The organism is Pseudomonas izuensis (assembly GCF_009861505.1).
GTDB lineage: Bacteria > Pseudomonadota > Gammaproteobacteria > Pseudomonadales > Pseudomonadaceae > Aquipseudomonas > Aquipseudomonas izuensis.
Genome location: NZ_WTFT01000011.1, coordinates 187558 through 245228 on the forward strand (window position 1 = coordinate 187558; position 57671 = coordinate 245228).

Genomic DNA, 57671 nt, shown 5'->3' on the forward strand with positions numbered 1-57671 from the left:
TGGGGCAAGAAGATCAAAAGCAAAAGCAACGCGAGGCGGCCTGACAGCCGACCTGGATTTTGCAGATCTACCCAACCCCCTGTAGGAGCTGGCTTGCCAGCGAAGGCGACCCCACAGTCAATGATGTTTATCGCTCAATCAAAACATTCAGAACCTTCCCACAAGACTTTCAGGTTGTCCCTAGGACGCACGATCTCTAGCCTTTGATCGTCGCTGCAAAAAGCAGCGACTGGGTTTCGCAGCCCGGTTAAACTTCAGGCGCACAGCGTCCACCATCCGAAAGCGGGCGCTTTTTTATGCCTGTGTCATGGCGGTTGTGCGCGGGATACCTTCGGGTATGCCGGGCGCCTGAAGTCCCGGTCTGCGAACCTGCGTACAGCTGCCACCTAATTTTCGTTTCGCAGCGATCAGTGGCAGCTCCACTACTTCAGGAGCTACACCATGATTAAACACAGCCCAAATCCCCCAGACACAAATCCAGTACAACCGACGAAAACCAACTACCGCCCCTGTCCGATTTTCGCCATCAACCCCGATGTCACCTCAGAAACACTCCTGGTCCACGCCTATGAAACCCTGGCCTCGGCCAATGTCATGGCCACCGAGTTGTCCTCCAGCTTCACCGGCCCGACATGCAATCTGATCCTCGGTATTCAGCAGATGATCGTCCTGGCACAGCTATCGGTGAACCGCGTACTCGATCAGCTCGATCCGCAGCCATAGCTCATTGAATCAAACCGACCCCCGTAGGAGCTGCCGAAGGCTGCGATCTTTTGATTCTGCTTTTCGATATCAAAAGATCGCAGCCTGCGGCAGCTCCTACAACTATTTCAGAAGCGTCCGATATTGAGACAAGGGGGGTTCGTTTGTTGTACTCAAAACTCGGTTTCACGAGTTTTTGAGACAGCGCCAATGAAAAAGCCACCCATGCTGAAGGGGAGGTCAGACCCGGTTTTTGATTTGCTGACAAAGTCGCCGCACAAGGAACGCCTCTCGGATTACCTCGCTCTACTCAAGCCCCTGGACGACCAAGGGCGCTACCTGCCATTCAATGATTTGCGCTATCGCTGGGCGCCGGGGCTGGATCCGAATCTTTGCTGGGCCTTGGTCAAGAAGGCCCGAACAGCGCAGTACTCCAGCCTGTTGCCATTGGGTGAGCCTGTGCAATGGGGCAACTTCGTACTAACGCCATTGGCGCAAAAAGCGATTTCCTCCGTGGACCGTCAAACGACGACGGCCGCGCTGGAGTACATGACCAGCCAAATCAGCGAAAGCGCGCATTTCAGCTATCTGCTCAACGATCTGATCGAAGACGAAGCCATCAGCAGCAGTCAGCTTGAAGGTGCAGCGACCACCACTCGGGTGGCCAAGGACATGCTCAAACGCCATCGACTGCCGCGTACACCGGATGAGCGGATGGTGATCGGCAATTTCAAGATGATGAATTTCGCCTGGGAAAAGCGTTACGAGCCGCTGAGTGTTGAACTGATCGCGGCACTGCATCGCGTTGGCGTATCAGGTATTGATGACGCGCAATATTCGCCGGGGAATCTGCGGGTCAACGATGAGGTGGTGGTGCAGGATGGCCAGGGCAATACGGTTCATGTGCCACCTCCCGCTTCAGGGCTCGCCTCGCGTTTGCGGGTGCTGTCGAAGTGGATCAATCAGTCTCATGACGATCCCAATCAAGGCAACTACTTACATCCTTTGATCAAGGCCATCGCCCTGCATTTTGCCTTGGGGTATGAACATCCTTTTCGTGATGGCAACGGCCGCGTCGCACGGGCGTTGTTCTACTGGTTCATGTTCAAGAATGACTTCTCGGCGTTTCGCTATATCGCCATCAGCGTCTTGCTGCGCAATGCGCCGGTGAAGTACGGGCGCTCCTATCTCAATAGCGAAGCGGATGACCTGGACCTGACGTATTTCATCGATTTCCAGTGTTCAGTGGTGCTGCGTGCTGTCAGTAGTTTTACCGAGGCATATAGGAAAAGTCTGGTGAATGCCGAGAGCTTTGATCGCTGGTTGTCTGAGTCTGGCTTTTTCGACCGGCTGACCGCAAGGCAGCGAGCGGTTTATCAGGTGGCCAAGAGTGGGGTGGCCAAGGAGTTTACGGCGGTCAATGTGAAGGAGAACCTGGGATGTTCGTACAACACGGCGTCGGCCACGTTGAATGGGTTGGTTGATCTGGAGTTGTTTGAGAAGCGCAAGCTGGGGCGTGAGTGGGTGTTTTTTCTACGACCTGGATTGGCTGCCTGAACCATTGTGGGAGCGGGCTTGCTCGCTCGCTCCTACAGGGTTTTGCGGTGAGGGTTAGAGCGTACCGAAGACTTTCTTCGCCAAGCTGGTCGCCGCCGCCGCCGGGTCCTTGCGAATGGCTTCTTCCTGTTTGCCGATCATCTCGAACAAGCCATTGAGCGCTTGCTCGGTGACGTAGTTTTCGACGTTGGCATTTTTTGCATCCACTACGCCCATGGTCGCCGCTTGCCCGGCGAACGAGTTGTACTGCTGGGCCAGGCCAACCTTGTCGGTGGCTTGCTTGACGATGGGCAGGAACTTGGCGCGGATCTGTTCGCGGCTGGTTTTGTTCAGGTATTGGGTGGCCGAATCATTGCCGCCGCTGAGGATGCCCTTGGCGTCATCGACGGTCATTTTCTTCACCGCATCCACGAGGATCGGTTGGGCCTGGACAACGGCGGTTTCCGCCGCTTTGTTCATGCTGGCTTCCAGCTCATCGACCTGATCACCCATGCCGAACTGTTTCATCTTGCTCGCGACTTTGCCCAGTTTGCCAGGCAGTTCGATTTTCACGTCCGGGTTGTTGCTGAAACCGCCCGGTGTGCCGAGTTGTTTCACGGCCAGTTGAGCACCTTGGGTCAGGGCATCCTTGAGGCCACCGGTGGCGTCTTTTTGCGACAGGTCAGCGAGGGACAGCGCCAGAGCGCTCGCGGAAATCATCAGGCCTGCACACAGGCCGGCAAAACGGAGGGTAGGGCGGAGCATGGCAACTTCCTTTTTCAAAAAGACACTTAGCGGGCCGCGTCGACGCGAACCTTCAATGGCTGTGGATCGGTGCCGTCCAGCCGCACGGCGTGATTCTCAGTGGTGATGAACAGCAGTTTGCCATCGACCTCAATGCGAGCGCTCACCGAGTAACGATGGTTGGGCTCGATCTGCAATGGGTCGTAGCTGAGGTGGAACGGCAAGGGCACCTGGCCTTTGACCGGTCCGCGTTGCTCATCGATAACCTTGGCAGGGGCATCGGCGAGTGAGATGTCTTGCAGGCTGACACTCAGGACGGCCGTGGGCGGCAGCGCAATGCGTTGCAGATAGAAGACTTCACCGTTGAGGGTTGCCTTGGGCGCAGGTGGGTGCTGGCAAGCTGTCAGCAGCACGGCGACCGCGATCAGGGACAGTTTTTTCATCGGACTATCTCCATGTCTGGGGGCGCCAGAACCGCCTGGCGCCCTGATCAATCTAGACGGTTTGAGCGGGTTGATCGGCCGCATCTTCAACGCGATGCAACGCCACCTGCCGGATCGACAAGCGGATTTCCGCCGGCAACACCCGTTTGGCCGCGCCTTCGGCCAGTTCGCCGAGCAGTTCGTGATAGCCCAGCTTGCCGGCCTCGTCGCGCTTGAGAACATCAAGATCGAGCATCGTCTGGATGAAGTGGCGGAACAGGCTCTTGTCGAAGAACTCCGGGGCGTTCAGGCCGTGCAGGATCGACAGGCGCTGGGCCATGACCGTGCACAGGTCTTCCAGCTCTTCGGCGCTGATGCTGTTCTGGCCGCTGTTGAGCAGCAGGGAAACGGTCATGTAGAAGCGCTGCAAGGTCTGGGCGATGCTTTTCGACAGCAGCGTCAGCAGCACGAAGTGCCGCGAGCTTGGGGCCGGGCGCAGGTACACGTCGTTCTCGAAGCGCAGCAGGCCTTGTTCGACGAACGCTTCCAGCCATTGATCGATCACCGCGTCCAGCTCGTCCAGCGACCAGCGTATGAACAGCTCCGCTTGCAGGTACGGGTACAGCGCACGGGTGTAACGCAGGATCTGTTCGCGGTTCATGCGTGACGCGCTCTGGAAGAAACTCGCCAGCAGCGCCGGCAAGGCGAAGATGTGCAGCACATTGTTGCGGTAGTAGGTCATCAGGACGGCGTTCTGCTCGTCCAGATACAGAATCTTGCCCAGGGCATCGCTCTGCTCGGAGAGCAGGTCCATGTCCTTCACATGCTCGATCAGCGCTCGACCGTCACCGTCCGGCAACGTGGTGTGCGGTGAGTACGGGACCTTGCGCAACAGCGCCAGGTACAGATCGAGGACCCGTGCCATGGCGCGATCGTCCAGGGCCAGACGGCTGGTGGACAGCAGCGCTAACGCCACCAGGTTGACCGGGTTGATCGCGGCCGCTTCATTCAGATGCTGCGCGACTTTATCCCCGAGGCGATTGGTGGTTTCGTTGAGCCAAGCGGGCTTGAACTGCGGGCCGAACTCCTGTTTGCGCCAGTCTGGCTGTTCGCTGTCGAGGAACTCGGCCAGTTTGATCGGCTCGCCGAAGTTCACCGCCACCTGGCCGAAACGCTGCTTGAGCGCGCCGATGACTTTGAAGATGTCGAAGATCGATTCTTTCTTCTTGCTCGCCCCGCGCAATTCGCCAAGGTAAGTGCGGCCTTCCAGTACGCGCTCATAACCGATGTACACCGGCACGAACACGATGGGCACGCGCGAGGAGCGCAGGAAGCTGCGCAGGGTGATCGCCAGCATCCCGGTTTTCGGTTGCAGCATGCGCCCGGTGCGCGAACGGCCACCCTCGACGAAGTACTCCACCGGGAAGCCCTTGGTGAACAGCGTGTGCAGGTATTCGTTGAACACCGAGGTGTACAGCGGGTTGCCCTTGAACGTGCGACGCATGAAAAACGCGCCACCACGACGCAGCAGACCGCCGATGCCTGGCATGTTCAGGTTGATCCCGGCGGCGATGTGCGGCGGGGTCAGGCCGTTGCGGAACAGCAGGTAGGACAGCAGCAGGTAGTCGATGTGGCTGCGGTGGCAGGGTACGTAGATGACTTCGTAACCCGGGGCGACCTTCTGCACGCCTTCGATGTTGTTGACCTTGATGCCGTCGTAGATCTTGTTCCAGAACCAGCTCAGCACCACTTCCATAAAGCGGATCGCCGTGTAGGTGTAATCCGAGGCGATCTCGTTGCCGTAGCGCAAGGCCTGGGTCTTGGCTTTCTCCGGGGAAATGTGTTCGCGCTCGGCCTCGTCGAGGATCGCTTGTTTGACCAGCGGCTGGTTGACCAGGCCCTTGACCAGATTGCGCCGGTGGGAAATGTCCGGGCCGATCACGGCGGCTTTCAGGTTGCGGAAATGTACCCGCAGGATGCGCTGGGCCATGCGCACCGTGCGTTCGTGGCCCTTGTTGTGCTCGATCAGCTCGCGCAGGTGAATCGGTGCGGAGAACTGCACGCGGGTCTTGCGTCCCAGCACGATGATGCTGAGTAGCCGGCGCAGTCGCCCGGTGACCGCCCAACTGTCGGCAAACAGCAATTTCCACGGGCTCGACTCGCTGTCCGGCGACTGACCCCAGAACACGCTGACCGGGATGATCTGCGCATCTTCGGCGGCATTCTGGCTCAGGGCGCTGACCAGGCGGGTCAGGGTCGGCGGTGCACCGCGCTTGTCCTGGCGACCGAGCCAGTCCGGGTCCGGTGTCAGGTAGAAGAACGCCGCCGGTTCCAGCAGGTTACCCACCGATACCGGCAGCACCGGGCGCGGCAGGCCGGCCTTGCTGCATTCGGTGTCGACCACGGCGAGGTCGGTCAGCGAAGGGTTTTGCAGGACGTAGAACACCGGGCGACTGCGGTCGAGGTTGAGGGTGAACGACGACTGGTTGATCGTTTCCGAGCGAACCCAGAGGTACAACAGTCGGCGCAGGGTGCCAAACACAAGACGGCGGAGCGGGGAACGGGTCATACGGCATCTGCTTGAGTGAATAAAACCGAGCGTTTGCTCGGGAGCTGGATAGTGTGCCGGATTCGCCGAAAATCGGCAAAAAAGCGGCAATCAAAGTGCTATTGAGAGATTAAATGTCTGACATATACTCGGCGCTCTGTCGCCGTAGCCCTTTATGGGACGGCATGTGCAGGCTGACGTTCCCGAGGCTTTCCTGCGAAAAGCCCGATCAATAATAAAAAAGGAGTATGAACAGATGGCAACACGTGAAACCGGCAACGTGAAGTGGTTCAACGACGCCAAGGGCTACGGCTTCATTCAGCGCGAAGATGGGGTGGATGTGTTCGTGCACTACCGCGCGATTCGCGGTGAAGGCCACCGCTCGCTGACCGAAGGCCAACAGGTCGAGTACGGGGTGGTGGAAGGGCAGAAGGGCTTGCAGGCTGAGGATGTTGTAGGGCTTTAAACCAGCCTACAAATCATACAAAACCCTGTGGGAGCAAGGCTTGCCCGCGATGGCAGTGTGTCAGTAAACATTATGTCGATTGACACACCGCCATCGCGGGCAAGCCTTGCTCCCACAGGATTGCGGTGCCGTGGGTTAAGCCGTTTTCCAGGTGATCTCTTCTTCACCGTCGGCGCTGATGCGAATCCAGCGATCCGCCGTCTCCTCACCTTCTTCTTCGACCCAACTGCCCGGCGCGCAACGCACTTCGACGTTCAGCGCGGCAAACGCGGCGCGGGCGCAGGCGATGTCGTCATCCCATGGGGTCTGGTCGCTTTCCAGGTACAGGCTGTTCCATTTGCCCACGGCTTTGGGCAACCAGGTCACCGGCACATTGCCGGCCTTGCACTTGTAGGTCTGGCCTTTCTGGACCCAGTCGGTGCATGGGCCCAATGCCGCACCGAGCCAGGCGGAAACCGCCTTATGGTCGACGTCGGCGTCTTTCAGGTAAATCTCGATATCGGGTTGGCGCATGGATGTCCTCACTGCGTGTCTGAAAAATCCATTCGCGGATTTAGCCGGTCTTGAGCCGTTGCTCAAAAAACCAAATTAGTCGTTATTGAAGTACGAAATAATCGTAGCGCATCGAGACCGTGACCTCGAACGGCTCCGCCTGCTCGATGACCGCCGTCCGGCGCTCGGCACTGGCGCGCCAACCGTGAGGCGTCATGGCCAGCAGATTCGCCCGATCCTGACCGCTGGCAAGCGTCAGTTTGTATTCCAGGGTTTCACTGTGCGCCAGCGCCATGCCTTCCGGCACCAGGGCCAGATGCTTGTCGTCGGTGTATTCACGGACTTCGTCGTACAACCGCTCGCGCAATTCCATCAGATGGCCGCTGGTCGGGCCGACTTTCATCAGGCCGCCACCGGGGCTGAGCAGGCGTTTGGCCTCCTGCCAGTCCAACGGGCTGAAGACACTGGCCAGGAACTGGCAACTGCCCGATGCCAATGGCACCCGCGCCATGCTGGCGATCAACCAGGTCAGTCGCGGATTGCGTTTGCAGGCGCGTTTGACCGCTTCCCGGGAAATATCCAGCGCATAGCCATCGGCGTCCGGCAGTGCCTCGGCGATTTGCGCGGTGTAGTAACCCTCGCCACAACCGATGTCGACCCAACGCGCCGGCGCATAACCAGCCGCCAGCTCTGCCAGGCGTCTGGCCACCGGCGCATAGTGCCCGGCGTTGAGGAAGTCGCGACGGGCTTCGACCATCGCCTGGTTATCCCCAGGGTCACGGCTGTTCTTGTGCTGCACCGGCAACAGGTTCAGGTAACCCTGGCGCGCACGGTCGAAGCGGTGCCCGGCGGGGCAGGCCACGCCGTTGTCCACCGCATTGAGCGGTTCGCTGCAGATCGGGCAAGCGAGCATCAGGCGAGCAACTTGACGAGGGTCTGGTAGTAGATCTCGGTCAGTACATCGAGGTCGGCCGCCAGTACACGCTCGTTGACCTGGTGGATGGTCGCGTTGACCGGCCCCAACTCGACCACTTGTGTGCCCATGGTCGCGATGAAGCGCCCATCGGAGGTACCACCACTGGTGGAAGCCTTGGTTTCGCGACCGGTGATGTCCTTGATGCTCGACGACACCGCATCGAGCAACGCGCCAGGTTCGGTGAGGAACGGCAGGCCCGACAATGCCCAATCGATGTGCCAGTCCAGGCCATGCTTGTCGAGGATGTCGGCGACGCGCTTCTGCAGGCCTTCGACGGTGGATTCGGTGGAGAAGCGGAAGTTGAACACCGCCACCAGGTCACCCGGAATCACGTTGGTCGCGCCGGTGCCGGAGTTGACATTGGAGATCTGGAAGCTGGTTGGCGGGAAGAAATCGTTGCCGTGATCCCAGTGTTCGGCGGCCAGTTCGGCCAGGGCCGGGGCGGCGAGGTGGATCGGGTTCTTCGCCAGGTGCGGGTAGGCGACGTGACCCTGCACGCCGCGTACGGTCAGCTTGGCACCGAGGGAACCGCGACGGCCATTCTTGACCACATCACCCACCAGGGTGGTGCTCGACGGTTCGCCGACGATGCACCAGTCCAGGCGCTCCTTGCGCGCCACCAGACGTTCGATCACCGCCTTGGTGCCGTGGTGCGCCGGGCCTTCTTCGTCGCTGGTGATCAGGAAGGCAACCTTGCCCTTGTGATCCGGGTAGTCGGCGACGAAGCGCTCGGCCGCCACGGTCATGGACGCGAGGCTGCCTTTCATGTCTGCCGCGCCACGGCCGCAGAGCATGCCGTGTTCGTCGATCACCGCGTTGAACGGGTCGATCTGCCAGGCGGTCACCGGGCCAGTCGGCACCACGTCGGTGTGACCGGCGAAGCACAGCACCGGGCCGTCGTGTTTGCCGTGGGTGGCCCAGAAGTTATCCACATCTTCGATGCGCATCGGTTCCAGCATGAAACCGGCATCGCCCAGGCGCTGCATCATCTGCTTCTGGCAATCGGCGTCGACCGGGGTCACGGACGGACGGCGGATCAGGTCGATGGCGAGTTGGAGGGTCGGCGAAAGGTCGGCGTGGGCCGTCATGGAAAAAACTCCGGATGATCTTCTATGTGGGAGCAACGCTTGCTCGCGATGAACGATGATGGGGTATTTCTATTACACCGAGTCGACTCAATCGCGAGCAAGCATTGCTCCCACAGGGAATAGGGCAGGGCCTGCAAAATGGCGGTTATCTTAAAGCAAAACGGCGACCATTGGCCGCCGTTTAGTGCATCGGTGAAGATTTAGACCGCTGGTGCCGTTTCGGTCTCGGCGGTCGGTTTCGGCAGGGACGACAGGAACGCCATGATCAGCGCCGCCAGGTACGGCAGCGACTGCACCAGCAACATGGTCACCCAGAAGCGCATGTCATTGCTCGGCATGCCGTTGACCAGGAAGATCCCCAGCGCCGCGCCCCACAGCAACAGCATGATGAACACCTCTTCCCGTGCTTCCGAAATCGCTACCCAGAAGCCGTGGTTATCGGCGTTCTTCGGCGTGCGGAAGAACGGAATGCTGCTGGTGAAGAAACCGTACAGCACCGCTTTGGCGATGGTGTGCGACAACGCCAGGCCGGCCAGCGCCGCGCAGAACGCATCCTTGAGGTTCACGCCCACGGCGCGGCGGTAAAGGAAGATGATCTTGCCGACCTTGAACACGAACAACGCCAGTGGCGGGATCGCGAAAATCAGCAGCGGCGGATCAACCCGTTGCGGCACGATGATCATCGCCGCCGACCACAACAGCGCACCGACGGTGAAGAAGATGTTCATGCCGTCCGCCACCCACGGCAACCAGCCCGCGAGGAAGTGGTAGCGCTGGCCGCGGGTCAGCTCGGTGTCCTTGCCGCGCAGCAGGCTGCGGGTGTGACGCTTGATGATCTGAATCGCGCCATAGGCCCAGCGGAAGCGCTGTTTCTTGAAGTCGATGAAGGTATCGGGCATCAGGCCCTTGCCGTAACTGTCGTGGTAATACGCCGCCGACAGACCTTTTTCGAACACCCGCAGGCCCAGCTCGGCGTCTTCGCAGATGCACCAGTCGGCCCAGCCCAGTTCTTCGAGCACCGAGCGACGGGTCATGGTCATGGTGCCGTGCTGGATGATCGCGTCGCGGTCGTTGCGGGTGACCATGCCGATATGGAAGAAGCCTTTGTATTCCGCGTAGCAGAGCTTCTTGAAGGTGCTTTCGTTCTGGTCGCGATAGTCCTGCGGCGACTGCACCACGGCGATTTTCGGATCGGCGAAGTGCGGCACCATGTGCTTGAGCCAGTTGGGGTGCACGCAGTAATCGGAGTCGATCACCGCAATCACTTCGGCATCCTTGGCGGTGTGCGGAATCAGGTAGTTCAGCGCGCCGCCCTTGAAACCGGCCAATGGCGCGACGTGGAAGAACTTGAAGCGCGGGCCGAGGGTTTCGCAGTAATCGCGCACCGGCTCCCAGACCGCCGGGTCCTTGGTATTGTTATCGATGATCAGGACTTCGAAGTCCGGATAGTCGAGATTGGCCAGGGCGTCGAGGGTCTGTTTGACCATCTCCGGCGGCTCGTTGTAGCACGGCACATGGATCGAGACTTTCGGGCGGTAGTTCGAATCGCCGACCACCGGCAGGAATTCCCGGCGCCGTTTGTGAATCCACACCGCTTCGGCCAGTTCGTGTGCTTCGGCCAGCAATACGATAAACACCCCGAGCGCGCCGAGGGCGAGCAGGATGCCCACCGTCAGGCTGAACCAGGTGCTGTATTGCAGGCTGTAGTCATAACCGATCCACACCAGCACCGAACCGCAAAGGAACGCGATGAAGGTCAGGAAGGTACGACCACGCTGGCGCAGGGCCGAGCCGTCGATCATCAACAGGGTCAGCGACAACAGCGCCAGTACCACTGAACCGACCGCCAGCACCTTCCATTGCGGGATGGCAACGACCGGGCCTTCGAAGTTGAATTTCTGCTGGCGCGCGGCGTTGAACACGCCCCAATAAGCGCCTACGGAGCCTTCGTCACTGGCTTTCCAAGGCTGGTCGAAGGCTTCAATCACGAAGTAGTTGAAGCCCTGGCGGTTGAGCTTGTTGACCAGTGTGCGCAGGTAAATCGCCTGGTCCGCCGGCGATGCATCGGCACCACCGCGCATGCGACCGTTACTCGGCCAGCCGACTTCGGACAGCAGCAGCGGTTTTTTCGGGAACATCTTCTTCAGGTCGCGGGCGCGGTCCAGAACGAACTGCTGGGCCTTGTCCACCGGGATGAATTCCCAGTAGGGCAGGATGTGCGCGGCAATCAGATCGACGTGCTTGGCCAGCTCAGGGTGCTCTTCCCAAACGTGCCATTGCTCGGACGTAGTCACTGGCACCTTCACGGCGGCGCGGACACGATCAAGCAGTACGCTGAGCTCCTGGGCGGTGATTTCCTTACGGAATAGCGCTTCGTTACCGACAACAACCCGAACCACGCTGCGCGAGGAGTTGGCGATTTCGATGGCGCGTTTGATCTCCCGTTCGTTGCGTTCCTGATCCGGACTGATCCAGATCCCCAGCGTCACCCGCAAACCGAACTCTTCTGCCAGTTTCGGGATGTTCTCCAGCGTGCCATCAACCGAGTAGATACGGATGTTGTCCGTCAGCTTGCTCATGATCTCGAGGTCACGACGCATCTCTTCGTCGGTCGGGTACTGTTCTTTCTGTGGGAATTGACCTTGCTGGAACGGCGAATACGAGAATCCGGAGATCTGTTCAGGCCAGTTGGGAGCGGTGACCGGGCGATTGATCAGCGCCCAGAAGCCGGTAAACAAGGCGGCGATGGCGAGCACCACCACCAGGTTGAGTCCAAATTTACGCGATGACATGGTTATTTCGGGTTCCAAAGGCTGTGGAACGAGGGACGATCGGCTCGCGCCAAAAGGGCGCGCATCCTACACCGGGCCTTCCCTGACCGTACAGCAGACAGGGAAATGCCGGACATTGGGCAATCGACTTTCACATAAGTTCTTACACTTGTAGCTTGAAACCTAAAACTTCTAGCCAGGTAGCCCTATAATGCGCGCCGGTTTTTGAGGTGTTGGTCATGAGTACAGAAGATCCGCGGTTTGCTGGCATCGCCCGCTTGTATGGCATCGAAGGGCTCGAGCGCCTGCGTGCGGCGCATGTGGCGATCGTTGGCGTGGGGGGCGTCGGTTCCTGGGCGGCGGAAGCCATGGCCCGTTGCGGTGTGGGCGAGATTTCGCTGTTCGACCTGGACGATGTCTGTGTCAGCAACGCCAACCGTCAGTTGCACGCGCTAGACAGCACCGTCGGCAAGCCCAAGGTCGAGGTGATGGCCGAACGCCTGCGCGGGATCAACCCGGACTGCACGGTGCACGCTGTCCCGGATTTCGTCACCCGCGAGACCATGGCCGAGTACATCACCCCGAACATCGACTGCGTGATCGACTGCATCGACAGCGTCAACGCCAAAGCGGCGCTGATCGCCTGGTGCAAGCGCCGCAAGATCCAGATCATCACCACCGGCGGCGCGGGCGGGCAGATCGACCCGACGCTGATCCAGGTCTGCGACCTGAACCGCACCTTCAATGACCCGTTGGCGTCCAAAGTGCGTTCCACGCTGCGCCGCGACTACGGCTTCTCTCGTACCGTAACCCGCCACTACAGCGTGCCGTGCGTGTTCTCCACCGAACAGCTGCGCTATCCGAAACCGGACGGCAGCATTTGTTTGCAGAAGAGTTTTGTCGGCGATGGCGTGAAGCTCGACTGCGCTGGCGGGTTTGGCGCGGTGATGATGGTGACGGCGACGTTCGGCATGGTCGCGGCGACCAAGGCGGTGGACAAGATTGTGGCTGGGGTGCGGCGGCCGGCGGATCGCATCAAACCTCAGGCTTGAAACACAATCTCTGTAGGAGCTGGCTTGCCAGCGATAGCGGCCTTCCTGATGCACCGCGGCGCCTGGATCGCCAGCAAGCCGGCTCCTACAGGGCCAGTTCGCGCATGCGTTGCAGTACCGCGTTGAGGCCATTGCTACGCGACTGGGATAACTGGCGACCCAGCCCCAACTGATTGAACCAGTCCGCCAGGTCCACCTGCTGCAACTCCGCCACGGACAACCCGTTGACCCGCGCCAGCAGCAACGCCACCAGCCCGCGAATCAACCGCGCGTCGCTGTTGGCCTTGAATCGCCAGTGCCCATCCTGCAATTCGCCCACCAGCCACACCTGGCTTTCACAACCGTGCACCCGGTTGGCATCGCACATATCCACATCGCTCAACGCGGGCAGGCGTTCGCCCCACTGCATCAGCAGGCGTGCCCGTTGCTCCCAGCCAGGTGCATTCTGAAAGGCTTCCAGCGCTGTCACGGCCTCGGCAGGCAAGTTCATCGCAGTAACTCCAGCGCCTGGTCCAGCGCTTCAAAGAACCGTTCCAGATCTTCGGAATCGTTGTACAGCGCCAGCGAAACCCGAATCGCCCCGGCCAGTTCATAGCTTTTGAGCAACGGCATGGCGCAGTGATGGCCGGCGCGCACCGCGATCCCTTGTTCGGTCAGCAAATGCGCCAGGTCCGAGTTATGCACACCTTCGACGGTAAAACTGGCCAGCGCCACTTGCGGCTTGCCCAGCAGCCGGATGCCGTTGCGCGATTCAAGCCCCTTGAGCAGGTAGTCATGCAACGCCGCCTCATGGGCAGACACGGCGTCCTGATCGAGTCCGGCGAGATAATCCAGGGTTGCCCCCAGGCCTATCACACTGGCGATCGGCGGCGTACCCGCCTCGAACCCCAGCGGTGCCGGGCGAAAGCGGGCGTCGTGGTAGTTGGCATCCAGCACCATCTCGCCACCGAACTGCCAGGGGCGCAACTGTTGCAGCGCTTCATTGCGCCCGAATAGCACGCCCAGGCCATCGGGGCCGTAGAGTTTGTGGCTGGAAAACACATAGAAGTCGCAACCCAGTGCCTGCACGTCGTGGCGGCCATGGACCACACCCTGGGCGCCGTCGATGACTGTCAGTGCGTCGTGCGCCTTGGCCATCGCCAGCAGTGCAGGCAGTGGTTGCCAGGCGCCGATCACGTTGGACAACTGGCTGACCGCCAGCAGGCGGGTGCGTGAGCCAATCAATTGGGTGGCGGCTTCAAGGTCGATCACGCCATCGGCATCCAATGGCAGGATCACCAGTTTCAGTTCACGGCGATGCGCCAGTTGCTGCCACGGCAGCAGATTGGCGTGGTGTTCCAGGGCGCTGATGACAACTTCATCGCCCGGTTGGAATAGGTGCTCCAGGCCGTAGGCCAGGAGGTTCAGCGCAGACGTCGCGCCGTGGGTGAAGATAATCTGCCCGCTGTCACCGGCATTGAGCCATTGCGCGGCTTTGCGGCGGCTGTCCTCGAACGCCTGGGTGGCGTGGGCGCCGGGCAGGTGTTGCGCCCGGTGCACGTTGGCCGCGCCGTTGGCGTAGTAATGCGCCAGGGCATCGAGCAGGGCTTGAGGTTTTTGCGTGGTGGCGGCGTTGTCCAGATAGGTCTGGTCTTGCCGTTGCAGGGCGGCGATGGCCGGGAAATCGGTGCGCCAGGGAGAGGGAATCATCATGTTTAAGGGCCCTGGTGAACATGGGCGGGTGTACACAGCACTTCTGTGGGAGCAAAGCTTGCTCGCGATGGGGCCCATGAGGCCGCCAAAAGCATCGCGGGTAAGCCATGCTCCCACAGAATGTCTATGACGCTCTGCTTAGTTGTGAGCGTGCAGCGCTTCGTTCAGTTCGATGGCCGATTTGTGGGTTTTGCATTCCACGGCACCGGTCTCCGAATTGCGGCGGAACAGCAGGTCGGTCTGGCCGGCCAGCTCACGAGCCTTCACGACTTTGACCAGTTGGTTTTTCTCGTCCAGCAACGCCACTTTGGTACCGGCGGTGACGTACAAGCCCGACTCAACGGTGTTGCGGTCGCCCAACGGGATACCGATACCGGCGTTGGCGCCGATCAGGCAGCCTTCGCCAACCTTGATCACGATGTTGCCGCCACCCGACAGGGTGCCCATGGTCGAGCAACCGCCGCCCAGGTCCGAACCCTTGCCGACGAATACGCCTGCGGATACGCGGCCTTCGATCATGCCCGGGCCTTCGGTACCGGCGTTGAAGTTGATGAAACCTTCGTGCATCACGGTGGTACCTTCGCCCACGTAGGCGCCCAGGCGCAAACGTGCCGCATCAGCGATACGCACGCCGGCCGGAACCACGTAGTCGGTCATTTTCGGGAACTTGTCCACCGAGAATACTTCCAGCAGCTCGCCGCGCAGGCGGGCTTCGAGTTGATGCTCGGCCAGTTCGGACAGATCGATGGCCCCCTGGCTGGTCCAGGCCACGTTCGGCAGCAACGGGAAGATGCCGGCCAGGTTCAGGCCGTGCGGTTTGACCAGGCGATGGGACAGCAGGTGCAGCTTGAGGTAAGCCTCAGGGGTCGACGACAGCTGGGCATCTTCGGCCAGCAGTGTGGCGACCAGCGGCTTGTGGCTTTCGGCCAGGCGGGTCAACAGGGCAGCCTGGGCTGCATCGACGCCCTTGACCGCTTCAGCCAGTTGCGAGGCTTGAGCGGTGGTGAAGGCGATAGCCTGGTTGCCTTCGCTGTAGCCCAGAATCGGTGCGATGGCCGCGACCAGTTCGGCGGACGGGTTGAGCAATGGCTGCGCGTAGAACACTTCCAGCCATGCGCCTTGACGGTTTTGAGTGCCGACACCGAAGGCCAGGCTGAACAGGGTAGTGGACATGTTGATACCTCTAAAAAATTGAAACGGGCCGCTTACTTCAGAGCTGCCGCGTAGCTATCAGGCTTGAAGCCAATCAGGGTTCGGTCACCGAGATCGAGCACCGGGCGCTTGATCATCGAAGGTTGGGCGAGCATCAATTCGATGGCTTTCGACTGGTCGAGATCGGCTTTGCGTTCGTCGTCGAGCTTGCGAAAGGTCGTGCCTGCACGGTTCAACACTACTTCCCAACCGTGCTCATTGCACCACTGGGTCAGGTGTTCACGGTCGATACCGACCGCTTTGTAATCATGAAAGTCATAGCTGACAGCGTGTTCATCGAGCCAGGTGCGCGCCTTTTTCATGGTGTCGCAGGCTTTGATGCCGAAAAGGTGCAACGTTTTGCTTGAAACGGTCAAGGAATCGCCCCCTTTACAGGTGCTGGAGAAAAAAGGTGTCGGATTATGCCATGACCGGACGGTTTCGCGGCGGCTGTGGTCGGGTTTGTATCTATGCCATGGCATAAAACCTGTGCCTGTCCCTGTGGGAGCGAGCCTGCTCGCGAAAGCGGTGTGTCAGCCAACAAAGATGCTGAATGTCAGTCCGCCTTCGCGAGCAGGCTCGCTCCCACAGGGGGTTGAGTGCGACATAGGTGCAAGGGCCATCATCAGTCTAAGCGGCTAATATGGCACTTCAACGCTGTCGATTGTCCGGGAACGCCGCTTTATGCAAACCGCTTACACCGTCCTGATCATGCTCATGCTGGTCGGCATTTCGCGCCTGATCGGACGGGTGATCCCGCTGCCTCTACCCTTGGTGCAAATCGCCGCGGGTGCCTTGCTCGCCTGGCCGACACTCGGTCTGCATGTGGCCCTCGATCCCGAGTTGTTTCTGTTTCTGTTCCTGCCGCCGCTGTTGTTTTCCGATGGCTGGCGCATGCCAAAACGGGAATTCTGGCGCTTGCGCGGGCCGATCCTGACGCTGGCGGTGGGGTTGGTGCTGTTCACCGTGGTTGGCGCCGGGTATTTCATTCACTGGTTATTGCCAGGTATCCCGCTGCCGGTGGCGTTTGCCCTGGCAGCGGTGTTGTCACCCACGGACGCCGTGGCGGTTTCGGCGATCTCCCAGAACCGTCTGCCCACCCCGCTGATGCACATGCTGCAGGGCGAGGCGTTGATGAACGATGCCTCGGGCCTGGTGACGTTCAAGTTTGCCCTGGTGGCGGCAGTGACCGGTGTGTTTTCGTTGGCCAACGCCAGTGTCACCTTCGTGTGGGTGGCGGTCGGCGGCCTGGCCACCGGTGTGGCGTTGAGCTGGCTGGTCGGTCGGCTGCGGGCGTGGATGATTGCCCGGGGTTGGGATGATCCGGCCACGCACGTGGTGTTCATGCTGTTACTGCCGTTTGCCGCTTACGTGCTGGCCGAACGGGTGGGGGTGTCGGGCATTCTGTCGGCGGTGGCGGCGGGGATGATGCAGAGCTGGCTTGATCTGCTGCCGCGTCAGACCAACACCCGCCTGCTCAATCGCAGCGTCTGGTCATTGCTGGAGTTCGCCTTCAATGGCCTGATCTTCCTGCTGTTGGGCCTGCAATTGCCCGACATCATCAAGGCCGTGGCCAGTCATGAACCTTCGTTGTGGCCGACCCTGCTTTATCGCTGCCTCGAAGTGGTGGCGATTTTTCTGGTGTTGCTGGTCTTGCGGTTTGTCTGGGTGCAAAGCACCTGGCGCCTGTCCATTGTATTGCGGCGCTGGCGCGGGAGGGATGAGATCACCCAGGTGCCGAACGCGCGTTCCTGTTGGCTGCTGACCGTTGGAGGCGTACGAGGCGCGGTCACCCTGGCGGGTGTGATGTCGGTGCCGATGCTCATGGGGGATAGCGCATTTCCCGAGCGCGACCTGCTGATCTTCATCGCCGCTGGGGTGATTCTGCTGTCGTTGATTGCCGCGTGCATTGCCTTGCCGTTGCTGCTGCGCGGCATCGAGAGAAGTCCGGACGACAAGCGTCGAAATGAAGTGCGCGATGCCTGGCGCAAGACTGCCAAAGCGGCCATCCATGCGCTGGAAACCGAAGAGGTCAATCCACAGGACGCCGCTCAGGCGGCGCTGGCGGTCGAACTCAAGGCGCGGATCATGTCCGAGTATCGGCATCAACTGGAGGTGTTCAACGACTCCGCCGAAGCCCAGGCCCTGGCGTTTCAGATGGATCTGCTGGAGCGGCGGTTGCGCTTGAAGGCACTACGGGCGCAGCGCCTGGAGTTGTACGCCCTCAGCCGTCAGCACCAGGTGGGCGATGACGTGTTGCGTGAGGTGTTGGGGGAGTTGGATTTGAGCGAGGCCAATCTTGGTCAGGTGAAATAACTCTCCTAACGCAGGAACCTGTGGGAGCAAGGCTTGCCCGCGATGGCGATCTCGAGGACGTCATCGCGGGCAAGCCTTGCTCCCACAGTTCCGTGTTTATTTACGGCGCTGGATGAAATCGCGAATCCGCTCGGCGGCCTCGACACACTCGGCCAACGGCGCAACCAACGCCATGCGTACACGCCCGGCACCCGGGTTGACGCCATCCACATCCCGCGACAGGTAGGAGCCCGGCACCACCGTCACATGCTCCTGTTCGAACAGGTCGCGGCAGAAAGTTGCATCATCGCCTGCCACATTCGGCCACAGATAAAAGCTGCCATCGGGGCGTTGGACATCCAGGACCGGGCTGAGGATTTCCAGTACGGCGTCGAATTTCTCGCGATACAGCGCCCGGTTGGCGCGCACGTGCACTTCGTCGTTCCAGGCCGCCACGCTGGCCAGTTGCGTCTGGACCGGCATCGCGCAGCCGTGATAGGTGCGATAAAGCAGGAAGCCTTTGAGGATGTCCGCATCACCGGCAACGAAACCGGAACGCAGGCCTGGCAGGTTGGAACGCTTGGACAGGCTGTGGAAAACCACGCAGCGCTTGAAGTCCTTGCGGCCCAGTTCCGCGCAGGCGCTGAGCAGGCCGGGTGGCGGGGTTTGTTCGTCGAAGTACAGTTCGCTGTAGCACTCGTCCGCGGCAATCACGAAGTCGTACTCGTCGGCCAGGGCGATCAGCTTTTTCAGGGTATCGAGCGGGATCAGTGCACCGGTCGGGTTGCCTGGCGAGCACAGGAACAGGATCTGGCAGCGTTTCCAGATGTCCGGCGAAACCGCGTCGAAGTCAGGGTTGAAGCCGTTTTCGTCGAGGCACGGCAGGTAGTGTGGCTGGGCGCCGGCAAGAAACGCCGCGCCTTCGTAGATTTGATAGAACGGGTTCGGGCTGACGATCAGCGCGTCGTCACCACGGTTGACCACGGTCTGGGTGAACGCAAACAGCGCTTCACGGGTGCCGTTGACCGGAAGTACGTTGCGCGCCGGGTCGATCCAGCCGTGCGGAACGTTGAATCGACGTTCACACCAGGAGGCAATGGCTTCACGCAGCTCTGGAATACCGAGGGTGGTCGGGTACACCGCCATTTTTTCGAGATTGCTGGCCAGGGCTTCGGCGACGAAGGTGGGCGAACGGTGTTTCGGCTCGCCAATGGACAGCGCGATAGGGCGCTTGTCCGGGTTGGGTGTGACGCTGCCGAGCAGGGCGCGGAGTTTCTCGAACGGGTAGGGCTGGAGCTGGGACAAAGCGTTGTTCATCGATAAATCTCGTTCGGTCTGTAGGAGCTGGCTTGCCAGCGATGGTCGTTAACGATTACGCGTGCTTGCCGGGTAAGCGCGGTGGCTGTGAGCCCATCGCTGGCAAGCCAGCTCCTACAAAAGGGCGGGCTGTTGATTCAGATACTGATGCGCGACAGTTTGATATCGGGTTCCTGGCTGACGCTCAGCTGTTCGACGATTGCATCCTGCAAGCGGCTGCACAGCAGCGGGTCGGACAGTGGCTGGTTATGAGCGTCGGTGATGAAGAACACGTCTTCCACGCGTTCGCCGAGGGTGGCGATCTTGGCGTTTTGCAGCGACAGGTCGAACTCCAGGAAAATCGTGCCGATCCGCGCCAGCAGGCCAGGGCGGTCGGGGGCTGTCAGTTCCAGTACGGTCACCGGTCGCTGTGCGTCGTTATGGATCGTCACCTGTGGTGCAAAGGCAAAATGCTTGAGCTGGCGCGGCACCCGGCGCTGGATGATCGTCGGGTAGTCGTCCGGGTTGCGCAAGGCCTCGGTCAGGCCGTCGCGAATCTGTTTGACCCGGGCAGGGTTATCGCCGATCGAGTCGCCGTCGGTGTCGAGCACGATGTAGGTGTCGAGGGTGAACTGGCTGCTGGAGGTGATGACCCGGGCGTCGTGGATGTTCAGGTTGAGCTGGTCCATCGCGGCCACGGTCACGGCGAAGAAGTCGTGCTGGTCCGGTGCGTAGATAAAGATCTGCGTGCCGCCCTCGAACTCCCGTTGCGTGGTTTCCTTGATGAGCACCAGTGGCCCACCGTCCGCCGGTTGCTGGAGGATCGCCTCGGTGTGCCAGGCGACGTCGCCGGCAGTGTGACGCAGGAAATAGTCATCGCCCAACTGTGCCCACAACTGCTCGACATCATCCGGATCGGTGCCGCCGCGCACCAGGATGTCCAGGGCAGCGCTCTGGGTCTGGCGAATCTGCTCTTCGCGGTCCACCGGATTTTCCAGGCCGCGACGCAATGCCCGTTTGGTCTCGGTGTAGAGCTGGCGCAGCAGGCTGGCACGCCAGGAGTTCCACAGCGTCGGGTTGGTGGCGTTGATATCGGCGACGGTCAGCACGTACAGATAGTCGAGGTGGACTTCGTCACCGACAATCTGCGCAAAATCGTGGATCACCTGCGGGTCGGACAAGTCCTTGCGCTGGGCAGTGGTCGACATCAGCAGATGGTTCTGCACCAGCCAGACAATCAGTCGGCAGTCCCACACGGGGAGCTGGTGGCGCTGGCCAAACGCCTCTGCGTCCACGGCACCGATTTCCGAGTGGTCGCCATGTCGGCCTTTGCCGATGTCATGGTACAGGCCAGCCAGGTAAATAAGCTCGGGTTTGGGCAGCTTGCCCATGAGCTTGCTGGCCAGCGGGAATTTTTCCGATACCTGGGTGTACTGCAATTTGCGCAGGTGTTTGATCAGGTTCAGGGTGTGCGCATCCACCGTATAGATGTGGAACAGGTCGTGTTGCATCTGCCCGACGATAAAGCCGAACTCCGGCAGATAACGCCCGAGGATGCCGTAGCGGTTCATCCGGCGCAGGTTGCGGTGGATGCCGATCTTGCACTTGAACAGCTCGATGAACAGGCTGGTGTTGCGGATGTCGTTACGGAAATCGTCGTCGATCAGGTGGCGGTTTTCGCGTAGGAGGCGAATGGTGTCGGCACGCACGCCTTTGATTTCCGGCTGCTGGGCCATCAACACGAAGATTTCCAGCATGGCGAACGGCGTACGGCGGAACACGTTGTCGCTGCGTGCCTCGATGTAACCGTCATGCAGCTGGAATCGCGAATTGATCGGCTGCGGTGGCGTCGCATCTTCCGGAGCCAGGATCACTTCTTCGAAGTGCTGGATGATCAGGTCGCTGAGCTGGGCAATGCTCATTACTACCCGGTAATACTGCTGCATGAAGTTTTCGACCGCCTGCTTGGCGTCGTCGCCTTCGAATCCCAGCAGCTTGGCAATGGTGCGCTGGTGGTCGAACAGCAGGCGGTCTTCGGCGCGCCCGGCGAGCATGTGCAGGGCATAACGCACCTTCCACAGGAACTCCTGGGAAGAAGCCAGCAGGGCGTTTTCGCTTTCCACCAGGAAACCTTCGCCTGCCAGTGCCCGCAGGTTGAGGGTGCCGTACTCGCGACGGGCCACCCAGAGAATCGTCTGGATATCCCGCAGGCCGCCCGGTGAGCCTTTGACGTTGGGTTCCAGGTTGTATTCGGTGTCGTTGTACTTGTGGTGACGGGCCTTCTGCTCGGCGCGCTTGGCCAGGAAAAAGTCCTTGCTCGGCCACATGTGTGCGGTGCTGGTGACATCGAGCATGCGCTGGCGCAGATGCTCCGGACCGGTAATGGTGCGGCTTTCCATCAGGTTGGTGACCACCGTCAGGTCGGCGCGGGCCTCGACGGCGCATTCCTCGATGGAGCGGACGCTCTGACCGACTTCCAGGCCGATGTCCCACAGCAGTGTCAGGAAGCGCTCGATGGAATCGCGGAAAACTTCATGGTCGGCACTGTCCAGCAGGATCAGCAGATCGATGTCGGAGTAGGGGTGCAGCTCGCCTCGACCGTAGCCGCCGACCGCAACCAGCGCGATATCGGCGTCTTCACTCCAGTTGAACTGATCCCAGGCCTTTTGCAGGATGTTATCGACGAACCAGGCGCGATCCTCGATCAACCGGCGAATGTCCCGGCCGCTGCGAAAGCGCCCGTCGAGCACTTCGCGGGCCTGGCGGATGGCCTTCTTGAAGGCCGCGATCGGGCTTGCCTTCAGGGCCAGTTCAGCCTGGAACTGGCCGCGGTCGAAGAGTTCGGGATCCACCTGCGGCATCGATTGGCTTTCCTATATAAGGCTGGGAGCTGTGCGGTCGGATCAGGCCGAAATGCGCGGGATGGTGTCATCGCTGCGCAAGGTGAAGATCTCGTAACCGGTCTCGGTCACCAGCAGGGTGTGTTCCCACTGCGCCGACAGCTTGCGGTCCTTGGTGATCGCGGTCCAGCCGTCGCCCAGCACCTTGGTGTCGGCGCGGCCCTGGTTGATCATCGGTTCGATGGTAAAGGTCATGCCGGCCTTCAGTTCCATGCCAGTGCCAGCGCGGCCGTAATGCAGAATCTGCGGCTCTTCGTGGAAGACTTTACCGATACCGTGGCCACAGAACTCGCGGACCACCGAGAAACCATTCTTTTCGGCATGCTTCTGGATGATTTCACCAATGTCGCCGAGGCGGCAGCCGGGTTTGACGATTTCAATCGCCTTGTACATGCATTCCTGGGTCACCTGCGACAGGCGCTCGGCCCAGACCGGCACGGTGCCGACGTGGAACATGCGGCTGGTATCGCCGTGGTAACCGTCCTTGATGACGGTGACGTCGATGTTCAGGGTGTCGCCATCCTTCAGCGGCTTGTCGTTCGGGATGCCGTGGCAGACCACGTGGTTGATCGACGTGCAAATCGACTTCGGGTAGCCCTTGTAATTGAGCGGGGCAGGGATGGCTTTCTGCTCGTTGACGATATAGTCGTGGCAGATCTGGTTCAGTTGATCGGTGGTGACGCCCGGTTTGACATATTCGGCAATCATTTCCAGCACATCGGCGGCCAGTTTGCCGGCGATGCGCATTTTTGCGATGTCCTCGGGGGTTTTGAGGGTGACGGTCATACAGGCTCTCTCTGCGCTCGACGGCGCTTCACAAACGGAAAGGGCATTGCGCGATCGAACTTCGCAGCCCTGAAAAACGCGATTCTATCAGACGATCAGCGCAAATCCGCGCTTCTGTACTTCGCTTCTCTCTATAGAATGGTGCATTCTGGGCAGATTCCAAGGGGTGGAACGCCGCGCCCGCCCGGATTTCAGAATCCGGGTTCCGTTTTTTTCTGCCCTGTGATATAAAATGCGCCGCTTTCCGGGGATGTCCCGAAAAGCCTAAATCCACACACGTGTCGACACGATGACCTGGGTGCCTTCAGCTGATGCTGCTGGTTGGTCATTGGGATACGTGGAGGCCAAACCCGACTTATTAAGGAACTATCATGTCCCAAGTCAATATGCGCGATATGCTGAAGGCCGGTGTGCACTTCGGTCACCAGACCCGTTACTGGAACCCGAAAATGGGCAAGTACATTTTCGGCGCGCGTAACAAGATTCACATCATCAACCTTGAAAAAACCCTGCCAATGTTCAACGAAGCTCTGACTTTCGTAGAGCGTCTGGCCCAGGGCAAAAACAAGATTCTGTTCGTCGGCACCAAGCGTTCCGCTGGCAAGATCGTTGCTGAAGAAGCAGCACGTTGCGGTTCGCCGTACGTCGATCACCGCTGGTTGGGCGGCATGCTGACCAACTTCAAGACCATCCGTGCTTCCATCAAGCGTCTGCGTGACCTTGAAGTACAAGCCGAAGACGGTACTTTCGCCAAGCTGACCAAGAAAGAAGCGCTGATGCGCTCCCGTGACCTGGAAAAGCTGGATCGTTCCCTGGGTGGTATCAAGGACATGGGCGGTCTGCCAGACGCTCTGTTCGTTATCGACGTTGATCACGAGCGCATCGCGATCACCGAAGCCAACAAGCTGGGCATCCCGGTCATCGGCGTAGTCGATACCAACAGCAGCCCGGAAGGCGTTGACTACATCATCCCAGGCAACGATGACGCAATCCGCGCTATCCAGCTGTACATGGGTTCGATGGCTGACGCTGTTATCCGTGGTCGCAACAATGTTGCCGGCGGTACTGTAGAGTTCGCTGCTGAAGAAACTCAGGCTGCAGCTGAGTAATTGACGCCCTGGCGTTGACTCAGTAAGCAAAAAGGGGGCTTGGCCCCCTTTTTGCCACCTCGAAAACCATTTGTCGGCGCCCACTGCCCTATCTGTAACGTGCGGCAGCTAACAAGGGTGGTTCGGGAAGAATTGAACGCCCGTTCGATCGGGTGGAATGGTTGATAACCTATCCAAGAGGAATTTTGAAATGGCAGAGATTACTGCAGCGTTGGTCAAAGAACTGCGCGAGCGTACCGGCGAAGGCATGATGGACTGCAAAAAGGCCTTGACCAAGGCTGGCGGCGACATCGAGAAAGCCATTGATGACATGCGCGCTTCGGGCGCCATCAAGGCAGCCAAGAAAGCCGGTAACGTTGCCGCTGAAGGCGCAATCGCCATCAAGGCCGACGACAAGTCCGCCGTACTGCTGGAAGTGAACTCGCAGACCGACTTCCTGGCCCTGCAAGACGACTTCAAAAACTTCGTTGCTGCCAGCGTAGAAAAAGCCTTCGCCGAAAAACTGACCGACGCAGCTCCGCTGATCGCCGCTCAGGAATCGGCTCGTGAAGCCCTGGTGGCCAAAGTTGGCGAAAACGTCAACATCCGTCGCCTGGTTCGCGTTGAAGGCGACGTGGTGGGTACCTACCTGCACGGTAACAAGATCGGTGTTGCTGTTGTCCTGAAGGGCGGCGACGTCCAGCTGGCCAAAGAGATCGCCATGCACGTGGCAGCAAGCAACCCTGAGTTCTTGCTGCCATCGCAGGTTTCCGCCGAAGCCATCGAGCGCGAGAAGGCTGTATTCCTGCAGCTGAACGAAGACAAGATGAAAGGCAAGCCAGCTGAAATCGTCGAGAAGATGATCGCCGGCCGTATCACCAAGTTCCTGGCTGAAGCCAGCCTGGTTGAGCAAGCGTTCGTCATGAACCCGGAGCTCACCGTAGGTGCCCTGGCCAAGAAAGCCGGCGCTGAAATCGTTTCCTTCACCTACTTCAAAGTCGGCGAAGGCATCGAGAAGCCAGTGGACAACTTCGCTGAAGAAGTTGCTGCACAGCTGGCTGCCGCCAAGCAATAAGACGGTTTTTTAACTGTCGCCCTGAAGAGGCTGCCCGCTCACGCGCGCAGCCTCTTTTCAGATGGGTCGCCAATTTTAATTGGTTTCCTTTTGGAACTGGCTTACAAAGCCATGTTCCGATGGCGCTGAAGCAGCGCCAAGCTAGAGTGAACGCCAGCTGTAAACAGCTCGCAAAGAATTTTTAAAATACGCCGCAGGAGAGATTCGCAATGGCTCAGCAGGGCAGTGGTTATCAGGCTCGCTATAAACGCATTCTACTCAAACTTAGCGGCGAGGCCCTGATGGGCTCGGAAGAGTTCGGGATCGATCCGAAGGTTCTGGATCGCATGGCGCTGGAAGTCGGCCAGCTGGTCGGTATCGGTGTCCAGGTCGGTCTGGTGATCGGTGGCGGCAACCTGTTCCGCGGCGAGGCACTGAGCAAGGCCGGCATGGATCGGGTCACCGGCGACCACATGGGCATGTTGGCCACTGTGATGAACGCCCTGGCCATGCGCGATGCGCTGGAACGTGCCAATATCTCGGCCATCGTGATGTCGGCCATTTCCATGGTTGGCGTGACCGATCACTACGATCGGCGCAAGGCCATGCGCCACCTGAACTCCAAGGATGTGGTAATTTTCGCCGCCGGTACCGGCAACCCGTTCTTCACCACGGACTCGGCTGCCTGCCTGCGTGCGATCGAAATCGATGCCGATGTCGTACTCAAGGCAACCAAGGTCGATGGCGTCTACACCGCCGACCCGTTCAAAGACCCGCATGCCGAGAAGTTCGATCATCTGACCTACGATGAAGTACTGGATCGCAAGCTGGGTGTGATGGACCTGACGGCCATTTGCCTGTGCCGCGACCACAAGATGCCGTTGCGCGTATTTAACATGAACAAGCCCGGCGCCCTGCTGAATATCGTGCATGGCGGCGCTGAAGGGACACTGATCGAGGAAGGCCAGCAATGATCAACGAAATCAAGAAAGACGCTAAAGAGCGCATGCAGAAGTCTGTCGAGTCTCTGTCGCATAACTTCGGTCGCATCCGTACCGGTCAGGCGCACCCAAGCATTCTGGAAGGCGTGATGGTGCCGTACTACGGCGCTGACACCCCGATCAAGCAAGTGGCCAACATCACTGTCAAAGACGCCCGTACCCTGCAAGTCGTTGCCTTCGAGCGCAACATGCTGGGCGCAGTCGACAAGGCCATCGGTAGTGCGGGTCTGAACCTCAACCCGACCAACCTGGGTGAGTTGCTGCTGATCTCCATGCCGGCCCTGACCGAAGAAACCCGCAAGGGCTTCACCAAGCAGGCTCGCGATGTCGCGGAAGACGCCCGTGTTGCGGTGCGTAACATCCGTCGTGATGCCAACAGCTCGCTGAAGGATCTGGTCAAGGAAAAAGAGATCAGTGAAGACGAAGAGCGTCGCGCCACCGGCGAGATCGACGACCTGACCAAGAAGTTCGTGGCTGAAATCGACGCGAAGCTGGCAGAGAAAGAAAAAGACCTGATGGCCGTATAAGGGTCGTTTTTTAATGGACAAGACCAAGCAGACTGCGCCGTCCGCGGTGCCGCGCCATGTCGCGATCATCATGGATGGTAATAATCGCTGGGCGAAAAAACGCTTTATGCCAGGTGTCGCCGGGCATAAAGCGGGGGTGGACGCAGTTCGCGCGGTCATCGAGGTGTGTGCCGAATCCGGGGTTGAGGTTTTAACCCTGTTCGCATTCTCCAGTGAGAACTGGCAGCGCCCGGCCGACGAGGTCAGCGCCTTGATGGACCTGTTCTTCCGGGCGTTGCGCCGCGAGGCCAAGCGTCTGAATGACAACAACATCAGTTTGCGCATCATTGGCGACCGGTCGCGTTTTCATCCGGAGCTTCAGGCTGCGATGCGTGAAGCCGAGGCCATGACTGCCGGCGCCAATCGCTTCGTCCTGCAGATCGCTGCCAACTACGGCGGCCAGTGGGATATCGCGCAGGCTGCCCAGCGGCTGGCGCGGGAAGTTCAGGCCGGGCACTTGCGTCCGGAAGACATCACCCCTGACTTGCTGCAGACCTGCCTGGCCACCGGCGATCTGCCGTTGCCGGATTTGTGTATCCGTACCGGGGGCGAGCACCGCATCAGTAACTTCCTGCTGTGGCAACTGGCGTATGCCGAGTTGTACTTTTCCGACCTGTTCTGGCCGGACTTCAAACACGACGCCATGCGTAACGCGCTGGCCGATTTCGCATCCCGCCAGCGTCGATTCGGTAAAACGAGCGAGCAGGTCGAGGCTGGAGTCCGGGTTTAATGCTTAAACAACGAATCATCACTGCGCTGATCCTGCTGCCGATTGCCTTGTGCGGGTTTTTCCTGCTCGAGGGGTCCGGTTTTGCGCTGTTCATCGGGCTGGTCGTGACCCTTGGTGCGTGGGAGTGGGCGCGCCTGGCGGGTTTCACTGCCCAGTCGATGCGGGCGGCCTATGCCGCTGTCGTCGCGTTGATGCTGTTTGTCATGCATATCCTGCCTGGCCTCGCACCTTGGGTATTGGGCGCTTCGGTGCTCTGGTGGGGGGTCGCGACCTATCTGGTACTGACGTACCCGCGCTCCAGCGAGCAATGGTCCAGCGCGGCCTGCAAACTGGTGATAGGACTTTTGATCCTGCTGCCGGCCTGGCAAGGCCTGGTTCAGATCAAGCAGCACCCCTTGGGTAACTGGCTGATCATGGCGGTGATGGTGCTTGTCTGGGGGGCTGACATCGGTGCTTACTTTTCTGGCCGGGCCTTCGGCAAGCGCAAGCTGGCGCCGCAGGTCAGCCCTGGCAAGAGCTGGGAAGGTGTTTACGGTGGTCTGATCCTGAGCCTGATCATTACTGTCATCGTCGGGTTTGTTCGTGACTGGACCGTTGCCGTTTTGTTCAAGGGTCTGATCGGCGCAGCCGTGATCGTGTTTATCTCGGTCGTGGGTGATCTCACTGAAAGCATGTTCAAGCGCCAGTCCGGGATCAAGGACAGCAGTAATCTGCTGCCGGGCCACGGCGGAGTGCTGGACCGGATCGATAGTCTGACCGCGGCGATTCCCGTGTTTGCCGTGTTGTTGTGGATGGCTGCGCCATGAGCCGCCCTCAGCAGATTACCGTTCTGGGGGCAACCGGCTCGATCGGCTTGAGCACGCTCGATGTCATCGCTCGCCATCCAGAGCGTTATCAAGTCTTCGCCTTGAGCGGTTTCACGCGTTTGCGTGAGCTGCTGGCACTTTGCGTGCGTCACGCTCCACAATTCGCTGTTGTGCCTGAGGTCGGCGCTGCCCGTGTATTGCAGGATGACTTGAGTGCGGCTGGTCTTTCGACCCGGGTGCTGGTGGGCGAGGAAGGTTTGTGCCAGGTCGCTGCTGCCCCTGAAGTGGATGCGGTCATGGCGGCCATTGTGGGTGCGGCGGGGCTGCGTCCGACGCTGGCGGCGGTTGAAGCCGGCAAGAAGATTCTGCTGGCCAACAAGGAAGCGCTGGTCATGTCCGGTGCGTTGTTCATGCAGGCCGTGCGCAAGAGTGGTTCGGTGTTGTTGCCGATCGACAGCGAGCACAACGCGATTTTCCAGTGCATGCCGCGGGATTTCGCCCGTGGTCTCAGCGCAGTCGGTGTGCGTCGGATCCTGTTGACGGCTTCCGGTGGTCCGTTCCGGCAGACGCCTTTGGCGGAACTGGCGCATGTTACGCCCGAGCAAGCCTGTGCTCACCCGAACTGGTCCATGGGGCGCAAGATTTCGGTCGATTCGGCCAGCATGATGAATAAAGGGCTTGAGTTGATCGAAGCCTGCTGGCTGTTCGATGCCAAGCCGTCCCAGGTTGAAGTGGTGATTCATCCGCAAAGCGTGATTCATTCGCTGGTCGACTACATCGACGGCTCGGTATTGGCCCAATTGGGCAATCCGGATATGCGCACGCCAATCGCCAACGCGCTGGCGTGGCCTGAGCGAATCGATTCGGGTGTTCCGCCGCTGGATCTGTTCGCTGTCGCCCGCCTCGACTTCCAGGCCCCGGATGAAGAGCGTTTCCCGTGCTTGCGTCTGGCTCGTCAGGCGGCCGAAGCGGGTAACAGCGCGCCAGCGATGCTGAATGCAGCGAATGAGGTGGCTGTTGCAGCGTTTCTCGATGGACGGGTTCGTTACCCGGAAATCGCGAGTATCATCGAAGAAACATTGAATCTCGAGCCTGTGGTGGCAGTCGATGATCTTGATGCGGTGTTCACGGCGGATGCGAAAGCCCGTCTGCTGGCCGAGCAATGGTTGAGTCGTCACGGGCGCTAAGTGCTGCAAAGCGTCGGCCCATGCAGCACCTGATAGGAATGCGGAGAAAGTAGATGAGCGCGCTCTATATGATTGTCGGCACCCTGGTGGCATTGGGCGTGCTGGTTACCTTCCACGAGTTCGGCCATTTCTGGGTCGCGCGTCGCTGTGGGGTCAAGGTGCTGCGTTTCTCCGTGGGCTTCGGCATGCCACTGTTGCGCTGGCACGACAAGCAGGGCACAGAGTTCGTGGTGGCTGCCATCCCCCTGGGCGGCTACGTGAAGATGCTCGATGAGCGCGAGGGCGAAGTCCCGGTCGATCAGCTTGGGCATTCCTTCAATCGCAAGTCCGTTCGTCAGCGCATTGCAATCGTGGCGGCAGGGCCCATCGCCAACTTCCTGTTGGCAATGGTGTTCTTCTGGGTGTTGGCCATGCTTGGCAGCGAGCAGGTGCGCCCGGTCATCGGTGCCGTGGAGTCCGGCAGTATGGCCGCCAGGGCAGGCCTGAGCGCGGGCCAGGAGATCATCTCGATCGATGGCGAGCCGACTTCCGGCTGGGCCGCGGTGAATTTGCAACTGGTCCGGCGTCTTGGGGAAAGTGGCTCCCTGCAGGTGTTGGTCCGCGAACAAGGTTCCACGGTCGATTCGCCCCGTGAACTGACGCTGGATAAATGGCTCAAGGGTGCCGAAGAACCGGACCCGATCCACTCGCTGGGTATTCGTCCTTGGCGTCCGGCACTGCCGCCGATCCTGGCTGAGCTCGATCCGAAAGGCCCGGCGCAGGCTGCCGGGTTGAAGCTGGGCGACCGTCTGCTGGCCCTCGATGGCAAGTCGCTGGATGACTGGCAGCAAGTGGTCGATACCGTGCGTATGCGTCCTGATACCAAAATCATGCTGCGGATCGAGCGTGATGGTGCTCAAATCGATGTACCGGTCACACTCGCTACACGCGGCGAAAAAAAGGCGCCGAGTGGTTATCTGGGGGCTGGGGTGAAAGCGGTTGATTGGCCACCGGAGATGATTCGGGAGGTCAGTTATGGGCCTTTGGCTGCGATTGGAGAGGGGGCTCGACGCACTTGGACCATGAGCCTGCTGACCCTTGATTCACTGAAGAAAATGTTGTTCGGCGAGCTCTCGGTAAAAAACTTGAGTGGACCGATAACCATTGCTAAAGTGGCGGGCGCTTCGGCCCAGTCGGGTATCGCTGATTTCCTGAATTTCCTTGCTTATCTGAGTATTAGCTTGGGGGTTCTGAATTTGCTGCCCATTCCTGTGCTGGATGGGGGGCATTTGTTGTTTTATCTGATCGAGTGGGCGCGTGGTCGCCCCTTGTCGGATCGGGTGCAAGGTTGGGGGATACAGATCGGTATCAGTTTGGTGGTCGGAGTGATGTTGCTCGCTCTGGTCAATGATCTAGGCCGTCTGTAACGTCGCTGAATTGCGAATCTGCCGCATTTTGCGGCAGTTTGTTTATTGCCAGTTGGAATAAGAAAGGACTTCATGAAACGTCTGCTGCTAACTGCGGTTCTCACCGTATTGATGATCGCCGAAGTTCACGCCGAGTCCTTCACTATCTCTGATATTCGCGTCAATGGCCTCCAGCGGGTCTCCGCGGGTAGCGTCTTTGGTGCTTTGCCGTTGAACGTCGGTGAACAGGCGGATGACCGACGCCTGGTGGAATCCACTCGTGCGTTGTTCAAAACCGGTTTCTTTCAAGATATCCAGCTGGGCCGCGATGGCAACGTCCTTGTCATCACTGTAGTCGAGCGTCCGTCGGTTGCCAGTATCGAGATCGAAGGTAACAAGGCGATCTCCACTGAAGACCTGATGAAAGGCCTCAAGCAATCCGGTCTGGCCGAGGGCGAGATCTTCCAGCGTGCCACCCTTGAAGGTGTCCGTAACGAGCTGCAGCGCCAGTACGTCGCCCAGGGTCGCTACTCTGCGACCGTCGACACCGAAGTGGTGCCGCAGCCGCGCAACCGCGTCGGCTTGAAGGTCAACATCAACGAAGGCACCGTTGCGGCTATCCAGCACATCAACGTGGTGGGCAACACGGTCTTCCCTGATGAAGACCTGATCGACCTGTTCGAACTCAAAACGACCAACTGGCTCTCGTTCTTCAAGAACGACGACAAGTATGCTCGCGAAAAACTGTCCGGTGACCTGGAGCGTCTGCGTTCCTACTACCTGGACCGCGGCTATATCAACATGGACATTGCATCGACCCAGGTGTCCATTACGCCGGACAAGAAGCACGTCTACATCACCGTCAACATCAACGAAGGTGACAAGTACACGGTTCGTGACGTGAAACTGAGCGGTGACCTGAAAGTCCCTGAAGATCAGGTCAAATCCCTGCTTCTGGTGCAAAAAGGCCAGGTGTTCTCGCGCAAGCTGATGACCACCACCTCCGAGCTGATCACCCGCCGTCTGGGTAACGAGGGCTACACCTTCGCCAACGTCAACGGCGTGCCACAGCCTCATGATGAAGATCACACCGTAGACATCACCTTCGCTGTCGATCCGGGCAAGCGTGCGTACGTCAACCGCATCAACTTCCGTGGCAACACCAAGTCGGAAGACGAAGTACTGCGTCGTGAAATGCGTCAGATGGAAGGTGGTTGGGCTTCGACCTACCTGATCGACCAATCCAAGACCCGTCTTGAGCGCCTGGGCTTCTTCAAGGAAGTCAACGTTGAAACCCCGGCCGTACCGGGCGTCGATGATCAGGTTGATGTCAACTACAGCGTGGAAGAGCAGGCGTCCGGCTCGATTACCGCCAGCGTCGGTTTCGCCCAGAGTGCGGGTCTGATCCTCGGTGGTTCGATCACCCAGAACAACTTCCTCGGTACCGGTAATAAGGTCAGCATCGGCTTGACCCGCAGCCAATACCAGAGCCGCTATAACTTCGGTTATGTCGACCCCTACTGGACTGCTGATGGCGTGAGCCTGGGCTACAACGCCTTCTACCGCACCACCGACTACAAAGACCTTGATGTCAACGTAGCCAGCTACGCAGTAGACAGCCTGGGAGCGGGCGTCAGCGTCGGTTACCCGATCAGCGAGACTTCGCGTCTCACCTTTGGTCTGACCGCGCAACAAGACAAGATCAAGACCGGCCTTTACACCGTCGACGAAATCTTCGACTTCGTTAACAAGGAAGGTGATCAGTACCTGAACTTCAAGGCATCGGCCGGTTGGTCCGAATCCACGTTGAACAAAGGTGTACTGGCAACCCGTGGTCATTCTCAAAGCCTGACCGCCGAAGCGACAACCCCGGGCAGCGACTTGTCGTTCTTCAAACTGGATTACCGCGGTCAATTGTTCCAGCCTTTGACTGAGAACTACACCATGCGCCTGCACACCGAGCTGGGTTATGGCGATGGTTATGGTTCCACTGATGGCTTGCCATTCTATGAAAACTACTATGCTGGTGGTTTCAACTCGGTTCGCGGCTTCAAGGACAGCACTCTGGGGCCACGTAGTACTCCGAGCCGGGGCGTGAACCCGGGGACTGCAGTCGATCCGGACCAGGACCCACTGCCGTTTGGTGGTAACGTCCTGATCCAGGGTGGTGTAGAAGTTCTGTTCCCGTTGCCGTTCGTGAAAGATCAGCGTTCCTTGCGTACCTCGGTATTCTGGGACGTGGGTAACGTGTTCGATTCGACTTGCAAGCAGAGCACTAACGCCGATGGCTCGAAGTCCAACACTCAATGTAACGACATCAGTCTGAGCAATATGGCCAGTTCCGTAGGTGTCGGTGTGACTTGGGTTACCGCCCTTGGTCCGTTGAGCTTCGCGCTGGCGGCGCCAGTTAAAAAGCCGGACAGCAATGCCGAGACTCAAGTGTTCCAATTCTCCCTCGGTCAAACGTTCTAAGCGTCTGACCCAAGATAACGACAATGGATTTTGTAGGAGTGCATCGTGCGTAAGTTGACTCAATTGGTTCTCCTGGCTTCCGTGCTGGTAGCGGGTCCGGCGTTTGCCGACATGAAAATTGCCGTTCTGAACTATCAGATGGCCCTGCTGGAATCCGATGCGGCCAAGAAGTACGCCGTGGATGCCGAGAAGAAGTTCGGTCCTCAACTGACCAAGCTCAAGGCTCTGGAGAGCAGCGCCAAGGGTATCCAGGATCGCCTGATGGCCGGTGGCGACAAAATGCAGCAAGGCGAACGTGAGCGTCTGGAGCTTGAATTCAAGCAAAAGGCCCGTGACTTCCAGTTCCAGTCCAAGGAGCTGAACGAAGCCAAAGCCGTTGCCGACCGTGAAATGCTGAAGCAGCTCAAGCCGAAACTGGACAGCGCTGTGGAAGAAGTCATCAAGAAAGGTGCTTTTGACCTGGTCTTCGAGCGTGGTGCAGTGATTGATGTCAAGCCTCAGTACGACATCACGCGCCAGGTTATCGAGCGCATGAATCAGCTGAAGTAATCCATGACAGCGACCATTAAGCTCGGCCAATTGGCCGAGTTCCTCGGTGCCACTCTTCGTGGCGACCCGGAGAAAGCAATTACTGGGCTAGCCACCTTGCAGGAGGCTGGCCCAGCTCAGTTGAGCTTTCTTGCAAACCCCCAATACCGCAAGTATCTGGCAGGCAGCCAGGCTGCAGCCTTGTTGCTGAAAGCCGCCGACGCCGAAGGTTTTGCCGGGAACGCATTGGTAGTGCCTGATCCGTATGCCGCCTACGCGCGTATTTCCCATCTGTTCGATCCAAAACCCAAGGCAGCTGCCGGCATTCATCCGACGGCGGTGATTGCGGTGGACGCGGTGGTGGATCCGGCGGCGAGCATCGGTGCCTTTGTGGTCATCGAAAGCGGCGCGCGAATTGATGCAGGTACGACCATCGGCGCGCATTGCTTCATCGGTGCCCGTAGCGTGATCGGCGAAGGTGGCTGGCTCGCGCCGCGCGTCACCCTGTATCACGACGTTCGCGTCGGCAAACGGGTGGTGATTCAGTCCGGTGCCGTGCTCGGTGGCGAAGGCTTCGGGTTTGCCAACGAGAAAGGTATCTGGCAGAAAATTGCCCAGATCGGTGGTGTATTGGTTGGCGATGACGTGGAGATCGGTGTGAATACCGCCATCGACCGAGGCGCGCTGGCCGATACCATCATTGGTAATGGTGTGAAGCTCGACAACCAGATTCAGATCGCCCACAACGTTCAGGTGGGTGATCACACCGCCATGGCTGCGTGCGTGGGGATCTCCGGCAGCACCAAAATCGGCAAGCATTGCATGCTCGCCGGTGGCGTAGGGCTGGTGGGGCATATCGATATTTGCGACAACGTTTTCATCACCGGGATGACCATGGTGACTCACTCGATCACCGAGCCGGGCGCCTATTCTTCCGGTACGGCGATGCAGCCGGCAGCCGAGTGGCGCAAAAGCGCGGCACGTATCCGTCAGCTCGATGACATCGCGCGGCGGTTGCGACAGCTGGAAAAGCAAGCAGGGGAAGTGACCCCTGGCGGTAATGCTTCATCAGATGGCTGATACCATTTCCATATCAAGTGTGCACAGCCGCTAGACTGCGTCCTTGATTTGCTAGCGGAGTGCGCGTCAGTCGCGCGCTCCCAATCTTTACATAGGCTTCCCCCCGAAATGATGGACATCAACGAGATTCGCGAATACCTGCCTCACCGTTACCCGTTCCTGCTGGTGGACCGGGTCGTGGATCTGGATGTGGAAGGCAAGCGCATTCGCGCCTACAAGAATGTCAGCATCAACGAACCGTTCTTCAATGGTCACTTTCCCGCGCATCCAATCATGCCGGGCGTGTTGATCATCGAGGCGATGGCTCAGGCTGCCGGGATCCTTGGTTTCAAAATGCTCGACGTGAAACCGGCCGATGGCACCCTTTACTACTTCGTCGGTTCCGACAAGCTGCGCTTCCGCCAGCCGGTGTTGCCGGGCGATCAGTTGATCCTTGAAGCGAAGTTCATCAGCTGCAAGCGTCAGATCTGGAAGTTCGAGTGCCAGGCTTCGGTCGACGGCAAGCCGGTCTGCTCTGCTGAAATCATCTGTGCGGAACGCAAGCTATGAGTTTGATTGACCCTCGCGCAATCATCGATCCGACGGCCGTCCTGGCTGAAGGTGTCGAGGTCGGCCCGTGGTCGATCATCGGCGCAGGTGTGGAAATCGGCGAGGGGACGGTCATCGGGCCGCATGTGATTCTCAAAGGTCCGACCCGAATCGGTAAGCACAACCGTATCTACCAGTTTTCCTCGGTAGGCGAAGACACGCCGGACCTGAAATACAAGGGCGAGGAAACACGCCTGGTGATCGGTGACCACAATGTCATTCGCGAAGGCGTGACGATTCACCGCGGAACCATCCAGGACCGTTCGGAAACGACCTTGGGCGATCACAACCTGATCATGGCCTACGCGCACATCGGTCACGACAGTGTTATCGGTAACCACTGCATCCTGGTCAACAACACGGCGCTGGCCGGCCATGTGCATGTGGAAGACTGGGCCATCCTGTCGGGTTTTACCCTGGTTCACCAGTATTGCCACATCGGTGCCCACAGCTTTTCCGGCATGGGGACCGCCATTGGCAAGGACGTTCCAGCCTACGTCACGGTGTTCGGTAACCCGGCCGAGGCCCGCAGCATGAACTTCGAAGGCATGCGCCGTCGCGGTTTCAGCGAAGATGCCATCCATGCCTTGCGACGTGCCTATAAAACGGTCTACCGCCAGGGCCTGACTGTTGAGCAGGCGCTGGCCGAACTGGCCGAGCCGTCGATCCAGTTCCCGGAAGTCGCGGTGTTCCGTGACTCCATCCAGTCTTCGACCCGCGGCATTACCCGCTAACCATGGCTAATCTGCGTATTGCGCTGGTGGCGGGTGAAGCTTCCGGCGACATTCTCGGCGCGGGCCTCATGCGCGCGCTCAAGGCCCGCCATCCGGCGGTCGAGTTCATCGGTGTCGGTGGTCCGTTGATGCAGGCCGAAGGGCTGGCGTCCTACTTCCCGATGGAACGCCTGTCGGTCATGGGCCTGGTGGAAGTGCTGGGTCGATTGCGCGAATTGTTGGCACGCCGCAAGAAACTGGTGGCGGACCTGATTGCTGCGAAGCCGGATGTGTTCATCGGTATCGATGCCCCGGACTTCAACCTCAATATCGAGCTCAAGCTGCGTCAGGCCGGGATCAAGACCGTGCATTACGTCAGCCCGTCGGTCTGGGCCTGGCGGCAGAAGCGAGTGCTGAAGATTCGCGAAGGTTGCGACCTGATGCTGACACTGTTTCCGTTCGAAGCGAAATTCTACGAAGAGAAGGGCGTGCCGGTGCGTTTTGTCGGGCACTCCCTGGCCGATGCGATTCCCCTCGAAGCCGATCGCGCCGCCGCCCGCGCCGAACTGGGCTTGCCCGACGGGCCGTTGGTTGCGCTGATGCCGGGCAGTCGTGGCGGCGAAGTCGGTCGTCTCGGTGCACTGTTTCTCGATACCGCACAGCGCCTGCGGGCCATGCGCCCTGGCGTGCGGTTCGTCATGCCTTGCGCCAGTCCCGAGCGGCGCATGCAGCTTGAAGAAATGCTGGCCGGTCGTGACCTGCCGGTGACTTTGCTCGATGGCAAGTCCCATCTGGCCCTGGCTGCATGCGACGCCGTGCTGATCGCGTCTGGAACAGCAACGCTGGAAGCCTTGTTGTACAAGCGGCCAATGGTCGTCGCCTATCGCCTGGCACCGCTGACGTTCTGGATTCTGAAACGCATGGTGAAAAGCCCCTACGTTTCCCTGCCAAATCTGTTGGCCCAGCGCTTGCTGGTGCCCGAGTTGCTGCAGGACGACGCGACAGTCGAGGCGTTGGCCCAGACCTTGTCGCCGTTGATCGAGGATGGCCAGGAACAGACCCGAGGTTTTGACGAAATCCACCGTACCTTGCGTCTGGATGCCTCCAATCAGGCGGCGGATGCGGTACTGAATCTGGTCGGCCAAGTACAATGAGTAAAACAAGCATGCAGATGGGGCTGGATTTCACCTTGGTCGCTGAAGTCGAAGATTTGGTTGCCGGTGTCGACGAAGTCGGTCGCGGTCCGCTCTGTGGCGCAGTGGTGACTGCGGCAGTGATCCTCGATCCAAACCGTCCGATTCTAGGCCTGAACGACTCGAAGAAGCTCACCGAAGCCCGTCGCGAAAAGCTCTATGACGAAATCTGCGAAAAGGCCCTGAGCTGGTGCATCGCCCGCGCGGAAGTCGAAGAGATCGACGAGCTGAATATCCTGCACGCTACCATGCTCGCCATGCAGCGCGCTGTTGCCGGGCTGCACATCCAGCCGAAACTGGCGATGATCGATGGCAACCGTTGCCCGAAATTGCCCATGCGTGCCGAAGCGGTCGTGCAAGGTGATGGCAAGGTTCCCGCCATCGCGGCGGCATCGATTCTGGCCAAGGTCAGCCGCGACCGGGAAATGGCGGCATTCGAGTTGATTTATCCGGGTTACGGTATCGGCGGTCACAAGGGCTACCCGACGCCCGTTCATCTGGAAGCGTTGGCACGGCTTGGGCCTACGCCGATTCACCGGCGCTCGTTCGCCCCGGTACGCCTCGCCTACGAGGCACGTGAAAGCCTGATCGAGAGTTAGTCGCAAGGCTGATTTTTTTTACCAGGGCCCGGTACAATCCGGGCCTTGTTGTCTCCATGTTATTAGACAGGATCACTATGCCGGCTTCATTCGTTCATCTACGCCTGCACACTGAATATTCCCTGGTCGACGGTCTGGTGCGGATCAAACCGCTGGTCAAGACCCTGGTCGGCATGAACATGCCTGCCGTAGCGGTCACCGACCAGAACAACATGTGTTCCCTGGTCAAATTCTATAAAAACGCCATGGGTGCCGGGATCAAGCCGATCTGCGGCGCCGACCTGTGGCTGTCGAACAAGGATCCGGACAATCCCCTGAGCCGAATCAGCCTGCTGGTGATGAATGCCGAGGGCTATCGCAACCTCACCGAGTTGATCTCCCGCGGCTTCATCGATGGCCAGCGCAATGGTTCGATCATCATCGAGCGTGAGTGGGTGGCCGAAGCCAACGCAGGCTTGATCATGCTGTCGGCGGCCAAGGAAGGCGAGATTGGCCAGGCCATGCTCAGTGGCAACCCCGACGAAGCCGAAAACCTGGCGCGTGAGTGGATGGCGGTGTTCCCGGATCGTTTCTATCTGGAAATCCAGCGTACCAACCGCCCCAACGATGAAGAGCAATTGCACGGTGCCGTGGCCCTGGCGGACAAGATCGGTGCGCCGCTGGTCGCGACCAATGATGTACGGTTCATCAAGCAGGAAGACTTCGCCGCCCACGAAACCCGCGTGTGCATCGGCGAGGGCCGTGCCCTCGACGATCCGCGGCGTTCGAAGAATTACAGCGATCAGCAATACCTCAAAAGCGCCGAGGAAATGGCGGAGCTGTTCAGCGACATTCCCGAAGCGCTGGAAAACACCGTCGAGATTGCCAAGCGCTGCAACATCGAAGTGAAGCTGGGCACGCACTTCCTGCCCAACTTCCCGATCCCCGATGGCATGACCATCGATGAGTATTTCCGCAAGGTGTCGTTCGAAGGTCTGGAAGAGCGGCTGGCCGTTCTGCTGCCCAAAGACACCACCGAAGATTACGAAGCCAAGCGTCAGGTCTATGTCGACCGGTTGAATTTCGAGCTGGATATCATTATCCAGATGGGCTTCCCCGGTTACTTCCTGATCGTGATGGACTTTATCCAGTGGGCCAAGAACAACGGCGTGCCGGTGGGGCCTGGCCGGGGGTCGGGTGCCGGGTCGCTGGTGGCTTACGTACAGAAGATCACCGACCTCGACCCGCTGGAATACGATCTGCTGTTCGAACGTTTCCTTAACCCGGAACGGGTCTCCATGCCCGACTTCGACGTCGACTTCTGCATGGACGGTCGTGACCGGGTGATCGACTACGTGGCCGAGAAGTACGGCCGCAACGCGGTCAGCCAGATCATCACCTTCGGTTCCATGGCCGCCAAGGCTGTGGTCCGTGACGTGGCGCGGGTGCAGGGCAAGTCCTACGGCCTGGCGGATCGTCTGTCGAAGATGATTCCGTTCGAAGTCGGCATGACCCTGGAAAAAGCCTACGAGCAGGAAGAGATCCTGCGCGACTTCATCAAGGTCGATGAAGAGGCTGCGGAAATCTGGGAGATGGCCCGCAAGCTCGAAGGCGTGGTGCGTAACGTCGGCAAGCACGCCGGTGGTGTGGTGATCGCGCCGACCAAGCTGACCGATTTTTCGCCGATCTATTGCGACGAAGCCGGTGACGGCCTGGTGACCCAGTTCGACAAGGACGACGTTGAAGCAGCCGGCCTGGTGAAGTTCGACTTCCTCGGTCTGCGAACCCTGACGATCATCGACTGGGCTCTGAAAACCATCAACCGCGACCGCGCCAAGGTCAACGAACCGCCGCTGGACATCGCGTTCATCCCGCTGGATGACAAACCGACCTATACCCTGCTGCAAAAAGCCGAAACCACGGCGGTGTTCCAGCTTGAATCCCGGGGCATGAAGGAGCTGATCAAGAAGCTCAAGCCGGACTGCCTGGAAGACTTGATCGCACTGGTGGCACTGTTCCGTCCAGGCCCGCTGCAATCGGGCATGGTGGACGACTTCATCAACCGTAAGCACGGTCGCGCCGAACTGGCGTACCCGCACTCGGATTACCAGTACGAAGGCCTCAAGCCAGTATTGGCGCCGACCTACGGCATCATCCTGTATCAGGAACAGGTGATGCAGATTGCCCAGGTCATGGCCGGTTACACCCTCGGCGGCGCGGACATGCTGCGTCGAGCCATGGGTAAGAAAAAACCCGAGGAAATGGCCAAGCAGCGGGGCGGTTTCATTGAAGGTTGCGCCACCAACAACATCGATGCCGACCTGGCCGGTAACATCTTCGACCTGGTAGAAAAGTTCGCCGGCTATGGCTTCAACAAATCCCACTCCGCTGCCTACGGCCTGGTGTCCTACCAGACCGCGTGGCTGAAGGCGCACTACCCGGCGCCGTTCATGGCGGCGGTACTCTCGGCGGATATGCACAACACCGACAAGGTCGTGACCTTGATCGAAGAAGTGCGCACCATGAAGCTGCGCCTCGATGCGCCGGACGTGAATACCTCGGAGTTCAAGTTCACGGTGAACGACGAGGGCCGGATCATTTACGGTCTGGGCGCGATCAAGGGGGTTGGCGAGGGGCCGGTGGAAGCGATCACCGAAGCGCGCCTGGACGGTCCGTTCAAGGATCTGTTCGACTTCTGCGCCCGGGTCGACCTCAAGCGTATCAACAAGCGTACCCTCGATGGCTTGATCCGTAGCGGCGCGCTGGATCGTCTGGGCCCGTACTTCCACGACGAGCCGAAAGCCTACCAGGCCAATATCGACCGCAACCGGGCGGTCCTGCTGACCGCGATGGAAGAGGCGATCAAGGCCGCCGAACAAACCGCCCGTACCCATGACAGCGGCCATGCCGACCTGTTTGGCGGCCTGTTCGTCGAAGAAGATGCCGACGTCTACGCCAATCACCGCAAGGCCAAGGAGCTGACCCTCAAGGAACGGCTCAAAGGCGAGAAAGATACCCTGGGCCTGTACCTGACCGGGCACCCGATCGACGAATACGAAGGTGAAATCCGTCGTTTCGCCCGTCAGCGCATCATCGATTTGAAGCCGGCGCGTGATACCCAGACCGTTGCCGGCATGATCATCGCCCTGCGAGTGATGAAAAACAAAAAGGGCGACAAGATGGGTTTCATCACCCTCGACGACCGTTCGGGCCGGATCGAAGCGTCGCTGTTTGCCGATGCGTTCCATTCCGCGCAGTCACTGTTGCAGACCGATGCGATGGTGGTGGTCGAAGGCGAAGTCAGCAATGACGACTTCTCCGGTGGCCTGCGGTTGCGGGTCAAGCGGGTGATGAGCATGGAAGATGCGCGCACCAACCTGGCCGAGAGTCTGCGCCTGAAGGTCCAGACCCAGGACCTCAAGGGCGATCAGCTACGCTGGCTGGGCGACCTGTTCAAGCGTCATCGTGGTGCATGCCCGATCACCATGGAGTACACCAGCCCCGATGCGAAGGCCTTGCTGCAGTTCGGCGAAGGCTGGCGAATCGACCCGGCGGATGCGTTGATTCAAGCCCTGCGTGACCAGTTCGGGCGAGACAACGTCTTCCTCCAATACCGTTGACGGTGAGGTGGCCTAAGGCTTCCTTTATCGCGACCGAATTTTTTAATCTCGACCTGAACGCGCCTCTCCCTTAAGGTAGGGCGCGAATAGACAACCGGCCGGCCCAAGCTCTCTTGGACGTCGACCCAAGACGGACGCCTATGAACCCGAATTTTCTTGATTTCGAACAGCCGATCGCCGACCTGCAAGCCAAGATCGAAGAGTTGCGCTTGGTCGGTAATGACAATTCGCTGAATATCGGCGATGAGATCTCCCGCCTGCAGGACAAAAGCAGCACGCTGACCGAAGACATCTTCGGCAAGCTGACCAGCTGGCAGATCGCGCGTCTGGCGCGTCACCCGAAGCGTCCATACACCCTGGACTACATCGAACACATCTTCACCGAGTTCGATGAGTTGCACGGCGACCGTCACTTCTCCGACGACGCCGCCATCGTGGGCGGTATTGCGCGTCTGGACGACCAGCCAGTCATGGTCATCGGTCACCAGAAGGGCCGTGAAGTGCGCGAAAAGGTTCGCCGCAACTTCGGTATGCCGCGTCCGGAAGGCTACCGCAAGGCCTGCCGCCTGATGGAAATGGCCGAACGGTTCAAAATGCCGATCCTGACCTTTATCGATACCCCGGGTGCATACCCTGGCATCGACGCTGAAGAGCGTAACCAGAGCGAAGCCATTGCCTGGAACCTACGTGTCATGGCTCGCCTGAAAACCCCGATCATCGCCACCGTGATCGGTGAAGGTGGTTCCGGCGGTGCGCTGGCGATCGGCGTTTGCGATCAGCTGAACATGCTGCAGTACTCGACCTACGCGGTGATCTCGCCGGAAGGTTGCGCATCGATCCTGTGGAAAACCGCCGAGAAAGCACCGGACGCCGCTGAAGCCATGGGCATCACTGCAGAGCGCCTCAAGGGCCTGGGCATTGTGGACAAGGTAATCGGCGAGCCTTTGGGCGGCGCACACCGCGATCCGGCCGCTGCGGCTGCCTCGATCCGTGCCGAGCTGAGCTCGCAATTGGCGATGCTCAAGAAGCTCGACCACAAGGCGCTGTTGGACCGTCGTTACGAGCGCCTGATGAGCTACGGTCTCTAAGACGATCACGCAGTATCCATGTGGGAGCGAGCCTGCTCGCGATGAGGATTTAACATCCAACAAATAGGTTGGCTGTTGAACCGCTATCGCGAGCAGGCTCACTCCCACATTTGATTTGCGCGAGGCGACGGATATGAGCAAATCCAACATACTGTCTGCCAGGCTCCTGCTGAATCTGCAGCCTTGGCGCAACGCCACAACCTGGCACATCGCTTTCTCCGGTGGTCTCGACTCCACCGTCCTGCTACACCTGCTCGCAAAACTCGCTAAAACCCAATCCCTGCCGGCACTGCGTGCCATCCATGTCCACCACGGCCTTCAGTCTGTAGCTGATGCGTGGCCGGAGCATTGTCGGTCGGGGTGCGAGGCACTTGGCGTGCCGTTGCAGGTGGTTCGCGTGCAAGTGCAGCCCGGCGCCAGTCTCGAACGTGCGGCCCGGGATGCGCGTTATGCGGCGTTCAGCGAAGTCACCCGAGCCAATGAAGTACTGCTGACCGCCCAACACCTTGACGATCAAGCCGAAACCCTGCTGTTTCGCTTGTTGCGCGGGGCCGGGGTAAGAGGTTTGTCGGGAATGCCACGGCAGCGTCCGCTGGGTGAAGGGTATCTGTTGCGGCCCTTGCTCGATGCGACTCGCGCCGAGCTTGAGGCCTATGCCGCGGAACACCAGCTGAGCTGGATCGAAGATCCTTCCAATCAGGATCGACAATTCTCGCGTAATTACCTGCGTCATCAGGTGTTCCCGGTGTTGACCTCACGCTGGCCGCAGGCAATGGCGACCATGGCTCGCAGTGCCGCGCATTTGAGCGAGGCGCAGGGGCTGCTGGATGAACTGGCACAGATTGACCTGTGCCACGCACGCACCTCCAGTGAGTTTGATTGGCTGGGTTTGCCGTCGCTTGAGTTGGCATCCCTGGTAAAGCTTTCAGTCGCACGCCAGCGCAATGCACTCAGCCACTGGCTTGAACCACTGACAAGCCTGCCCGACAGTGACCATTGGTCGGGTTGGGAGGATTTGTGCAATGCCTCTGGCGATGCACGGCCGATCTGGCGACTGGCGGATGGCGAATTGCATCGGGCGGGAGGGCGGATCTGGTGGCTGTCCGGCGGCTGGCTGCGCCGTTCACCCCCTGTTGGCGCGTGGGCCGAGCCGTCGCTGCCATTGGCATTGCCCGACAACGGTGTGGTTTCGCTCACCGGGCAAATCCCCAATGGCCCTTTGCAGATCCGCTATCGTGAAGGGGGCGAGGTGATGGAGTTGCCGGGCCGTGGGCATCGCGATTTGAAGCGTTTGCTCAATGAACGCGGGGTGCCCCGGTTCGTGCGCGGCAGATTGCCGCTGCTGTTCAAGGGCGAGCAATTGCTGGCGGTGGCGAACCTGCCGGGGCTGGATGGCAGTGCGGCGGGTGGCTGGAATTTGCATTGGCAGCCAATGGGCGAAGATCAAGGTTTGAGCTGAAAGGGGCTTTCCGGTAGACTACGCTCCCTTCTTGATACAACTTCTGTGGATTCGCCTGAATTGCAGGAGTTGCCGATTACCAAGCAGTCTTTGCTGGGCGATTCCAAAAAATGTGTAGCGAGCAACGTACCGGTGTTTCATCTTCCGGTCTGTCCCAACGCGGCGGTTTTTTTGAAAGGTGCACTGTGATTAATGCAGGTGATCGGGGGCTTCGGCCTTCCTTCGCTTTCCCCGGCGGCTCGGACCGCTTTAACGCAGACTTCTAGGGTTTTTCATGACGCGCTACATATTCGTCACGGGCGGTGTTGTTTCTTCATTGGGGAAAGGCATTGCATCGGCATCATTGGCGGCCATCCTGGAGGCGCGGGGACTTAAGGTCACCATGCTGAAGCTGGACCCGTACATCAACGTCGACCCGGGCACCATGAGCCCGTTCCAGCACGGTGAAGTGTTCGTCACCCACGACGGCGCCGAGACCGACCTGGACCTGGGCCACTACGAGCGGTTCATCCGCACGACCATGACCCAGAACAACAACTTCACCACCGGCCGTGTCTACGAGCACGTGCTGCGCAAAGAGCGTCGTGGTGATTACCTGGGCGCAACCATCCAGGTGATCCCGCACATCACCGACGAGATCAAGCGCCGCATCATCAAGGGCGCCGGCGATGCCGACGTGGCAATGGTCGAGATTGGTGGCACCGTGGGTGACATCGAATCCCAACCGTTCCTCGAGGCCATCCGTCAATTGCGTTTCGAAGTCGGCGCCAAGCGCGCGATGCTGATGCACCTGACACTGGTGCCGTACATCGCCACTGCCGGCGAAACCAAAACCAAGCCAACCCAGCACTCGGTCAAGGAACTGCGCTCCATCGGCCTGCAGCCTGACGTACTGGTGTGCCGCTCCGATCACCCGATCGACATCTCCTCCCGTCGCAAGATCGCGCAATTCACCAACGTTGAAGAGCGTGCGGTCATCGGCCTGGAAGACGCCGACACCATCTACAAGATCCCGGGCATCCTGCACGCCCAGGGCCTGGACGATTTTGTCGTCGAGCGTTTCGGCCTGCAATGTGGCGGCGCCGATCTGTCCGAGTGGGAAGCCGTGGTAGACGCCAAGCTCAATCCTGAGCATGAAGTCACCATCGCCATGGTCGGCAAGTACATGGAACTGCTGGACGCCTACAAGTCGCTGATCGAAGCGATGAGTCACGCCGGCATCAGCAACCGCACCAAGGTCAATCTGCGCTACATCGATTCCGAAGACATCGAAAACCAGGGCACCGCGCTGCTGGAAGGCGTCGACGCGATCCTGGTCCCGGGCGGCTTCGGTCTGCGTGGCGTGGAAGGCAAGATCACGGCCGTTCAATACGCTCGCGAAAACAAGGTTCCTTACCTGGGCATCTGCCTGGGCATGCAGGTGGCGGTGATCGAGTTCGCTCGTAACGTCATGGGCTGGAAGGACGCCAACTCCACCGAGTTCGATCGTGCAAGCGGTCACCCGGTCGTGGGCCTGATCACCGAGTGGGAAGATGCCACCGGCGCAGTCGAAATCCGTACCGAAGCGTCCGACCTGGGCGGCACCATGCGTCTTGGCGCTCAGGAATGCCTGCTCGAAGCCGGCTCCAAGGTGCACGATTGCTACGGCAAGGACGTGATCGTCGAGCGTCACCGCCATCGCTACGAAGTGAACAACAACCTGCTGCCGCAAATCATGGAAGCCGGCCTGAAAATCTCCGGCCGTTCCGGTGATGGCGCGCTGGTCGAAGTGGTGGAAGCGCCGGATCACCCATGGTTCGTCGCCTGCCAGTTCCACCCGGAGTTCACTTCGACGCCACGCGACGGTCACCCGTTGTTCAGCGGTTTCGTTAAAGCTGCTTTGACTCAACACCAGAAGAAGGCATGAACCTGATGGCGCAGAAGATCATCCGCGTAGGCGATATCGAGATTGCCAACGATAAGCCTATGGTGCTGTTCGGTGGCATGAACGTGCTGGAAAGCCGCGACATGGCGATGCAGGTCTGCGAAGAGTACGTAAAGGTTACCCAGAAACTGGGTATTCCTTACGTGTTCAAGGCCAGCTTCGATAAGGCCAACCGTTCCTCCGTGACCTCTTACCGTGGTCCCGGCCTGGAAGAGGGCATGCGGATTTTCCAGGACGTCAAGCAAGCCTTCGGCGTGCCGATCATTACTGACGTCCATGAGCCCGATCAGGCTGCGGTCGTCGCTGAAGTCTGCGACATCATTCAGTTGCCGGCCTTCCTGTCGCGCCAGACCGACCTGGTGGTCGCGATGGCCAAGACCGGTGCGGTGATCAACATCAAGAAAGCCCAGTTCCTCGCGCCTCAGGAAATGAAACACATCCTGAACAAGTGCGTGGAAGCGGGTAATGATCAGTTGATCCTCTGCGAGCGTGGTTCGAGCTTCGGCTACAACAACCTGGTCGTCGACATGCTTGGCTTTGGCATCATGAAGCAGTTCGAATACCCGGTGTTCTTCGACGTGACCCACGCCCTGCAAATGCCGGGTGGTCGCGCTGATTCCGCCGGTGGTCGTCGCGCTCAGGTCCTCGATCTGGCGAAAGCCGGCATGAGCCAGTCCCTGGCCGGCCTGTTCCTCGAAGCTCACCCGGACCCGGACAACGCCAAATGCGACGGCCCTTGCGCCTTGCGTCTGGACAAACTGGAGCCATTCCTGGCCCAGCTCAAAGCGCTGGACGAACTGGTGAAGAGTTTTCCGACGGTAGAAACCGCGTAATCCTCAATTCTCCGTGTAGGAGCCGAGCTTGCTCGCGATGGCGTCCGTCTGAACGCCGTGAGCTTGTCGGTCCTATGCGTTAGTGTGGCGTACAAAATTGTAAATCGAGCGGTACAAGCTTTTTCGTCAACTTTGGAGTGTTTACAACAATGGCTAAAATCGTCGACATCAAAGGTCGTGAAGTTCTCGACTCCCGTGGCAATCCCACCGTGGAAGCGGATGTGCTTCTCGATAACGGCATCATCGGCAGCGCCTGCGCGCCGTCCGGTGCTTCCACTGGCTCGCGTGAAGCACTCGAGCTGCGTGATGGCGACAAGAGCCGTTACCTGGGCAAGGGCGTACTCAAGGCCGTAGCCAACATCAACGGTCCGATCCGCGACCTGTTGAAAGGTACAGATCCAAGCGACCAGAAAGCGCTCGATCTGGCGATGATCAAGCTGGACGGTACTGAAAACAAGGCAACCCTGGGCGCCAACGCGATCCTCGCCGTTTCCCTGGCCGCGGCCAAGGCAGCAGCACAGGACCAGGACCTGCCGCTCTACGCTCACATCGCCAACCTGAACGGCACTCCGGGTGTCTACTCGATGCCGGTTCCGATGATGAACATCATCAACGGTGGCGAGCATGCCGATAACAACGTCGACATCCAGGAATTCATGGTTCAGCCGGTTGGCGCCAAGTCTTTCTCGGAAGGTCTGCGCATGGGCACCGAGATTTTCCATCACCTCAAAGCCGTGCTGAAGGCCCGTGGCCTGAGCACTGCCGTTGGTGACGAAGGTGGTTTCGCGCCAAACCTGGCGTCCAACGAAGATGCACTGAAAGTGATCTCCGAAGCCGTGGCCAATGCCGGTTACAAGCTGGGCACCGACGTGACCCTGGCACTGGACTGCGCAGCCAGCGAATTCTACGAAGACGGCAAGTACAACCTGTCCGGTGAAGGCCAGGTGTTCACCGCTGAAGGTTTCGCCGATTACCTGAAAGGCCTGACCGAGCGCTACCCGATCATCTCCATCGAAGATGGCCTGGACGAATCCGACTGGGCTGGCTGGAAGATTCTCACCGACAAGATCGGCGAGAAAACCCAGCTGGTAGGCGACGACCTGTTCGTGACCAACACCAAGATCCTGAAAGAAGGCATCGACAAAAAGATCGCCAACTCGATCCTGATCAAGTTCAACCAGATCGGCACCCTGACCGAAACCCTGGAAGCTATCCAGATGGCCAAGGCCGCCGGTTACACCGCCGTGATCTCGCACCGTTCGGGCGAAACCGAAGATTCCACCATTGCCGACCTGGCCGTGGGTACTTCGGCTGGCCAGATCAAGACCGGCTCCCTGTGCCGTTCCGATCGCGTTTCCAAGTACAACCAACTGCTGCGTATCGAAGAGCAGTTGAACGGCAAAGCCAAGTACAACGGCCGTAGCGAATTCCGCGGTTGATCGCCAGCTGATAAAAAAGACACCGGATTGTGTCGGAAAAATCGCTACAGCGACGTTTTTGCCACTAATCTGATGCCTTATAAGCACAAGCCTGGTTCTTCCAGGCTTCGTGCTGTCAGTAGGTTCATGTTTTGGTATGGCTGTCTTTTTTCACTGGATACCTGATATTCGATGCGCAGTCCCAATTGGTTGTTCCTCGTCTTGCTCCTGCTGCTGGCTGGCCTGCAATACCGCCTGTGGGTGGGTAATGGCAGTCTGGCGCAAGTGGCCGAGCTGACTCAGCAGATTGCGGATCAGCAAGCTGAGAACCAGGCGTTGCTGGAGCGCAATCGGGTGATGGACGCTGAAGTCAGCGAGTTGAAAAAGGGCATGGAGACCGTTGAAGAGCGGGCTCGCCATGAGTTGGGCATGGTCAAGGACGGTGAAACCCTTTACCAGTTGGCGCAATGAACTTGTCTCTGCCGGCCTTCTGGGCCGTGATTCCTGCCGCGGGCGTCGGTGCCCGTATGGCCGCGGACCGTCCCAAGCAATACTTGCAACTGGGCGGGCGCACTATTCTCGAACACAGCCTCGGCTGTTTCCTTGATCACCCTTGCCTGAAGGGGGTGGTGGTCAGTCTTGCTGTTGATGATCCTTACTGGCCGAACCTGGCCTGTGCCAGTGATCCGCGGATTGCCCGGGTCGAGGGCGGTAGCGAGCGTTCCGGTTCGGTGTTGAATGCGTTGCTGCATTTGCACGCGCAAGGCGCTGGCGATGAAGACTGGGTGTTGGTTCATGATGCCGCACGACCGAATCTCGGTCGTGACGATCTGGATAACCTGCTGGCTGAACTGGCGGATGATCCTGTGGGTGGGCTGCTGGCGGTTCCGGCACGGGATACGCTCAAGCGGATCGACAAACACGGCCGTGTCGTCGAAACCGTGGACCGCAGTGTGATCTGGCAAGCCTATACACCGCAGATGTTTCGCCTCGGCGCCTTGCATCGAGCGTTGGCGGACAGTCTGGTGGCTGACGCCGTGATCACCGATGAGGCGTCGGCCATGGAGTGGGCAGGGCTGGCACCTCGCTTGATCGAGGGTCGATCCGATAACCTCAAGGTCACCCGGCCGGAGGATCTGGATTGGTTGAGGCAGCGTTGGGCTAACCGTCGCTAGCTTTTGCGGTGCTCGCGAAAGCGGCGGTCCAAGCAGCTGACATCGTGCTGACACACCAACATGCTTCTAGCATTGGTATTCAGGCCTCTGAGCCAATCCATCCTTCAAATAATCCACCAATTTGCGCACCTTCGGCGACAGATGCCGCTGCTGCGGATACAGCGCCCAAACGGCCGTGTTCGGTGGTTGATGCGCTTCGAGCAGCGAAATCAATGCGCCGGTTTTCAAATGCTCCAGCACGTAATAGTCCGGTAACTGACACAGCCCTACGCCCTGTAGCGCGGCATCCAGTACGGCTTGCCCACTGTTGCAGCGCCAGTTTCCCTGGACCCGTTGTGAAAATTCCCGCCCGTTCTGCTCCAGTTGCCACAGGTCCGAGCTGCCGATGAGGCAGTTGTGGCGGCTCAGTTCCGACAAGCTGTGTGGGCGCCCATAACGTTCGAGGTAGGACGGTGAGGCGCATAAAAACATGCGTCGGGGTGCCAAGCGAGTAGCGACCAGTCGTGAATCCTGCAGGCGCCCCAGTCGGATCGCCAGATCCAGGCCTTCGTGCACCAGATCGAGTTGGCGATTGCTCAATTCAATGTCGATCCGCAGTTGCGGATACAGCCCCATGAACCGCGTCACCAGCGGCACGATGAAGCGTTCGCCGTAAGCCACGGCGCACGTCATGCGCAGCATGCCTTTGGGTTCGCTGGTCAGGTCGCCGACCGCACGCAATGCCTCTTCACGTCCATCCTGCAAGCGTTGGCAATGTTGCAGGAAGGTTTGCCCTGCCTCCGTCAGCGTGACCCGGCGGGTGCTGCGGTAGAGCAAACGGGTTTGCAAGCGTTCTTCGAGGCGTACGATTTGTCGACTGATGTGGGAGGAAGAAACCCCCAGGCGTTCCGCGGCAGCGGTGAATTGGCTGCATTCGGCAACGGCCACGAACTCGTCGATACCTTCCCAGCGACTTTCGGACATTGAAGATTATCCCTGTGCAGCAATAATGTTTTGCTTTTGTCCGGATTATTCACCGTTGTGGGCTGTATTACACTCCCTGTCTCGATTTCATTCACTGGAGAATCACCATGATCAAGTCACGCGCCGCCGTTGCCTTCGAGGCCAAAAAACCTCTGGAGATCGTTGAAGTCGATGTCGCCATGCCCAAGGCCGGTGAGGTGTTGCTGCGCGTTGTGGCCTCCGGTGTTTGCCATACCGATGCCTACACCCTGTCCGGTGCTGATCCGGAAGGTATCTTCCCGTCGATCCTCGGCCATGAAGGCGGGGCAATCGTCGAGGCAATCGGCGAGGGGGTGACTTCTGTCGCGGTGGGCGACCACGTGATCCCGCTGTACACCCCGGAATGCCGTCAGTGCAAATTCTGCCTGTCTGGCAAAACCAACCTGTGCCAGGCCATTCGCGCGACCCAGGGCAAAGGCTTGATGCCGGATGGCACGACGCGTTTTGCCTACAAGGGCCAACCCATTTTCCACTACATGGGCACTTCGACGTTCTCCGAGTACACCGTGCTGCCGGAAATCTCCGTGGCAAAAATTGCCAAGGAAGCGCCACTGGAAAAAGTCTGTCTGCTGGGCTGCGGTGTCACCACCGGTATCGGCGCAGTACTCAACACCGCCAAAGTGAAACCCGGTGACACCGTGGCCATTTTCGGCCTCGGCGGCATCGGTCTGTCGGCGGTCATCGGCGCAGTCAAAGCCAAGGCGGCCCGGATCATTGCCATCGACATCAACCCGGCCAAATTCGAGATCGCCAAACAGCTGGGTGCAACCGATTGTGTAAACCCGAAAGATTTCGATCGTCCGATCCAGGAAGTCATCGTCGACATGACCGATGGCGGTGTCGACTTTTCCTTTGAGTGCATCGGCAACGTGCAATTGATGCGTGCCGCACTTGAGTGCTGCCACAAGGGTTGGGGCGAGTCAGTCATCATCGGCGTGGCCGGTGCCGGCCAGGAAATCTCCACCCGTCCTTTCCAATTGGTCACCGGTCGCGTCTGGCGCGGTTCGGCGTTCGGTGGCGTGCGTGGCCGTACCGAGTTGCCAAGCTACGTGGAAATGGCCGAAACCGGCGAAATCCCGCTGGACACGTTCATCACCCACACCATGGGCCTGGAAGACATCAACAAGGCGTTCGACCTGATGCATGAAGGAAAAAGCATCCGTTCCGTCATTCATTTCTGAGGTCTGCCATGAGCCTGGAAAATATCTCCTGTCAGAAAAGTTTCGGCGGCTGGCACAAGCGCTATCGACACCGTTCCGACGTGCTCGGCTGCGACATGGTGTTCGCCGTGTATTTGCCGCCACAGGCGGAGCAGGGCGGCAAGCTGCCGGTGCTGTACTGGTTGTCCGGCCTGACCTGCACCGACGAGAACTTCATGCAGAAGGCCGGTGCCATGCGCATGGCCGCCGAACTGGGGCTGATCATTGTCGCGCCGGACACCAGTCCTCGCGGCGCCGATGTGCCGGGTGATCCGGACGGTGCCTGGGACTTCGGGCTAGGTGCAGGGTTTTACTTGAATGCCACGCAGGAACCCTGGTCGCGCCACTATCGGATGCATGACTATGTCGTGCAGGAATTGCCGGCATTGGTCGAAGCGCATTTCCCGGCGTCGGACAAGCGCGGCATCAGCGGTCACTCCATGGGTGGCCACGGCGCGCTGGTCTGTGCCCTGCGCAATCCGGGGCGTTATCTGTCGGTGTCGGCGTTCTCGCCGATCAACAATCCGATGGACTGTCCCTGGGGGCAGAAAGCCTTTTCCCGGTATCTGGGTGAGGACCGCGCGAAATGGCGCGAGTGGGATGCCTGCGCGTTGCTTGCCGAGGCCGACGAAAAGTTGCCACTGCTGGTCGATCAAGGCGATCGAGACGATTTCCTCGCCACCCAGCTCAAGCCTGAAGCCTTGCAGCAGGCGGCTAAACTGGCCGATCACCCGCTGACGTTGCGCCTGCAACCGGGCTACGACCACAGCTATTTCTTCATCGCCAGCTTCATTGACGACCACTTGCAGCATCATGCGCGCGCTCTAGGCGCCTAATGTCCGACAAAGCAGGTAGAATCACGCCCTGACAAAAATCGGGGCGTTTTTTTATGCGTATTGGCCACGGCTATGATGTGCACCGTTTCGCTGAAGGCGATTTCATTACTCTGGGCGGCGTGCGAATTGCACACAGCTTCGGGCTGCTCGCCCACTCCGACGGTGACGTTTTGCTGCACGCCTTGAGCGATGCCTTGCTCGGCGCCGCCGCGCTGGGTGATATCGGCAAGCACTTCCCGGACACCGACCCACAATTCAAGGGCGCTGACAGCCGTGTGCTGTTGCGTCACGTCGTCGCACTGGTCCACGCCAAAGGCTGGAAGGTCGGCAACGTCGATAACACTATTGTTGCCCAGGCGCCGAAAATGGCCCCGCATATCGAATCGATGCGTGCGCTGATCGCCGCGGATCTTCAAGTTGAGTTGGATCAAGTGAACGTAAAAGCTACCACCACCGAAAAGCTCGGCTTTGTCGGTCGCGAAGAAGGCATTGCCGTGCATTCCGTTGCCTTGTTGCTGCGCGCATGAACGAAGCGCAATTGCTCGGCCCGCGGGCCTATGGTGATGCTCTCGGCACTGCGGTGCTCAAAGCCATCGCGGAAGATTTCCAGGTCGACGAAGTCCTTGATATTCCCCTGAGTGGCGATGGCGAACACTTGTGGATCTGGGTGGAAAAGCGCGGTCTGAATACGGAAGAAGCGGCGCGGCGGATCGCCAAGGCAGCTGGCGTGCCCCTGCGCACCGTCAGTTACGCCGGGCTCAAGGATCGTCAGGCGCTGACCCGTCAGTGGTTCAGCGTACAACTGCCGGGAAAGGCTGATCCGGACCTGTCGGCAGCCGAAAACGACACGCTGAAAATCCTCAAGACCAACCGACACAAACGCAAGCTGCAGCGCGGTGCCCATTCGGCCAACGGCTTCACCTTGCGCCTGACGCAGTTCACCGGCGACAAGGCGGCCATCGAAGAGCGCCTGCAACTGATCGCCAAACAAGGCATCCCCAACTATTTCGGCAGCCAGCGCTTCGGGCATGACGGCGGCAACGTGGTCGACGCCCGTGCCTGGGCCGCGCGCAAGGCTTTGCCCGAGCAGCGTAACGTCCGTTCGCGCCTGCTCTCCACCGCGCGTAGTTTTCTGTTCAATCAGGTGTTGGCCGCGCGTGTCGCCGATGGCACCTGGCAGCGTGCCCAGGTCGGTGATCTGCTGGCGTTTACCGATAGCCGCAGCTTCTTTCCGGCCGGTGAGGCCGAGTGCAGCGACCCGCGTCTGGCCATTCTCGATCTGCATCCGACGGGTCCGCAGTGGGGCGAAGGTGACTCGCCGGCCTCGGGCGCTGTCCATGAACTGGAGCAGGCCATCGCCGCGCGCGAAGCGGACCTTCGCGATTGGTTGATCAACGCCGGTATGAGCCACGAACGTCGCATCCTGCGGCTGCCCATTGCCGGGTTGACGTGGCATTATCCCGAGCCTGACATTCTGCAACTGGAATTCGTCCTGCCGGCCGGATGCTTCGCCACCGTCTTGGTGCGCGAACTTGTTGATCTGGTGCCGGTGGGGCAGACGGACAGCTCATGCGTATTCTGATTTCTAACGACGATGGGGTAACCGCACCCGGTCTCGCCGCGCTTTATGCTGCGCTGGCGGATTACACCGAATGCGTGGTTATCGCCCCGGACCAGGACAAAAGCGGCGCCAGCAGTTCGTTGACGCTCGACCGTCCGTTGCACCCGCAGACGCTGGCCAACGGCTTTATCAGCGTCAACGGCACGCCGACCGATTGCGTGCACCTGGGCCTCAACGGCTTGCTGGAGCGCGAAGCGGACATGGTGGTTTCCGGGATCAACCTGGGTGCCAACCTGGGGGACGATGTCCTGTATTCCGGAACCGTGGCGGCAGCGCTCGAAGGGCGTTTCCTGACGCGTCCTGCGTTTGCCTTTTCGCTGGTCTCGCGACAAGTCGACAACCTTCCCACAGCCGCTTACTTTGCGCGCAAACTGGTCGAGGCCCATGGGGATCTCGAACTGCCACCGCGTACGGTACTCAACGTGAACATACCTAACTTGCCCCTGGAACATATCCGCGGTGTCCAGTTGACTCGCCTGGGGCATCGCGCCCGCGCGGCGGCACCGATGAAAGTGGTCGACCCGCGCGGCAAGTCCGGATACTGGATTGCCGCAGCGGGGGACGCTGAAGACGGTGGCCCGGGCACTGACTTTCACGCGGTGATGCAGGGCTATGTTTCCATCACTCCACTGCAACTGGATCGCACCTTCAATGATGCCTTCAGAAGTCTCGATGGCTGGCTGGAGGGGTTGCGCTAATGACTCGTGAGCAAGACGACATGCTGCGTCGCGGCATCGGCATGACCTCGCAACGGACCCGCGAACGCCTCATTCAGCGTTTGTACGAGGAAGGGGTGTCCAACACCAGGGTACTGGAAGTCATCCGTCAAACACCGCGTCACCTGTTTGTCGATGAGGCGCTGGCACACCGTGCCTACGAGGACACCGCGCTGCCGATCGGGCATAACCAGACCATCTCCCAGCCTTATATGGTGGCTCGCATGAGCGAGCTGCTGCTGGAGGCCGGGCCTCTGGACAAGGTGATGGAGATCGGTACCGGTTCGGGCTACCAGACGGCGGTATTGTCGCAATTGGTCGAGCGTGTGTTCTCCGTCGAACGCATCAAGGTGCTGCAGGACCGGGCCAAGGAGCGCCTGGTCGAATTGAACCTGCGCAACGTGGTGTTTCGCTGGGGCGATGGCTGGGAAGGGTGGCCGGCGCTGGCGCCGTACAACGGCATTATCGTGACGGCGGTGGCGACCGACGTGCCCCAGGCGTTGCTTGATCAACTAGCCCCCGGGGGGCGTCTGGTGATACCGGTCGGGTCCGGAGAGGTGCAACAATTGATGCTGATCATTCGCGAAGAGCAGGGGTTCTCCAGGCGTGTTCTGGGGGCGGTTCGTTTCGTCCCGTTGCTCAATGGGCCACTGGCCTGAGCTTTTGTTTCAACGCGCTGAATTCTCTTCGATAGCCTTTGTCTTACAGCGGCGTCGATTGGTTAAACGGGTTGTTTTGTCAGGCAGCAAACGTGTGCGCGAAGCCATTTCGCTTCATTAAGGGTAAAGCCTGCACGGCCCGTTATACTTGCGACATTTCGTGCCGGAACACGGCAAATCACATTTTCAGCCACCACAAAGGGAGCGGCGGGTGAGTCTCACAGTCATTGCGCAGCGTATGGGTAAAACGAGCTTTCAGCGCCTGGTGACTGGCCTTGTCATGAGCACCTTGCTGGTCGGTTGTTCCAGCAACAAATCCAGCGACGTGCGCGTTGTTGACCGCAACAATGCCGTTGCCCAGCGCCCGGCAGTGACGACGGGACAGTACGTCGTCCGCCCGAAAGACACCTTGTTCTCGATCGCCTTTCGCTACGGTTGGGACTACAAGGCTCTCGCGGCACGCAACAACATTGATGCGCCCTACACGATCCATCCGGGTCAGACGATTCGCTTCGATGGTCGCACCGGTTCAACGTCGACTGCGGTGGTCAGTTCGTCCAATTCCTCGCCGTCGTCCTCGAGTAAAACCACCGTGATCCGTCGTCCTGTCGACGGTGCCACTACAACCACACCGGCGGTTGTACCGTCCGTCGCCAACAAGCCGGCACCCGCTCCACTGCCTCCTCCGGGCCCGGCCCCGACGGGCTGGGGATGGCCATCTAATGGCATTTTGATTGGTAAATTCTCTTCAAACGGTAGTTTGAATAAAGGAATTGATATCGCCGGAGATTTGGGACAGCCTGTTTTAGCTGCGTCTGATGGGACGGTGGTATACGCCGGGAGTGGCTTAAGGGGCTACGGCGAATTAGTTATCATCAAACACAGCGAAACCTACGTCAGTGCCTACGGACATAACCGCAGGCTGTTGGTTCGGGAGGGGCAGCAGGTCAAGGTCGGACAGACAATTGCCGAAATGGGGTCAACGGGTACAGACCGGGTGAAACTGCATTTTGAGATTCGCCGCCAAGGTAAACCTGTAGATCCGCTGCAATTCCTGCCACGTCGTTGATCGCTACCAGCCTGTTCCGTCACGTAGAGGGGACAGGCTCCAGCGTTGCCAAGGATGAAGGCGCCGCTTGAGCTTGAGGTCGAACTCACCAAAGGACTATAACAATGGCTCTCAGTAAAGAAGTGCCGGAGTTTGACATCGACGATGAGGTTCTCCTGATGGAGACCAGCATCGATACGGATTCGATGTCGAATGATGAAGGGGCGGCTCCACCTTCCGTTCGTGCCAAATCCAAACACTCCGCATCGTTGAAGCAACACAAGTACATTGACTACACGCGGGCACTCGACGCCACGCAGCTGTACCTCAATGAAATCGGCTTTTCCCCCCTGTTATCCCCCGAAGAAGAAGTTCATTTTGCGCGCCTGTCGCAAAGTGGCGATCCGGCCGGGCGCAAACGCATGATTGAAAGTAACCTGCGGCTGGTGGTGAAAATCGCCCGGCGTTACGTCAATCGTGGCTTGTCGCTGCTTGACCTGATCGAAGAGGGCAACCTCGGCTTGATTCGGGCGGTGGAGAAGTTCGACCCTGAGCGGGGTTTCCGCTTTTCGACCTACGCAACCTGGTGGATTCGTCAGACCATCGAGCGCGCGATCATGAATCAGACCCGGACCATCCGGTTGCCGATCCATGTGGTCAAGGAGCTGAACGTGTACCTGCGGGCCGCACGAGAGCTGACGCAAAAACTCGATCATGAACCCTCACCCGAAGAGATCGCCAACCTGCTGGAAAAACCGGTGGGAGAGGTCAAGCGCATGCTCGGCCTGAACGAGCGGGTTTCTTCGGTCGACGTCTCGCTGGGTCCGGATTCGGATAAAACCCTGCTGGACACCCTTACCGACGATCGCCCCACCGATCCATGCGAACTGTTGCAGGATGACGACCTGTCCCAGAGCATCGATCAATGGCTCTCGGAACTGACCGACAAACAACGCGAGGTGGTTGTGCGTCGCTTCGGGCTGCGCGGTCACGAGAGCAGTACCCTGGAAGACGTAGGCCTGGAAATTGGCCTGACCCGGGAACGGGTCCGGCAGATTCAGGTTGAAGGCCTCAAGCGCCTTCGTGAGATCCTGGAGAAAAACGGCCTGTCGAGCGAGTCGCTGTTTCAGTAACAGGCTCGTGTAGC

Annotated in this window: 51 protein-coding genes; 36 read left to right on the forward strand and 15 right to left on the reverse strand. The window is 59.5% G+C overall.

Annotated elements, in window-relative coordinates; translation table 11 throughout:
* The first annotated feature begins 441 nt into the window (after positions 1–441).
* Entirely contained in the window at positions 442–723 is a 282-nt protein-coding gene (locus tag GPL81_RS11290; protein ID WP_160106788.1) for a DUF6124 family protein, read from the forward strand.
* A gap of 189 nt (positions 724–912) precedes the next feature.
* Entirely contained in the window at positions 913–2259 is a 1347-nt protein-coding gene (locus GPL81_RS11295; RefSeq protein ID WP_160106789.1) for a Fic family protein, read from the forward strand.
* Between the two features lie 54 nt (positions 2260–2313).
* Here GPL81_RS11295 and GPL81_RS11300 read toward each other — a convergent pair whose 3' ends face one another.
* From GPL81_RS11300 to plsB, 3 genes are read right to left on the reverse strand one after another with little or no spacing between them, the layout of a single operon-like run.
* Positions 2314–3003 carry a DUF4197 domain-containing protein gene (locus GPL81_RS11300; protein ID WP_160106790.1) on the reverse strand — a complete coding sequence of 230 codons (690 nt, stop codon included), beginning with the start codon at positions 3001–3003 and terminating at the stop codon, positions 2314–2316.
* A 26-nt stretch (positions 3004–3029) separates the two neighbouring features.
* On the reverse strand, positions 3030–3425 hold the full coding sequence (locus GPL81_RS11305) for a YbaY family lipoprotein (protein ID WP_160106791.1): 396 nt from the start codon (positions 3423–3425) through the stop codon (positions 3030–3032).
* Between the two features lie 52 nt (positions 3426–3477).
* Entirely contained in the window at positions 3478–5973 is a 2496-nt protein-coding gene (plsB, locus tag GPL81_RS11310) for a glycerol-3-phosphate 1-O-acyltransferase PlsB (protein ID WP_160106792.1), read from the reverse strand.
* Between the two features lie 235 nt (positions 5974–6208).
* On the opposite strand from plsB, the gene GPL81_RS11315 reads away from it, so the two are divergent.
* Positions 6209–6418, forward strand: coding sequence for a cold-shock protein (locus GPL81_RS11315; protein WP_096513181.1), 210 nt, complete (start codon positions 6209–6211; stop codon positions 6416–6418).
* Positions 6419–6553: 135 nt separating this feature from the next.
* On the opposite strand, the gene GPL81_RS11320 is transcribed toward GPL81_RS11315, so the two are convergent.
* From GPL81_RS11320 to GPL81_RS11335, 4 genes are all read right to left on the reverse strand, one after another.
* Complete coding sequence (locus tag GPL81_RS11320; RefSeq protein ID WP_103394411.1) at positions 6554–6931, reverse strand: hypothetical protein; 378 nt, start codon at positions 6929–6931, stop codon at positions 6554–6556.
* An 82-nt stretch (positions 6932–7013) separates the two neighbouring features.
* Positions 7014–7823 (reverse strand): putative RNA methyltransferase, encoded by an 810-nt coding sequence (locus tag GPL81_RS11325; protein ID WP_160106793.1) that lies wholly within the window; start codon positions 7821–7823, stop codon positions 7014–7016.
* Positions 7823–8974: a succinyl-diaminopimelate desuccinylase gene (gene dapE, locus GPL81_RS11330; protein WP_160106794.1), complete on the reverse strand. Its 1152-nt coding sequence runs from the start codon at positions 8972–8974 to the stop codon at positions 7823–7825. Before dapE ends, GPL81_RS11325 begins: the two co-directional genes overlap by 1 nt.
* Positions 8975–9174: 200 nt before the next feature.
* Entirely contained in the window at positions 9175–11766 is a 2592-nt protein-coding gene (locus GPL81_RS11335) for a glycosyltransferase (RefSeq protein WP_160106795.1), read from the reverse strand.
* Positions 11767–11984: 218 nt separating this feature from the next.
* Between GPL81_RS11335 and tcdA the strand changes: the two genes are divergently transcribed.
* Positions 11985–12797 (forward strand): tRNA cyclic N6-threonylcarbamoyladenosine(37) synthase TcdA, encoded by an 813-nt coding sequence (tcdA, locus tag GPL81_RS11340; protein ID WP_425502559.1) that lies wholly within the window; start codon positions 11985–11987, stop codon positions 12795–12797.
* 85 nt (positions 12798–12882) lie between these two features.
* On the opposite strand, the gene GPL81_RS11345 is transcribed toward tcdA, so the two are convergent.
* The 4 genes from GPL81_RS11345 to GPL81_RS11360 all read right to left on the reverse strand — a co-directional run bounded on the left by GPL81_RS11345 (position 12883) and on the right by GPL81_RS11360 (position 16057).
* Positions 12883–13287 carry a SufE family protein gene (locus GPL81_RS11345; protein WP_160106796.1) on the reverse strand — a complete coding sequence of 135 codons (405 nt, stop codon included), beginning with the start codon at positions 13285–13287 and terminating at the stop codon, positions 12883–12885.
* The gene (locus GPL81_RS11350) at positions 13284–14489 is read right to left on the reverse strand and encodes an aminotransferase class V-fold PLP-dependent enzyme (protein ID WP_160106797.1); all 1206 of its coding nucleotides are present in this window, start codon (positions 14487–14489) and stop codon (positions 13284–13286) included. Before GPL81_RS11350 ends, GPL81_RS11345 begins: the two co-directional genes overlap by 4 nt.
* 138 nt (positions 14490–14627) lie before the next feature.
* Positions 14628–15662, reverse strand: coding sequence for a 2,3,4,5-tetrahydropyridine-2,6-dicarboxylate N-succinyltransferase (dapD, locus tag GPL81_RS11355; RefSeq protein ID WP_110966643.1), 1035 nt, complete (start codon positions 15660–15662; stop codon positions 14628–14630).
* 32 nt (positions 15663–15694) lie between these two features.
* Complete coding sequence (locus GPL81_RS11360; RefSeq protein ID WP_096513173.1) at positions 15695–16057, reverse strand: ArsC family reductase; 363 nt, start codon at positions 16055–16057, stop codon at positions 15695–15697.
* Positions 16058–16364: 307 nt separating this feature from the next.
* Between GPL81_RS11360 and GPL81_RS11365 the strand changes: the two genes are divergently transcribed.
* Positions 16365–17996 carry a Na+/H+ antiporter gene (locus tag GPL81_RS11365; protein ID WP_160106798.1) on the forward strand — a complete coding sequence of 544 codons (1632 nt, stop codon included), beginning with the start codon at positions 16365–16367 and terminating at the stop codon, positions 17994–17996.
* Between the two features lie 96 nt (positions 17997–18092).
* On the opposite strand, the gene dapC is transcribed toward GPL81_RS11365, so the two are convergent.
* The 3 genes from dapC to map all read right to left on the reverse strand — a co-directional run bounded on the left by dapC (position 18093) and on the right by map (position 22957).
* Positions 18093–19292, reverse strand: coding sequence for a succinyldiaminopimelate transaminase (gene dapC / locus GPL81_RS11370; protein WP_160106799.1), 1200 nt, complete (start codon positions 19290–19292; stop codon positions 18093–18095).
* A 137-nt stretch (positions 19293–19429) separates the two neighbouring features.
* Complete coding sequence (locus GPL81_RS11375) at positions 19430–22132, reverse strand: [protein-PII] uridylyltransferase (protein WP_160106800.1); 2703 nt, start codon at positions 22130–22132, stop codon at positions 19430–19432.
* A 42-nt stretch (positions 22133–22174) separates the two neighbouring features.
* Entirely contained in the window at positions 22175–22957 is a 783-nt protein-coding gene (gene map, locus GPL81_RS11380) for a type I methionyl aminopeptidase (RefSeq protein ID WP_096513169.1), read from the reverse strand.
* Positions 22958–23328: 371 nt separating this feature from the next.
* On the opposite strand from map, the gene rpsB reads away from it, so the two are divergent.
* From rpsB to ispD, 23 genes are all read left to right on the forward strand, one after another.
* Positions 23329–24066 (forward strand): 30S ribosomal protein S2, encoded by a 738-nt coding sequence (rpsB, locus tag GPL81_RS11385; RefSeq protein ID WP_003222119.1) that lies wholly within the window; start codon positions 23329–23331, stop codon positions 24064–24066.
* A 190-nt stretch (positions 24067–24256) separates the two neighbouring features.
* Positions 24257–25120 (forward strand): translation elongation factor Ts, encoded by an 864-nt coding sequence (tsf, locus tag GPL81_RS11390; RefSeq protein WP_008019553.1) that lies wholly within the window; start codon positions 24257–24259, stop codon positions 25118–25120.
* A 209-nt stretch (positions 25121–25329) separates the two neighbouring features.
* Entirely contained in the window at positions 25330–26073 is a 744-nt protein-coding gene (pyrH, locus tag GPL81_RS11395) for a UMP kinase (RefSeq protein WP_003222124.1), read from the forward strand.
* The gene (gene frr, locus GPL81_RS11400) at positions 26070–26627 is read left to right on the forward strand and encodes a ribosome recycling factor (protein WP_160106801.1); all 558 of its coding nucleotides are present in this window, start codon (positions 26070–26072) and stop codon (positions 26625–26627) included. Before pyrH ends, frr begins: the two co-directional genes overlap by 4 nt.
* A 13-nt stretch (positions 26628–26640) precedes the next feature.
* The gene (uppS, locus tag GPL81_RS11405) at positions 26641–27396 is read left to right on the forward strand and encodes a polyprenyl diphosphate synthase (protein WP_160106802.1); all 756 of its coding nucleotides are present in this window, start codon (positions 26641–26643) and stop codon (positions 27394–27396) included.
* A complete protein-coding gene (locus tag GPL81_RS11410) occupies positions 27396–28202 on the forward strand; it encodes a phosphatidate cytidylyltransferase (RefSeq protein WP_160106803.1) in 807 nt (268 codons plus the stop codon). The genes uppS and GPL81_RS11410 overlap by 1 nt, the downstream gene beginning before the upstream one ends.
* The gene (gene ispC, locus GPL81_RS11415) at positions 28199–29389 is read left to right on the forward strand and encodes a 1-deoxy-D-xylulose-5-phosphate reductoisomerase (RefSeq protein WP_160106804.1); all 1191 of its coding nucleotides are present in this window, start codon (positions 28199–28201) and stop codon (positions 29387–29389) included. Before GPL81_RS11410 ends, ispC begins: the two co-directional genes overlap by 4 nt.
* 53 nt (positions 29390–29442) lie before the next feature.
* Positions 29443–30795: a sigma E protease regulator RseP gene (gene rseP, locus GPL81_RS11420; RefSeq protein ID WP_160106805.1), complete on the forward strand. Its 1353-nt coding sequence runs from the start codon at positions 29443–29445 to the stop codon at positions 30793–30795.
* 72 nt (positions 30796–30867) lie between these two features.
* The gene (gene bamA, locus GPL81_RS11425) at positions 30868–33246 is read left to right on the forward strand and encodes an outer membrane protein assembly factor BamA (RefSeq protein ID WP_160106806.1); all 2379 of its coding nucleotides are present in this window, start codon (positions 30868–30870) and stop codon (positions 33244–33246) included.
* A 45-nt stretch (positions 33247–33291) separates the two neighbouring features.
* Positions 33292–33795 (forward strand): OmpH/Skp family outer membrane protein, encoded by a 504-nt coding sequence (locus tag GPL81_RS11430; protein ID WP_096513162.1) that lies wholly within the window; start codon positions 33292–33294, stop codon positions 33793–33795.
* 3 nt (positions 33796–33798) lie between these two features.
* Entirely contained in the window at positions 33799–34854 is a 1056-nt protein-coding gene (gene lpxD / locus GPL81_RS11435; RefSeq protein ID WP_160106807.1) for a UDP-3-O-(3-hydroxymyristoyl)glucosamine N-acyltransferase, read from the forward strand.
* A 108-nt stretch (positions 34855–34962) separates the two neighbouring features.
* Positions 34963–35403, forward strand: coding sequence for a 3-hydroxyacyl-ACP dehydratase FabZ (fabZ, locus tag GPL81_RS11440; protein WP_007940511.1), 441 nt, complete (start codon positions 34963–34965; stop codon positions 35401–35403).
* Entirely contained in the window at positions 35400–36176 is a 777-nt protein-coding gene (gene lpxA, locus GPL81_RS11445; protein ID WP_096513160.1) for an acyl-ACP--UDP-N-acetylglucosamine O-acyltransferase, read from the forward strand. Before fabZ ends, lpxA begins: the two co-directional genes overlap by 4 nt.
* A gap of 2 nt (positions 36177–36178) precedes the next feature.
* Positions 36179–37309 carry a lipid-A-disaccharide synthase gene (gene lpxB, locus GPL81_RS11450; RefSeq protein WP_160106808.1) on the forward strand — a complete coding sequence of 377 codons (1131 nt, stop codon included), beginning with the start codon at positions 36179–36181 and terminating at the stop codon, positions 37307–37309.
* A gap of 11 nt (positions 37310–37320) precedes the next feature.
* Positions 37321–37947 carry a ribonuclease HII gene (gene rnhB / locus GPL81_RS11455; RefSeq protein ID WP_096513158.1) on the forward strand — a complete coding sequence of 209 codons (627 nt, stop codon included), beginning with the start codon at positions 37321–37323 and terminating at the stop codon, positions 37945–37947.
* A 77-nt stretch (positions 37948–38024) separates the two neighbouring features.
* The gene (gene dnaE, locus GPL81_RS11460) at positions 38025–41546 is read left to right on the forward strand and encodes a DNA polymerase III subunit alpha (protein WP_160106809.1); all 3522 of its coding nucleotides are present in this window, start codon (positions 38025–38027) and stop codon (positions 41544–41546) included.
* 140 nt (positions 41547–41686) lie between these two features.
* On the forward strand, positions 41687–42634 hold the full coding sequence (locus GPL81_RS11465; protein ID WP_160106810.1) for an acetyl-CoA carboxylase carboxyltransferase subunit alpha: 948 nt from the start codon (positions 41687–41689) through the stop codon (positions 42632–42634).
* Between the two features lie 133 nt (positions 42635–42767).
* Complete coding sequence (tilS, locus tag GPL81_RS11470; protein ID WP_160106811.1) at positions 42768–44093, forward strand: tRNA lysidine(34) synthetase TilS; 1326 nt, start codon at positions 42768–42770, stop codon at positions 44091–44093.
* Positions 44094–44367: 274 nt separating this feature from the next.
* On the forward strand, positions 44368–45999 hold the full coding sequence (gene pyrG, locus GPL81_RS11475) for a CTP synthase (protein ID WP_121103578.1): 1632 nt from the start codon (positions 44368–44370) through the stop codon (positions 45997–45999).
* 5 nt (positions 46000–46004) lie between these two features.
* On the forward strand, positions 46005–46850 hold the full coding sequence (gene kdsA / locus GPL81_RS11480; RefSeq protein ID WP_160106896.1) for a 3-deoxy-8-phosphooctulonate synthase: 846 nt from the start codon (positions 46005–46007) through the stop codon (positions 46848–46850).
* Positions 46851–46999: 149 nt separating this feature from the next.
* Positions 47000–48289: a phosphopyruvate hydratase gene (eno, locus tag GPL81_RS11485; protein WP_096513154.1), complete on the forward strand. Its 1290-nt coding sequence runs from the start codon at positions 47000–47002 to the stop codon at positions 48287–48289.
* A 171-nt stretch (positions 48290–48460) separates the two neighbouring features.
* Positions 48461–48739 (forward strand): cell division protein FtsB, encoded by a 279-nt coding sequence (ftsB, locus tag GPL81_RS11490; protein ID WP_007996937.1) that lies wholly within the window; start codon positions 48461–48463, stop codon positions 48737–48739.
* Positions 48736–49443, forward strand: coding sequence for a 2-C-methyl-D-erythritol 4-phosphate cytidylyltransferase (gene ispD / locus GPL81_RS11495; RefSeq protein WP_160106812.1), 708 nt, complete (start codon positions 48736–48738; stop codon positions 49441–49443). Before ftsB ends, ispD begins: the two co-directional genes overlap by 4 nt.
* Before the next feature lie 66 nt (positions 49444–49509).
* Here the strand turns inward: ispD and GPL81_RS11500 are convergent, their stop codons facing one another.
* Complete coding sequence (locus GPL81_RS11500; protein WP_160106813.1) at positions 49510–50406, reverse strand: LysR family transcriptional regulator; 897 nt, start codon at positions 50404–50406, stop codon at positions 49510–49512.
* 107 nt (positions 50407–50513) lie between these two features.
* Between GPL81_RS11500 and GPL81_RS11505 the strand changes: the two genes are divergently transcribed.
* The 8 genes from GPL81_RS11505 (at position 50514) to rpoS (ending at position 57657) form a co-directional block, all read left to right on the forward strand.
* On the forward strand, positions 50514–51626 hold the full coding sequence (locus tag GPL81_RS11505; protein ID WP_096513151.1) for an S-(hydroxymethyl)glutathione dehydrogenase/class III alcohol dehydrogenase: 1113 nt from the start codon (positions 50514–50516) through the stop codon (positions 51624–51626).
* Positions 51627–51634: 8 nt separating this feature from the next.
* Positions 51635–52480 carry an S-formylglutathione hydrolase gene (gene fghA / locus GPL81_RS11510; RefSeq protein ID WP_096513150.1) on the forward strand — a complete coding sequence of 282 codons (846 nt, stop codon included), beginning with the start codon at positions 51635–51637 and terminating at the stop codon, positions 52478–52480.
* Between the two features lie 53 nt (positions 52481–52533).
* Positions 52534–53007, forward strand: coding sequence for a 2-C-methyl-D-erythritol 2,4-cyclodiphosphate synthase (gene ispF, locus GPL81_RS11515; RefSeq protein ID WP_111281392.1), 474 nt, complete (start codon positions 52534–52536; stop codon positions 53005–53007).
* A complete protein-coding gene (gene truD, locus GPL81_RS11520; RefSeq protein ID WP_160106814.1) occupies positions 53004–54062 on the forward strand; it encodes a tRNA pseudouridine(13) synthase TruD in 1059 nt (352 codons plus the stop codon). Before ispF ends, truD begins: the two co-directional genes overlap by 4 nt.
* Positions 54050–54799 (forward strand): 5'/3'-nucleotidase SurE, encoded by a 750-nt coding sequence (gene surE / locus GPL81_RS11525; RefSeq protein WP_096513147.1) that lies wholly within the window; start codon positions 54050–54052, stop codon positions 54797–54799. The genes truD and surE overlap by 13 nt, the downstream gene beginning before the upstream one ends.
* Positions 54800–54840: 41 nt before the next feature.
* Entirely contained in the window at positions 54841–55476 is a 636-nt protein-coding gene (locus GPL81_RS11530) for a protein-L-isoaspartate(D-aspartate) O-methyltransferase (RefSeq protein ID WP_178122586.1), read from the forward strand.
* Positions 55477–55687: 211 nt separating this feature from the next.
* A complete protein-coding gene (locus GPL81_RS11535; protein WP_096513145.1) occupies positions 55688–56545 on the forward strand; it encodes a peptidoglycan DD-metalloendopeptidase family protein in 858 nt (285 codons plus the stop codon).
* 104 nt (positions 56546–56649) lie between these two features.
* The gene (gene rpoS, locus GPL81_RS11540; RefSeq protein WP_096513144.1) at positions 56650–57657 is read left to right on the forward strand and encodes an RNA polymerase sigma factor RpoS; all 1008 of its coding nucleotides are present in this window, start codon (positions 56650–56652) and stop codon (positions 57655–57657) included.
* Positions 57658–57671 lie beyond the last annotated feature (14 nt).

Bases quoted from the DNA above. Each gene is read 5' to 3' on its own strand.
- map (WP_096513169.1), bottom strand. From the start codon at position 22,957: ATGACCGTCACCCTCAAAACCCCCGAGGACATCGCAAAAATGCGCATC.
- dnaE (WP_160106809.1), top strand. From the start codon at position 38,025: ATGCCGGCTTCATTCGTTCATCTACGCCTGCACACTGAATATTCCCTG.
- tsf (WP_008019553.1), top strand. From the start codon at position 24,257: ATGGCAGAGATTACTGCAGCGTTGGTCAAAGAACTGCGCGAGCGTACC.
- tcdA (WP_425502559.1), top strand. From the start codon at position 11,985: ATGAGTACAGAAGATCCGCGGTTTGCTGGCATCGCCCGCTTGTATGGC.
- lpxA (WP_096513160.1), top strand. From the start codon at position 35,400: ATGAGTTTGATTGACCCTCGCGCAATCATCGATCCGACGGCCGTCCTG.
- lpxB (WP_160106808.1), top strand. From the start codon at position 36,179: ATGGCTAATCTGCGTATTGCGCTGGTGGCGGGTGAAGCTTCCGGCGAC.
- kdsA (WP_160106896.1), top strand. From the start codon at position 46,005: ATGGCGCAGAAGATCATCCGCGTAGGCGATATCGAGATTGCCAACGAT.
- lpxD (WP_160106807.1), top strand. From the start codon at position 33,799: ATGACAGCGACCATTAAGCTCGGCCAATTGGCCGAGTTCCTCGGTGCC.
- uppS (WP_160106802.1), top strand. From the start codon at position 26,641: ATGGACAAGACCAAGCAGACTGCGCCGTCCGCGGTGCCGCGCCATGTC.
- GPL81_RS11350 (WP_160106797.1), bottom strand. From the start codon at position 14,489: ATGATGATTCCCTCTCCCTGGCGCACCGATTTCCCGGCCATCGCCGCC.
- pyrH (WP_003222124.1), top strand. From the start codon at position 25,330: ATGGCTCAGCAGGGCAGTGGTTATCAGGCTCGCTATAAACGCATTCTA.
- fabZ (WP_007940511.1), top strand. From the start codon at position 34,963: ATGATGGACATCAACGAGATTCGCGAATACCTGCCTCACCGTTACCCG.
- dapC (WP_160106799.1), bottom strand. From the start codon at position 19,292: ATGAACAACGCTTTGTCCCAGCTCCAGCCCTACCCGTTCGAGAAACTC.
- GPL81_RS11320 (WP_103394411.1), bottom strand. From the start codon at position 6,931: ATGCGCCAACCCGATATCGAGATTTACCTGAAAGACGCCGACGTCGAC.
- ispD (WP_160106812.1), top strand. From the start codon at position 48,736: ATGAACTTGTCTCTGCCGGCCTTCTGGGCCGTGATTCCTGCCGCGGGC.
- ispC (WP_160106804.1), top strand. From the start codon at position 28,199: ATGAGCCGCCCTCAGCAGATTACCGTTCTGGGGGCAACCGGCTCGATC.
- ispF (WP_111281392.1), top strand. From the start codon at position 52,534: ATGCGTATTGGCCACGGCTATGATGTGCACCGTTTCGCTGAAGGCGAT.
- rseP (WP_160106805.1), top strand. From the start codon at position 29,443: ATGAGCGCGCTCTATATGATTGTCGGCACCCTGGTGGCATTGGGCGTG.
- GPL81_RS11335 (WP_160106795.1), bottom strand. From the start codon at position 11,766: ATGTCATCGCGTAAATTTGGACTCAACCTGGTGGTGGTGCTCGCCATC.
- GPL81_RS11290 (WP_160106788.1), top strand. From the start codon at position 442: ATGATTAAACACAGCCCAAATCCCCCAGACACAAATCCAGTACAACCG.
- eno (WP_096513154.1), top strand. From the start codon at position 47,000: ATGGCTAAAATCGTCGACATCAAAGGTCGTGAAGTTCTCGACTCCCGT.
- ftsB (WP_007996937.1), top strand. From the start codon at position 48,461: ATGCGCAGTCCCAATTGGTTGTTCCTCGTCTTGCTCCTGCTGCTGGCT.
- GPL81_RS11315 (WP_096513181.1), top strand. From the start codon at position 6,209: ATGGCAACACGTGAAACCGGCAACGTGAAGTGGTTCAACGACGCCAAG.
- plsB (WP_160106792.1), bottom strand. From the start codon at position 5,973: ATGACCCGTTCCCCGCTCCGCCGTCTTGTGTTTGGCACCCTGCGCCGA.
- GPL81_RS11345 (WP_160106796.1), bottom strand. From the start codon at position 13,287: ATGAACTTGCCTGCCGAGGCCGTGACAGCGCTGGAAGCCTTTCAGAAT.
- rnhB (WP_096513158.1), top strand. From the start codon at position 37,321: ATGCAGATGGGGCTGGATTTCACCTTGGTCGCTGAAGTCGAAGATTTG.
- dapD (WP_110966643.1), bottom strand. From the start codon at position 15,662: ATGTCCACTACCCTGTTCAGCCTGGCCTTCGGTGTCGGCACTCAAAAC.
- frr (WP_160106801.1), top strand. From the start codon at position 26,070: ATGATCAACGAAATCAAGAAAGACGCTAAAGAGCGCATGCAGAAGTCT.
- pyrG (WP_121103578.1), top strand. From the start codon at position 44,368: ATGACGCGCTACATATTCGTCACGGGCGGTGTTGTTTCTTCATTGGGG.
- GPL81_RS11465 (WP_160106810.1), top strand. From the start codon at position 41,687: ATGAACCCGAATTTTCTTGATTTCGAACAGCCGATCGCCGACCTGCAA.
- GPL81_RS11325 (WP_160106793.1), bottom strand. From the start codon at position 7,823: ATGCTCGCTTGCCCGATCTGCAGCGAACCGCTCAATGCGGTGGACAAC.
- GPL81_RS11530 (WP_178122586.1), top strand. From the start codon at position 54,841: ATGACCTCGCAACGGACCCGCGAACGCCTCATTCAGCGTTTGTACGAG.
- GPL81_RS11295 (WP_160106789.1), top strand. From the start codon at position 913: ATGAAAAAGCCACCCATGCTGAAGGGGAGGTCAGACCCGGTTTTTGAT.
- GPL81_RS11500 (WP_160106813.1), bottom strand. From the start codon at position 50,406: ATGTCCGAAAGTCGCTGGGAAGGTATCGACGAGTTCGTGGCCGTTGCC.
- GPL81_RS11365 (WP_160106798.1), top strand. From the start codon at position 16,365: ATGCAAACCGCTTACACCGTCCTGATCATGCTCATGCTGGTCGGCATT.
- GPL81_RS11375 (WP_160106800.1), bottom strand. From the start codon at position 22,132: ATGCCGCAGGTGGATCCCGAACTCTTCGACCGCGGCCAGTTCCAGGCT.
- fghA (WP_096513150.1), top strand. From the start codon at position 51,635: ATGAGCCTGGAAAATATCTCCTGTCAGAAAAGTTTCGGCGGCTGGCAC.
- GPL81_RS11410 (WP_160106803.1), top strand. From the start codon at position 27,396: ATGCTTAAACAACGAATCATCACTGCGCTGATCCTGCTGCCGATTGCC.
- GPL81_RS11305 (WP_160106791.1), bottom strand. From the start codon at position 3,425: ATGAAAAAACTGTCCCTGATCGCGGTCGCCGTGCTGCTGACAGCTTGC.
- tilS (WP_160106811.1), top strand. From the start codon at position 42,768: ATGAGCAAATCCAACATACTGTCTGCCAGGCTCCTGCTGAATCTGCAG.
- rpsB (WP_003222119.1), top strand. From the start codon at position 23,329: ATGTCCCAAGTCAATATGCGCGATATGCTGAAGGCCGGTGTGCACTTC.
- rpoS (WP_096513144.1), top strand. From the start codon at position 56,650: ATGGCTCTCAGTAAAGAAGTGCCGGAGTTTGACATCGACGATGAGGTT.
- truD (WP_160106814.1), top strand. From the start codon at position 53,004: ATGAACGAAGCGCAATTGCTCGGCCCGCGGGCCTATGGTGATGCTCTC.
- surE (WP_096513147.1), top strand. From the start codon at position 54,050: ATGCGTATTCTGATTTCTAACGACGATGGGGTAACCGCACCCGGTCTC.
- bamA (WP_160106806.1), top strand. From the start codon at position 30,868: ATGAAACGTCTGCTGCTAACTGCGGTTCTCACCGTATTGATGATCGCC.
- GPL81_RS11505 (WP_096513151.1), top strand. From the start codon at position 50,514: ATGATCAAGTCACGCGCCGCCGTTGCCTTCGAGGCCAAAAAACCTCTG.
- dapE (WP_160106794.1), bottom strand. From the start codon at position 8,974: ATGACGGCCCACGCCGACCTTTCGCCGACCCTCCAACTCGCCATCGAC.
- GPL81_RS11300 (WP_160106790.1), bottom strand. From the start codon at position 3,003: ATGCTCCGCCCTACCCTCCGTTTTGCCGGCCTGTGTGCAGGCCTGATG.